Genomic DNA, 51,653 nt, shown 5'->3' on the forward strand with positions numbered 1-51,653 from the left:
GGGGGGGGCGCCCACACCCCACGCCCAGCTCCGCGCGCCCCCCCCCCCGCCGCGCCCCCCCCCCCCCCCCCCCCCCCCACCCCGCCTTCGACAGTTCTTCGCGATCTGCAGTAGATCCACGCAATGCGTGGATGCTCTTCGATCAATCGTCGAATTACTCGATTTCGATGGTGATTCATCCACGCATGGCGTGGATCTACAATCCCTCCATGTCCTCTCCCGCCCTGCCCTGGAATGGCACGCTGCTGCTGGATGCTCACGTGGCCGTGCTGCAGGGCCACGCCGGCGGCAGCGATACGCACGCGCACTACGCCCATCAACTGTTGCTGAGCGAAGCCGCGCCCTGGCAGGTCGAGGTTGATTGCGTGCGGCAACAGGGCCAACGGCTGTGGCTGCCGTCATTCCAGCCGCACGCGATCCTGTCGGCACCGGAAGCGGGCTGTACGGTGTTCCTCGAGCCCGCACATGCCGATCCCGGGCAGATCCAGCAGCACCTGCACGCGCTGCCGGGCAACGCGCTGGAGCTGCACGACTGGCTGCCACGGCTGAGCCGCCCGCAACCGCTGGACCGCCGCGTGCAGGCCGCGCTGTCCCGTATCGCCCAGCACCTGCCCGGCCCGGTGCCGGCTGCCGATATCGCCGAGGCGGCACATCTGTCGACCAGCCAGCTGCATCGGCGCTTCCAGTCCGATCTGGCGGTGACCCTGCGCGGCTGGGTGCTGTGGCAACGGCTGCGCCGCGCGCTGATGCATCATCTGCGTGGGCACAGCCTGACCGACAGCGCGCATGCGGCCGGATTCGCTGACCTGGCCCATCTGTCACGCAGCCTGCGCCGCATGTTCGGCATCAGTGCCGCGCAGCTGCAGGGCCTGCAGCTGCACGCGGCCTGACACGCCCCATCATCCGCGCCTGCGCAGACCTTCCGGCAGCTCCGGCACCTCGCCATGCGGCAGTGCGCGGAACGGCGCCAGCAGCTGCCCGGGATAGTCACGCGGATAGTCCGGCTGGCTGCCGATACCCAGGTCACGCCGGCCCAGCCGATAGCCCGGCGCATCGAACGCGGTCCCCAGCAGGTAATCCCAGACAGTCAGGAACAGGCCGAAGTTGACATCGCCGGCGGTGCCGTAACGCATATGGTGGAAGCGGTGCAGCGGCGCCCAGGCCATCACCCGGCCCAGCACGCCGGGACGCATGTCCACGTTGGAGTGCTGCAGCAGCAGCTGGATGGCAATGGCGAAGGCCAGCACCGCAGCCACCGGCATCGGCAGGCCCAGCACCAGCAGCGGCAGCACGCCACCGACCGCTTCGGCCGCCTGGTGCAGCGGATGTTTCATCAGACCGTTGAAGCCGTACATACGGGTGACGCTGTGATGCACGGCATGCAGCCGCCACAGCCAGCCGATGCGATGGCTGGCGTAGTGCACCAGGGTGATGCCAAGGTCGGCACAGACGATAGCCAGCAGTACCTGCAGAACAAACGGCCACTGCACCGGCCACAGTTGCCACGGAATGAGCGATGACAGCAGCGGCACCGCCGCGATCGACAGCAGGTTCAGGCTCTCGTTGACCAGCGCATGCAGGGTGTCACGCAGGCTGTCGCCGTGGTCGTGGTTGAACGCGGGGTCGTACGGCCAGACGCGCTCGGCGGCAAACGAGACCGCGATGGCGACCGCCAGCAAGGCCAGCAGCCATAGCGGATCGCCGTGCAGGCGGCCGACCCAGACGACGGCGGCGGCAACGAAACCCAGCAGGAACAGCGGGGCATACAGGCGGAGTATCCAGTGCTTCATGGGCAACCCGGAAAGTGAGGGGCCTGCATGCTGGCGTGGCATGCGGGTTGGCGGCTTGAACAAACGGCGCAACCCGTGGGTCCGCCGCTGCTGGATGCCCATCGTGGTCGGCACCGCGTTTGCCACATCCACCCACGGCGCGGCTCTACAATGGCGCCCTCATCGCGCCCGGGACCGGCATGGATTCCTTCAACCTGATGCGTGCCTTCCGCCGCATCGTCGAACGCGGCGGGCTGGCCCGTGCCGCCGAAGACCTGGGCATGTCGCCCGCCGGCCTGAGCAAGCAGCTGCGCACGCTGGAAGCGCACCTGGGCGTGGTGCTGCTGCAGCGGACCACACGGCGCATGAGCCTGACCGAGACCGGCCACGCCTATTACCGCGAATGCTGCCGCCTGCTCAACGAGCTGGAGGCGCTGGAACGCGGCATCGCCGAACAGCGCGGCGACGTGGCCGGGCGCCTGCGCGTCAATGCACCGCAATCATTCGCGCTGAGCACGCTGTCGCCGCTGCTGCCACGCTTCCTGCAGCAGCATCCGCAGCTGTCGCTGGACCTTGTGATGGAAGACCGCCTGCTCGATGCGGTAGGCGAAGGTTTCGATGTGTCGCTGCGGTTGCGTGCCGAGCTGGACGACTCGCGACTGGTAGCGCGCCGCCTGGCCTCGTTGCAGCAGGTGCTGTGCGCGGCGCCGTCCTACCTGCGGCAGCATCCGGCACCGCAGGCGGTGGACGAGCTGCAGGCGCACAGCGTGCTGGCCTACAGCCTGTCCGACTCGCCCGGCAGCTGGCCGCTGCTCGGCCCGGATGGGCAGGTAACGATCACCCTGCCGGCGCGCGTCACCGTCAACAACAGCCTGCTGCTGCGCGATCTGCTGGTGGCCGGCATGGGCATCGGCGCCCTGCCCTCGTTCCTGGCGGCACCGGCGCTGGCCCGTGGCGAACTGCAGCAGGTGCTGCCCGACCACCGCTATCCACCGCGCTTCGTGCATGCGGTCTATCCCACCTCGCGCCACCTGCAGCCCAAGGTGCGTGCCTTCATCGATTTCCTGCACGCCGAGCTGCCCGGCTGCGCGGGCCTGGATTCGTAACCGCCAGCGAAAACTGAGCTGCCCGCGGCGTGCTGTTTCAGCCACGCCGCGCTGCCTAATCTGCCGCCTCCCCTCTCACCGATGGCAGGCAGATGTCTTCCGTTCCTTCCCCCACCACCGCCGCGCCGGTGGTCGATTTCTTCCACGACGTGGTCTGCGGCTGGTGCTTCGTGCTGGCCCCGCGCCTGCAGCAGGTGTCGGCCGAACTCGGCATCCAGGTACGCCACCGCAGCTTCGTGCTGCAGGACTCGCGCGCGCAGATGGTCGAGGTGTTCGGCTCGATGGAACGCGCCAAGGCGACCATCCTGCGCCACTGGGCCGACTGCGCCGCGCATGAAGACACCGCGCGCATCGATATCGAAGGCATGCGTGCACAGGACTTCGAGTATCCCTCCGGCTGGCTCGGCGCACTGGCCTGCCAGGCCGCAGGGCTGCTCGGCGGCAATGAGGCCCATGGCCTGATGTTCAATGCCGTGCAGTGGGCGCACCTGCACCAGCACCGCAACATCGGCGACGCCGAAGTGCTGCTGGACATCGCCGAAGCGCTGGGCCATCCACGCGCGATCTTCGCCGACCTGATGCGCAGCGACGACGTGCGCCAGCGCGTGCAGGCCGATCGCGCCGAAGCCGCTGCCCTCGGCATCCGTTCCATTCCCACCGTGATCGGCGGCAACGGCCTGCGCCTGCAGACCCTGCCGCTGCCGCAACTGCGCCAGGTCCTGGCGTCCCTGGTCGCGGCCTGAGCCGCACCGTCCCCCACCCCGCAAGGAGATTCCCCATGACCCCACGTACCCTGGCTGCCGCGCTGGCCCTGCTGCTGGCCGGCACCGCCGCCTCCACCGCTGTCTGCGCACACGAACGCGTTCCTTCCGGCCAGCAGGTCGGCACCAGTCCCTGGGGGCCGAAGGACGAGATCGGCCGCCTCAACCTGATCACCGACGCCTCGCGTGCGGCCATCCTGTCGCGGGTCAGCGGCGGCAAGGCCTATGACCTGGCCACCGAGTACTACGTCGGCATGCCGAGCTGGCAGGACGCCGGCGACCCGCACTACCAGTTCTGGATGACCCATACCCCGCGCGGCACCGTGATGGACGATCCGATGGGCGTGGGTGAGACCATGAACCTCACCCGCAGCTACACCGGCACCGCGTTCTCGATGTACAGCCACACCGGCACCCATATCGATGCGCTGAACCACTTCGGCATCCATGGAAAGATCTGGAACGGCTTCGAGGCCGACAAGCACCTCGGCGATCGCGGCTGGAACGTCACCGGCATCGAGAAGTTCCCGCCGCTGATCGCGCGCGGCGTGCTGATCGACGTGGCCGGCGCCAAGGGCGTGGACATGCTGCCGGACAGCTACCGCGTCACCCGCCAGGACCTGAAGGATGCGCTGGCACGCCAGCAGGTGAAGCTGCAGCAGGGTGACATCGTGCTGATCCGCACCGGCCGCATGCGCCTGTTCGAACAGCCCAAGGCGTACATGGCCAATCCGCCGGGCATGGGCCTGGACGCGGCGCGCTTCCTGGTCGAAGACAGCGGCGCGATGATCGTCGGCGCCGACAACCTCAGCTTCGAGACCTTCCCCTCGGAGGTTGCCGACGACTACGTGCCGTTGCACACCTACCTGCTGGCCCAGCAGGGTGCGCCGATCATCGAGCTGGTGGCGCTGGACGAACTGGCCCGCGACAAGGTCTATGAGTTCGCCTTCATCGGCGGCCCGCTGAAGATCCGCGGCGGCGATGCCGCCCCGCTGCGTCCGGTGGCGTTGCCGGTCCGCCCGTAACCGGGGCCTGTGGGTGCCGACCTTGGTCGGCACTCCTTACCCCTTCAGCAACCTGAAACCTGACCCTCCGATTTCATTAGTAATTCTACTCACAAGGCGAGTAGCATGTCCGGTCTCAGCCCCTGCTACCGGCCCGTCGATACTCGCGCCATGCCTGCCGTTTCCGCCCATTCCTGCTGCTTCAAGCCAACCCGGCGCCTCCCTTGGAGGATCGGCTGATGGGTGCCGTCGTCGCCCTCGACCGGCTGCTGGACGGGCGCCAGCTGTGGCGCGGCCCGGCCCGCCAGGGGCCGGCCAGCGACCACCTGGCCAGCGGTCACCCGGCACTGGACGCACGCCTGCCCGGCGGTGGCTGGCCGGCCAGCGGGCTGTGCGAGGTGCTGCAGGCCGCGCCCGGCGTGGGCGAGCTGGCCCTGGTCTGGCCGGCGCTGGCGAAGCTGAGCCAGCGCGACCGCCCGATCGTGCTGGTCGCCCCACCCTACCGCCCGCATGCCCCGGCCTGGGCGGCTGCCGGGCTGGATCTGGCCCAGCTGCAGATCATCCACGCCGCACCGAAACAGGCGCTGTGGGCCACCGAGCAGTGCCTGCGCTCGGCCGCCTGCGCGGCGGTGCTATGTTGGCCACACCAGGCCGACGACCGCTCACTGCGCCGGCTGCAGGTGGCTGCCGACAGCGGCCAGTGCCTGGGCTTCGTGTTCCGCGAAGCGCAGGCAGCGCGCAACCCCTCCCCGGCCAGCCTGCGCCTGCAGCTCGACCACGGCCAGGTACGGGTGCTGAAGTGCCGTGGCGGCCTGCCACCGGCGCAGCCGTTGCCACTGGCCATCGCCCACTGAGGCCGCGTCATGCATTGGGCCTGCCTGTTGTTGCCGCAGCTGGCACTGGACAGCGTGCTGCGCCTGCAGCCGGACCCGCAGCGGCCACTGGTGCTGCTGCAGGGGCCGGCACAGCGTCGCGTACTGCGTGCGGTCAGCCCGTCGGCACGCGCAGCGGGGCTGCGCCCGGGCATGCTGCTGTCGGCTGCGCAGGTGCTGGTGCAGGACATGCACCTGCACGACTACGACCCGAACGCCGAACAGCACACCCGGCAGCTGCTGGCCAGCTGGGCCTACGCCTACAGCTCGCAGGTCAGCCTCGATTTTCCGCACGCGCTGGTCATGGAGATCGGTGCCAGCCGTGCCCTGTTCGGCGACTGGCTGACGATCGAAAAGCGCCTGCGCGGCGAACTGCATGAGCTTGGTTTCCGCCATCGCCTGGTGGCCGCACCCACCGCGCATGCCGCGCGCGTGCTGGCCAACGTCCACGACGGCCTCGGCATCGATGCGCAGCAGCTGCCAGCGGCACTGGCGCAGCTGCCGTTGCCGCGCTGTGGCCTGCCCAGCGAAGCGGTGACCGTGCTTGGCCGCTCCGGGCTGCGCACGCTGGGTGCGGTGCTCGAACTCCCTCGCGACAGCCTGGCCCGGCGCTTCGCACCGGACGTGCTGCAGCAGCTGGATGCGCTGCGCGGCCTGCCCACCGCACCGCTGCGTTACTACCAGCCACCGGACCGTTTCGATGCACGCATCGAATTCGAATACGAGATCGAATCCAGCCAGGCCCTGCTGTTCCCGTTGCGCCGCCTGCTGCTGGATCTGGCCGCTTTCCTGTGTTCGCGCGATGGCGGCGTGCAGCGCTTCGACCTGCATTTCGAGCATGACCTGCTGCCGGCCAGCGTGCTGACCATCGGCCTGCTGGCACCCGAGCGTGATCCCGCATTGCTGTTCGAGATCGCGCGCAACCGCATGGAAGCCTTCGCCTTGCCCGCCGGCAGCCGTGCACTGCGCCTGCAGGCCGAGCAACTGCCACCGTTCGTGCCCGCCGCGCGTGACCTGTTCGACACCCGGCCGGCACAGGCAATGCCCTGGAACCAGCTGCGCGAGCGCCTGCGCGCGCGGCTGGGCGATGACGCCGTGCAGCCGCTGGCGGTGCAGGCCGACCATCGCCCCGAACGCGCCAGTGGCACCCAGCCCGCGGTCAAGCCTCCGTCGTACTGGCCGCTGCGCCCCGGCTGGCTGCTGGACACGCCGCAACCGCTGCGTGATCCCCGCCTGCGCATCGTCACCGGGCCGGAGCGGATCGAATCGGGCTGGTGGGACCAGGCCGATGCGCGCCGTGATTACTACGTGGTGGAAACCGCGCATGGCCAGCGCGGCTGGGCCTTCCGTGACCGCAACGATCCACATGCGCCGTGGATGCTGCACGGCTGGTTCGGCTGAGCCGTCATGCACAACGAACTGCCCGGCTACGCTGAACTGCACTGCCTGTCGGCCTTCAGTTTCCAGCGTGGCGCCTCGATCGCCGAAGAACTGTTCGCGCGCGCCGCTGGCCAGGGCTACCGCGCGTTGGCGATCACCGACGAATGCTCGCTGGCCGGCATCGTGCGCGCCTGGCAGGCCGCCAAGACGCATGGCGTGGCGCTGATCGTCGGTGCCGAATTCCAGGTCGAGGACGGCCCGAAACTGGCCCTGCTGTGCACCGACCAGGCCGCCTACGCCGGCTTGTGCCAGTTGATCACTACCTGCCGGCGGCGCGCGGCCAAGGGCGAATACCGCTGCCTGCGCGAGGACCTGCTCGGCCTGCCCGACGGCCTGCTGTGCCTGTGGCTGGACCGGCAACCAGCGGCCACCGATCTGGAACTGTTGCGCGCCGGCTTCGATGATCGGCTGTGGTTGGCGGTGGAACTGCACCACGAACACGACGACGCGCGCCGCCTGCAACAGCTGCAGGCCTTCGGCGAACGCCACCGCCTGCCGCTGGTCGCCAGTGGTGATGTGCACATGCACGTGCGCCGCCGCCGCGCCCTGCAGGACACGCTGACTGCGATCCGCCACCGCTGCAGCGTGGCCGAGGCCGGCTGGCGCCTGTTCCCCAACGGCGAGCGCCACCTGCGCCCGCGTACCGCGCTGGCCCAGCTGTATCCGCCCGAATTGCTGGCCGAGACCCTGCGCATCGCCGAACGCTGCCACTTCACGCTGGAGCAGCTGCAGTACACCTATCCGCGCGAACTGGTACCCGAGGGCCACGACCCGGACAGCTGGCTGCGCGTGCTGGTCGAGCGCGGCATCCCGTGGCGCTGGAAAGGCGGCATCGAACCGAAACAACGCGCGCAGATCGAACACGAACTGGCGTTGATCCGGGAAAAGAACTACGCCTCGTACTTCCTCACCGTGCAGGACATCGTGCGCTTCGCGCGCAGCCAGGACATCCTCTGCCAGGGCCGCGGCTCGGCGGCCAACTCGGCGGTGTGCTTCGTGCTGGGCGTGACCGAGATCGACCCGGCGCGCAGCAACCTGCTGTTCGAGCGCTTCATCTCCGCCGAGCGCAACGAACCACCGGATATCGACATCGATTTCGAGCACGAGCGCCGCGAGGAAGTGCTGCAGTACGTGTTCAAGCGCTATGGCCGCGAGCGCGCTGCGTTGACCGCGGTGGCGATCAGCTACCGTGGCCGCAGCGCGATCCGCGACGTGGCCCGTGCACTTGGCCTGCCGATGGACCAGGTGAACGAACTGGGCGCGGCGATGGACCACTGGGGCGGCAACATTCCACTGCCGGAAACCCTGCGCGAGCGCGGTTTCGATCCGGACACGCCCTTGATGCGGCGCCTGCTGGCGTTGACCGCTGAGCTGATCGACTTCCCGCGCCACCTGTCGCAGCACCCCGGCGGCTTCGTGATCTCCGAGCACCCGCTGTCGACCCTGGTACCGGTGGAGAACGCGGCGATGGCCGACCGCACCGTCATCCAGTGGGACAAGGATGACCTGGATGCCACCGGCCTGATGAAGGTCGACTGCCTGGCCCTTGGCATGCTCACCGCCATCCGCAAGTGTCTGGCGATGCTGAAACAGCATGGCCTGCACAGTGGACGCATGGATGCGATCCCTCCCAAGGATACGAAGACCTACGACATGATCTGCGCCGCCGACACCATTGGCGTATTCCAGATCGAATCGCGCGCACAGATGGCGATGCTGCCGCGCATGCTGCCGCGCAACTTCTACGATCTGGTGATCGAAGTGGCGATCGTACGCCCCGGTCCGATCCAGGGCGACATGGTCCATCCTTACCTTGAGCGGCGGCGGATCCTGCGCGAACAAGGCCCGGAGGCACTGAACGACCCGGACAACCCGCTCTACCCACCGCAGCTTGAACGTGTGTTCGCGCGTACGCTGGGCGTGCCATTGTTCCAGGAGCAGGTGATGCAGCTGGCGGTAGACGCCGCCGGCTACACGCCTGGCCAGGCCGATGCCCTGCGTCGTTCGATGGCAGCCTGGAAGCGCCGCGGCGGCCTGGAGCCGCATCGCGAGAAGCTGTTGGCCGGCATGTTGGAAAACGGCTTCAGTCGCGAATACGGCGAGCACCTGTTCGAGCAGATCAAGGGGTTCGGTGATTACGGTTTCCCGGAAAGTCACGCCGCCAGCTTCGCCCTGTTGACCTATAACAGTTGCTGGCTGAAGTGCCACCATCCGGCCGCGTTCACCGCCAGCCTGATCAACAGCCAGCCGCTGGGTTTCTATAGTCCTGACCAGCTGCTGCAGGACGCGCGCCGGCACGGCATCCGCGTGCTGCCAGTGGACGTGCGCCACAGCGACTGGGACTGCACCCTGGATTTCAGCAAGGGCGCGGCGGCGATCCGGCTCGGCCTGCGCCTGATCGACGGCTGCAACGAGCCTACCGTGCAGGCCATCATGCGCGAACGTGCGCGGCGCCCGTTCGACGATGTGGGTGACCTGTGCCAGCGCACCGCCCTGGATCGCCGCCAGCAGGGCCTGCTGGCCGATGCTGGTGCGCTGCGTGGGCTCAGCGGCCATCGCCATCGTGCGCGCTGGGATATCTCCGGCGTGGAAAACCGGTTGCCGCTGTTCGACCAGGCCCGCGCCACCACCGAAGCCCGCGTGCCACTGCCCCTGCCCAACGCCTGGGAAGACATGCAGGCCGATTACCGCAGCACCGGCACCACGCTGGGCCGCCATCCGATCTCGTTCCTGCGCGCGCAACTGCGTAGCCGTGGCTGCCTGGATGCCGCACAGCTGGCTGCCCACGGCCATGGCCGGCGCGTGCGCATTGCCGGCCTGGTACGCATGCGCCAGCGCCCGCAGACCGCCAGCGGCGTCACCTTCCTCACCCTTGAAGACGAAACCGGCATGGTCAACGCCGTGGTCTGGCGGCACCTGGCCGATCGCCAGCACCGGGTGCTGGTCGATACCCAGCTGATGCAGATCGATGGCCGCCTGGAACGCGTCGATGGCGTGCAGCACGTCATCGTGCAGCGCATGCACTGCCTGGATGAACTGCTGCAGGGACTGCGCAGCCACAGTCGCGATTTCCACTGACGATACACAACGTCACACAACGAACTGGCCATTGCCGGTCCGCATCCGCTATCGTCGGCACATCCAAGGAAGGACGACGCCATGCCCCGCGCACTGCTGCTGACCACGCTGGTGGTCTCGACCCTCGCCCTGCTTGTTTCCGGCTGGACCGCCTGGAGCCTGCATCGCAGCCAATCGCCACAGCGCATCATCGAAGCACGCGGGCTGGTCATCCACGATGCAAGCGGCCAGCCGCGGGTGATCCTCGGCGCACCGGTTCCCGATCCGCTAAGCCAGGGCCGCACCCAGGGGCCGCGCGCCACTGCCTTGTCCGGCCTGATCCTGCTCGGCCCCGACGGCTCTGAACGCGGCGGCTACGGCACCAGCGACCGCGGCGGCGAAGCCCTGCTGACCCTGGACGATGCCACCGGCACCACCGAAGTATTCAAGGTCGTCGCCAATCCGGACCGTGGCGCCAGCCTGATGGTCAAGCACCAGAACAACACCGGCGCCATGCTCACCTCCTGGCAGGGCAAGCCGGAGCTGATGTTCGTCGATGACAGCGGCCAGTCCTACTACGTGCGCCCGGGCGCCAACGCCGCGCCCTGATCTGCTTCTGTAGCGTCGAGCCTTTACGCGCACGGCAGTCGAGCATGGCTCGACTCTACATGACCGGCAGTCGAGCAAGCTCGACTCTACAGACCACACACCGCCGCGAGGTCATCGGCCAGCTGCCGCAGCTGCGCCGGTCCCAGCGCCGCACACGTAATGCGCAGACCATGGCCCGGTGCCGCCACCGCGAACACTTCGCCGGCGCGCACATGCCATCCGCGCGAAGCCAGTGCCAGCACCTGCGGATGGCTGTCCGCCGGTAACGGCAGCCACAGATTCAATCCTTCCATCGGCTGCGGTGTCGGCACGCCCCGCACACGCAGCAGTTCCTGCAGCGACTGCAGCCGCTGCTGATAGCGCTCCCCCGCCGAAGCGATCTTCGCCCGCTGCGTCGCCGACGCCAGCACCGAAGTCGCTGCATCCTGCAGCAGGTGGCTGACCCAGCCGGTGCCGGACGCCAATCGCAGCCGCAACCGCGATGCGGTCTCCTCATCGCAGGCCAGCCAGGCCAGCCGCAGGTCCGGACCCAGTGGCTTGGACAACGAACGCAGCAGCGCCCAGCGCCGGCCATCCAGCGGCAGTGCCGAGTGGTAGGCCTGCTGCGAGAGCAGTGCGTAATGATCGTCGATCAGCACCGCCACCTGCGGATAGGCCGCCAGCAACTGCCGCAACGCTCGCGCCCGCTTCGCATCCAGGCTGGCCCCGGTCGGGTTGTGCGCACGCGGGGTCAGCAGCACCGCACGTGCGCCCGCCTCCAGCGCCTGCCGCAGCGAACCGACCTGCATGCCATGCGCGTCCACCGCCACCGGCAACGGCGCGTGGCCCACAGCATTGAGCACATTGAGGCTGCCGAGGAAGCATGGATCCTCCACCGCGATGCGGTCTCCTGGCAGCAACCACGCCGCCAGCAGGCGCTCGATGCCATCAACTGCGCCATGGGTCAGCTCCAACGCATAGCCCTCCGGGCAGTCCGCATCCAGCGAGGCGCGCGCCAGCGCCTGCAACCTCGGGTCGACCGTGCCCACGCCATACAGCCGTGGTGCGGCCGGTGCCAGACGCAGGTTCGGCAGCAGGCGCGGATCCGGATTTCCACCGGCCAGGTCCTGCAGCGCCAGCCCCGGCGTACTGCCCTCGCGCGCCAATGTCGGCGGCAAACCGCGCACCACCGTGCCACGGCGGCCCGCCGTGCTGGCCAGGCCCGCCGCATCCAGGCGCTTGTAGGCAGCGGCCACCGTATTGCGATTCACGCCCAGCTGCTCGGCCAGTTCACGCACCGGCGGCAGCACGCTGCCGGCCGGCAGGCGGCCCTTGCCGATGCCATCACGGATGCTGTCGAAGATCGACTCGGCGCTATGCCCGGTGATTTTCATTTTGTCCTATGCCAAAATATTTCTTGTCCTGTGCCAGTGTATCCCACCCTGGCCATCCTGCATTGGAGGTGCCCGCATGCCCCTTGCCGCTGCCGACTGGCCCGTCGCCCAGTCCGTTGAACAGATCGCCGCCAACCTGGTCACGGTGCGCCAACGCATCGCCGATGCCTGCGCCCGCGTTGGCCGGGACCCGGCCAGCGTGCGCCTGCTGCCGGTCAGCAAGACCGTCGATGACGCCCGCATCCGCATGGCGGTGGCCGCAGGCTGCCACGAACTGGGCGAGAACAAGGTGCAGGAAGCACAACGCAAGGCCGAAACGATGGCCGACCTGGGCGTGCACTGGTCGGTGATCGGCCATCTGCAGACCAACAAGGCGCGCTACGTGGCGCGCTTTGCCAGCGAGTTCCAGGCGCTGGACAGCCTGCGCGTGGCCGAGGCCCTGCAGCAGCGCCTGCAACTGGAAGACCGCACGCTGGATGTGTTCGTGCAGGTCAACACCTCGGCCGAGCCGAGCAAGTACGGACTGGAACCCGACGCGGTCGAGGCCTTCGTGCAGCAGCTGCCGGCCTTCGATCGCCTGCACGTGCGCGGCCTGATGACCCTGGCCATCTTCACCCCCGACGTCGAGCGCGTGCGCGCCTGCTTCGTGCGCCTGCGCGAACTGCGCGACCAGCTGCAACGCACCGCCCCGCCCGGCCTTGACCTGTCGCAGCTGTCGATGGGCATGTCCGGTGATTTCGAAGTGGCCATCGAGGAAGGTGCCACCGTGGTCCGCGTCGGCCAGGCCATTTTCGGCGCCCGCGCCACCCCGGACAGCTTCTACTGGCCGAACAGCGGAGCCCCGGCATGAAGCACGCGGTTGTCCTGCAACACGTTGCCTTTGAAGACCTCGGTACCCTGCAGCCACTGCTGTTGGCACAAGGCTGGCAGCTGCAGGTGCTGCAGGCCGGCGTCGATGCGCTCGATCCGGCCGAAGTGGCCGACCTGCTGGTGGTGCTGGGCGGCCCCATCAGTGCCAATGACACAGAGACCTATCCCTTCGTCATCGACAGCATCGCCCTGCTGCAGCGCCGGCTGCAGCAGCAGCGGCCAACCCTGGGCATCTGCCTGGGTGCACAACTGATGGCGCGCGCACTCGGTGCCAGTGTCGCTTCCAGTGGCGGCAAGGAAATCGGCTTTGCGCCACTGCTGCTGACCGATGAAGGCCAGCGTTCACCGCTGCAGGCCCTGCAGGGCATTCCGGTGCTGCATTGGCATGGTGAGGCGTTCGAACTTCCGGCCGGTGCACGCCGCCTGGCCAGCACGCCGGCCTGCCGTCACCAGGCATTCGCCATCGGCAGCCACGCACTGGCCCTGCAATGCCATCCGGAACTGGACGCCCGCCAGTTCGAGCGTTGGCTGGTTGGCCACACGCTGGAGCTGGCCCAAGCCGGCATCGATCCCAACGACCTGCGCGCGCAGGCGCGTCGCTATGGCTCACCACTGGCCGCGGCCGCCACCGCGATGTTCGACCATTGGCTGCAGGACCTGCCGGAGACACCGCGATGAACTATCGATTGCAGATCCACCGCGATGGCGCCTATTGGGGCCACTTCGACTGCAGCGGCCCTGATGCCCTGCAGCGCATGGACGCCATCGGTGCACAACTGCCTGCGGATCAGGGCTTCCAGCTGAAGCGGCAGAAAGGTGTTGGCGAAGAGCGCATCCTGTCCAGCGATGCCGACGGCCTGCGCGTACTGGCTTCGCAGATCCAGTACCGCGATCTCTGACGATCGTCACGGTAGTGGCGGGCGCGGGGCGGGTCTGGGGAGAGCCCGGCCCCGGGGGGCCCGAACCCGGCGGAGCGCCCCCGCACAGCCGCCCGCGGCCCCGGGCGGGCCCGCCCGCGGCCCCCCCCCCCCCCCCCCGCCCCCCCCCCCGCCACTACCCCGGCTGTTCGCCCGCGTGAGAGGCTTCACCGAAGCTGACCCTGCGCGGTCGCACGGGTGAAGCGCAGCCTGCAGCACTGCGGCTTCGAGCTGCATCACAACCCCACCGAAGCCCTGCAGATCCACTCCGATTATCGCCCCCGCTGACGCCGCGGCGGCTCATGCGGACTGCGCTCGGACCAAAGATGCAAATGATTCTCTTTTGCTGTAAGGTGCAGCCGCTGCCCTTGCCGCCGCGGGCTGTTCCCTTTCCCAGTTGTCGCCCGCCCCGTGTCCACGCCTGTCGAACCGACGGATGTCGCGCAGCTGTGTGCGGCCCATTACCGGCCGCTGCACGCCCATGTCCGCCGCAAACTCCCGCAACGCAGCGACGCCGATGACGTCGTCCAGGAAACCTGGCTGCGTGTCGTCAAGGTCGCCGCCAGTGGCCTGCTGAGCAATGGCCGCGCGTACCTGTACCGTGTTGCCCACAACCTGATTGCCGACCATTACCGGCAACGCCAGCGCCGTCGCGAAGAGGTGCTGGATGACACGCAGTTGCATGCCATCGCCGATCCTGCACCGCTGCCCGAGCAGCGCCTGCTCGACGCCGAACAGCTGCGCCACCTCGATGCGATCATCGCCGCGCTGCCGCCGCGATCGCGCCAGGTGTTCCTGCTGGCCCGTGTGGAACAGATGGCGTTGGCCGAGATCGGCCGCCAGCTTGGCATCAGCCGGCAGACCGCGCATGGCCATCTGCTGCGCGCACTGGTCGCCCTGCAGCAGGTGTCCGGCGCATGAGCCAGGACGCGATCGCGCGCGAAGCCGCACGCTGGTGGCTGGACGGGCACGACGGTGGCCGCGACGAGGACGCGTTCGAGCAGTGGTACCAGGCCGACCCCCGCCATGCTGCGCAGTACCAGCATCTGCAACACCTGTGGCAGGCCGGTGCAACGCTGCCCAGCCTGCAGCGGCAACAGCAGCGCAGGCAACGCCGTCGCCTGCGCGAAGCCGGCATTGCGGTTCTGTTGCTGTGCGCGCTGGGTCTCTACAGCCGCCATGTGTCGCCGCCCCTGGCGCAGGTCCTGCGTACGGCCGCTGGCGAGATCCGCGAGGAGACCCTTCCGGATGGCTCGCATGTCCTGCTGTCACCCGGCAGCGAAGTGAAGGTGCGCATCGATGGGCAGCGCCGCCAGCTCCAGCTGCAGCGCGGCCAGGCCTGGTTCCAGGTCGCAGCCGATGCCGACCGGCCCTTCCAGGTGCATACCCCACAGGGCACCATCACTGCACTGGGGACCGCATTCGATCTTGCCGTGCAGGGCAACAGCAGCGTGGTCACCGTTACCGAGCATCGCGTGCGCGTGGACAGCGGCAACGTCAGCATGCTGGCTGACCACGGCGAACAGCTGCGCTTCGATGGGCAGGCAACAGCCCATGCAACAACGACCGCCCCCGGCGCATTGGCCTGGCGCGAGCGGCGCCTGCATTGGGTCTCGGCCCCACTGGCCGACGTCACGCAGGGCCTGGATCGCTGGCATGGCGGGCACACGTGGGTCGTCGGCGAGCAGCTGCGCCAGCAGCCGGTCACCCTGCTTGGCAGTGCCGACGGTGCGGCCGGCAACCGCGACCAGTTGGCCGCTCAGTTGCAGGTGCGCGTGCTGCGCCTCGGCGCGGGCATACAGGTGTGGCTGCCGCCACGCAGGGAACAGCATGATGGACCCTGACATCCGGCCTGCGGCTGCGTCTACCCAGGATGACGACGCTCTGCGTCAGCCCCTGGAGCCCCCGATGCTGTGCCCCCGCCCCCTTGTCCTCGCCCTGTCGCTGGCCTGCGCCAGCGCCGTTCCACTGCTGCCAGACAGCGCCCACGCGCAGGCCGCCACTCGAAGCTACGATCTGCCCGCCCAGCCACTGGCCGCCGCGCTGGATGCCTACAGCCGGCTGACCGGTGTCGATCTGGTGATCGGCGCGGCGCTGCCTGCCGGTCATTCGGCGCCTGCCTTGCGCGGTGACTTCGACGATGCGCAGGCCCTGACGCGCCTGCTGGCGGGCAGCGGCCTGCGCCCGCGCTTCGTGGATGCGCGTCGTGCCGCCCTGGAACCGGCGCCGGCCGAACGCGCCGATGGCAGCCGCCGCACCGGCCCGCTGCGGGTGCAGGGCACTACCGCGCACGGCCAGGCACCGGGTGCCGGTGCCAGCCAATACGTACCGGCCACCCGCGATGGCTTTGCGCCCTCGGTCGGCAGCGAGCGCGTGGCGATGGCCGAACGCCAGGAAGGCAACAGCCTGCTGCGCTCGATGCCCGGCACCCACAGCTTCCATTCGCGCAGCCAGCCGGGTCTGCAGGTCAACATCCGCGGCATGACCGGTGCCGGCCGGGTCAACACCATGATCGACGGTGTCACCCAGACCTTCCGCAACAATGCCGGGCATGGCTCGGGCGGTCCGTTCGCCTATGTCGATCCCTTCCTGCTGGCAGGCGTGGACGTGCAGCGCGGCGCGGTCGCCGGCGGAGATGGCGCCGGCACGTTGGCCGGCAGCGCCAACTTCCGCACACTGGACATCGACGATCTGCTCGGTGAGGGGCGCGACTGGGGCCTGCGGGCCGGCTACCGCCACGGCAACAACGGCTACGGCAGTGGCCGTACTTTCGCCGGTGCCTGGCGCCACAGTGAAGAGGGTGGCGACCGCCAGTTCGGCCTGCTGGCCGCCGCCAGCAGCAGCCGCAGCAGCGAATATGCGACCGCACGCGGGCAGAAGAACAACGCCGACCCGGGCAGCCAGCAGCCCAGCAGCTGGCTGTTGAAGGCGCGCCTGCAGCCCAGCGACCAGCATCGGCTGGACCTGAGCCACATGCGTTACGAAAACGACTTCTACCACAACTACCCGTGGCAGATTTCCGCGCGCAACCAGCGCGCCAGTTACCACTACACGCCCTATTCGCCGTGGATCGACCTGCGTGCGACCTTCGCCATCAACAAGACCCGGCTGTTCTACCCGCCGGTGGAGGACTCCAGCTACATCGGCCGCCGCACCCATAGCAGCCTGAGCAGCTGGACCGTGGACAACACCAGCCGCTTCGACATCGGTGCACTGCAGGCGCGCTGGAATACCGGCATCAAGCACCAGTCGGACATCTACGTGGCCGACACCCCGACCCTGCGCGGCGCCAACCCCCAGGGTCGCAGCCAGCTGGACAGCGTGTTCAGCACGCTGGAACTGCAGTACGACGTCTACGCGCTTACTGCGGGCCTGCGCCAGGATCGCTATGGCATCCGTGGCCACGTCCCGGTGTGCTCGGATGTCCCCGGCCAGTGCGCGGAGATCAACGGCGGCGGCATCGACGTGCGCCGCACCCAGCACGCGCTCAGCCCGAGCCTGGCGGTTTCGTGGCAGGCCACCGACTGGCTGCAGCTGTTCGCCGAAGCCTCGCGCACATCGCGCCCGCCGCGCGTGCAGGAGATGTTCTTCGAGAAAATCCCGCTGGAAGGCATGAGCGATGCCGATGGCGTGGGTGCCAACCCGTTCCTGCGCCGTGAGCGCTCGCGCAACCTGCAGTTCGGCGCCAACCTCAGCACCGACTCGCTGCTGGTTGACGGCGACCTGGCCCAGCTGCGCGTCACCCGCTTCGACAACCGCATCCGCGACTACATCAAGCCGCAATACCTGCTGATCGTGCATCCGCCGGAAGTGCAACCGTTCGTGGTGCCGATCGACAGCGATCCGCAGCTCAATGACTGGACCGATGTGCTGGACGCCGACGACTTCAGCGCCACCACGCGCTGGATGAACCACCCCGGCGTGGTGCGCATGCGCGGCATCGAACTGGAAGCCCATTACGCCAGCGAGCACTACCACACCACGCTGAGCTGGACCCGCTCGCGCACCAGTGCGCCGGCCATCGAGTTCGTCAACCTGGAAGACATCACCGCCCTGCCCGACCGCTACTGGACGCTGGACGTGGGCGGCCGCTGGTGGCAGCAGCGCGTGCAGGCCGGCCTGCGCGCCGAGTACTCCGGCCCGACCGAGGAAGGCTACGACTTCTTCCAGACCCGCAAGACCGGCGGCACCGGCGTGCTGCTGGACTTCTACGCCAGCTTCAAGCCCCAGGCCAACACCACGCTGTGGCTGAACATCGAAAACCTGCAGAACAAGGCCTATGACAACAATGCCTCGATCGACAGCATCTTCAGCCCGATCCTGGACCGCGGCAACGGCCGTGGCCGTACCGTCTCGATGGGCGTCAATGTGGCGTTCTAGCCGCCTCTGGCTGCCGCTGTGCCTGATCGCGCTCGCGTCGACGGCCAGCGCGCAGCCGATGCCCGGCGAGGTGCTCGACCTCGCCAGCGGCCAGACCCTGGACGAAGCTGCGTTCGTGAAGCGCGCAGCGAACGCCCCGCGACTGCTGCTGGGCGAACGCCACGACCTGGCCGGTGACCACGCTGCCCAGCGCTGGCTGCTGCACGCGCTGCAGCAGCAGCGTCCACAAGGCGCGCTGGTGCTGGAGATGATTGCCAGCGAACGCCAGCCGCGCCTGCAGCGGGTGCAGCGCTGGCTGGCCAAGGGCAACCAGGCCGGCGGTGCGCGCCTGCAGGAGCTGCTGGGCTGGGATACACGATGGCCGTGGACCGCCTACGGCGGGCTGGTGCAGGACGCCACCGCTGCCGGCATCCCCTTGTTCGGCGGCAATCTCGCGCGGGTCGAGGTCAACGCCCACCTGGCGTCCGCTGATGCAGTGCGGTTCCCGGTGCCCGCCGCCCGCCAACGCCTGTCGGATGTGGTACTGGCCCAGCACGCAGACGCGGCACTGATGCTGGAAGGGATGCTGGCCGTGCAACAGGCCCGCGACACGCGCATGGCACAGGTGGTGACCGCAGCACCCGCACCCGCGCTGCTGGTAGCCGGTCGCTGGCATGTGCTGCGCGGCACCGGGGTGCCGGGCTACCTGTCACCGGATACGCCTGCGCTGGTGATCGCATTGGCCTCGCCGGGTGAAACCGTCGATGCGATTGATGCCGATCTGCTGTGGGTGCTGGGCGATGAGTGAACGCGGCCAACACTGGCAGGCGATCGTGATCACCGTCGTCCTGCACCTGCTGCCCCTTCTGCTGTTGGTGCACTGGGTCGCAATGCCGCCGATGCTCCCGCCACCGGAACAGGACGTTCGCATCAGCCTGCGCCTGCTGGCACCGGCCACGCCGCCGCAGCCCGTGGAGGAGCGCCAGGCCGATACCCCCAGCCAGGCGCAGCAGGCGCGTGCATCGCAACCGACAAAGTCGCCACCGCCACCGAAGCCCACCGCCGCGCGAGAGCGCGAGTTGGCCGCCAGCGAAACGGGCGGGACGGGTCGAAAGCCGCTGCCGGTCGCCCCGCCTGCGGCCGCGACCGATGCAAGTCCCGCACCGGCATCGATCACGGCCGCGCCGCCCGCTCCAGCCGCGCCACCGGCGGACTTCCAGGCCGGCGCCGCCAGCGACCAGTGGGAAGCCCGCCTGATGGCGCGGCTGGAGCGTTACCGCTATTACCCTGCCGCCGCGCGCTCGCGCCGGCAGCAGGGCACTGCCTGGGTCAGGGCCAGCATCGACCGCGAAGGTCGCCTGCTGGCGCTGCGGCTGGAGCAGTCCAGTGGCCAGCCGATGCTCGACGACGCTGCGCTGCAGACCTTCCGTCGCGCGCAGCCGTTGCCACCCATTCCCGATGAACTGAAGGCACCGCAGGAACTGGTGGTGCCGGTGGAGTACTACCTGCGCTAGGCGGCGTAGGCCTCCGCCTCGATCTCGAACAGCATGCCGTCCAACGCCAGTCGCGGCACCGGGATCAGCGTGCAGGTGGGCGCCGCGCGGTTCGGCCAGCGCCGTCGCACCTGGTGGGCAATGATGCCCAGCCGGTCCTCATCGTGGTCGACCACCAGGATGCGCAGCCGCGCCACATCGGCCAGGCTTGCCTGCGCCGATCGCAGCGCGGTCTGCAGGTTGTCCAGTGCCTGCCCGACCTGTTCTTCGAAGCTGGGCGAGAGGCGGCCCTGGGCATCTTCGCCGCCCTGCCCTGCGACATGGATCACCCGTGCCGGCAGGCGCACCACCGCCACGTGTGAGTAGCCGTTGGCCGAAGGATCGTAGAGGCCCGGTGGATTGAACAGTTCCAGCAGGCCATGGCTGAGGTCCGGTGTGGTCAGCAGGTTCATGCCGCGCGCCTCGTGGGGGATGCCGGCAGTCTGTGACCTCAACCCGGGTTGAGGTCAAACGGATCCGGTGCAACAGACCGGTCTGCCACGCGCAACGATCACGCGTTCCCTTGGACTCGAGCCTGCTCGACTTCCGCCGACCAAAAGCAGTCTAGCAAGCTCGACTCTACAGAAGCGTGGTCACGTCCACGCTGGGTCTGCGGTGAAATCAATGGTCAACCAGAACGTGCCGCCCCGCGCATCCAGCCGCACCGCGATCTCATCGCGCATCGCATCGACCTCGCCCACTGAACCCAGCGGCGTGGCCGGGTCGGCCAGCACGTGGATCTCGATGAAGCGCATCCGCCCCATCTTCGCCACGTGGCTGGTGAAACCGGCATAGCCACGCTCGGCGACGAACGCCCGCATCACCCGCTGCACGCGCCGGTCCAGATCATCCGGTGCCACCTGCAGCACTTCGCGCATGGCCTTCCAGGCACTCCGCGCCGGCACCGGCAACACCGCCAGGCTGATCAACGCCAGCACGATCGAATCCAGGTACGGCACCCAGTGGTGCCACTCACCACCGTGCAGGACCAGCGCCAACACGAAGGCCAGCACCACCGCCAGGCTCATCAACCCACCCAGCAGCCAGCCCCGTACATCCAGCCACAACAGCGCGGAGCGCAGATGCCGCGCCCGCTGCGCGACGAACGCCGCCATCGCCAGGTTGCTGGCACTCAGCAATGCCGCCCACCACAGCGCGGGCCCGAACTTCACTTCGTGCCCGCCCGTGGTCAAACCGATCACGGCGTTGGCCAGCGCATACACGCAGGCCAGCGACAGGATCACACCGCCCAGCGCCTCGACCATCGGCTCCAGGTGCCAGTAGCCGTACTGGAAGCGCGGGCTTTGTTCCCGCGCCACCAGCCGCAGCACCGACAACGACACCAGGGTCAGCGCGACGTCGACCAGGCTGTACACGCCGTCGAACAGGATGGCCTGAGATCCCACCAGCAGGCCACCGCCAAAGCCGGCCGCGCTCACCGCCAGGGTGGCCCCGATCGAGAACTTCAGGATGCGTTGCTCGCGCGCGGTATCCATCGTTAGCCGAGTGGCCGACCGTTGCCGGTCAGGCCTTCAGCACCTCCACCTTGTACGAAACTGCATCACCCTCCTGCTCGATGATGAGCCCGTGCACGTCCGACTCGAAGCCCGGGAAACGCGCATTCTGCTCGCGGGCAATGCGCAGCGACTGGATGATCGGCTCGTCGCTGTCGCCGAAACGCTCGCCCGGCATGATGGTCGGGATGCCCGGCGGGTACGGTACCAGCATGGTCGCCGCAATGCGGCCACTGATCTGCTCGATGTCGACCCGCTCGATCTCGCCCTTCACCAGGTGGTTATAGGCATCGGCCGGAGTCATCACCGGCGTCGGCAGATCCACGTACATCTCACGCATCACCTTGGCCACGGCGAACTCCTGGTTGAACGCGTGCAGCGCGTCGCACAGGTCGCGCAGGCCCCAGCCGGCGTAGGCGTTCGGGTAATCGGCGGCCAGGGTCGGCAGTGCCTGGCTCAGCGGCGCGTTGCGGTCGTACAGCGCCTTGAACGCCATCAGCTCGGTGACCAGGGTGCTCCACTTGCCCTTGGTGATGCCCATCGAGAACAGGAACAGCACCGAGTACAGGTTGGTCTTCTCCACGGTGATGCCGCGGCCCCACAGGAACTTGCTCAGCACTGCCGCCGGGATGCCCAGCTTGCCCATGCTGCCGTCCATTGCCAGGCCCGGGGTCAACAGGGTCACCTTGATCGGATCGATCAGCACGTAGTCGTCGACCAGGTTCTCGAAGCCGTGCCAGTGCGCATCCGGCTGCAGGTACCACTCCTCGCGCTTGGCCACCAGCGGTGCCGGCGTATCGCCCTTGTCCAGGCTGCGCTCGAGCTTGGTCGGCTGCCACACGCTGAACCACCAGTCGTCGCGGCCCAGGTCGTCGCGCACATGCAGCATCGCGCGGCGGAAGGCGATGGCCTCGTCGTGCATTTCCTGTACCAGCGAGCGCCCCGCCTCGCCTTCCATCATCTTCGAGGCCACGTCGCAGGCGGCGATCACCCCGTAGTGCGGGCTGGTCGAGGTGTGCATCATGAACGACTCGTTGAAGCGCTCGGCATCCAGGTTGCGCTGCGCCGAGTTGCGCACGTGGATCATCGAGGCCTGCGAGAACGCGGCCAGCAGCTTGTGGGTCGAATGCGTGGTGAAGATGATCGCATCCTGCTCGCGCGGCTTGCCCTTGGCCATGCCGTAGTGGTTCTCGTAGAACGGGTGGAACGCGGCGTAGGCGTACCAGGCTTCGTCGAAATGCAGGAAGTCGACCGCGCTGCCGATCTCGTCGGCGATCTTCTCGGCGTTGTAGCACAGGCCGTCGTAGGTCGAGTTGGTGACCACCGCGATGCGCGGCTTGGAGCCGGCCTTGTAGGCCTGGCTGGCCAGCGGGTTGGCGCCGATGCGCTGCTGCAGCGACTCCGGCGTGAACTGGTCCAGGCTGATCGGGCCGATGATGCCGTGCGCGTTGCGGCTGGGGGTGAAGTACACCGGCACTGCACCGGTCATGATCAGCGCGTGCAGCAGCGACTTGTGGCAGTTGCGATCAACGAACACCACGTCACCGCGGGCCACCGTGCCATGCCAGACGATCTTGTTGGCGGTGGAGGTGCCGTTGGTGACGAAGAAGGTATGGTCGGCACCGAAGTTGCGCGCCGCCTCTTCCTCGGCATCCTTGATCGGGCCGGTGTGGTCGAGCAGCGAGCCCAATTCCGGCACCGAGATCGACAGATCGCTGCGCAGGGTATTCTCGCCGTAGAACTGATGGAATGCACGGCCGACCGGCGACTTGGTGAACGCCACGCCGCCGGCATGGCCTGGCGTGTGCCAGGAGTAGTTCGACTCGGCCGCATGGTGGATCAATGCCTTGAAGAACGGCGGCAGCAGGTTCTTCATGTAGTCTTCGGCCGCGCGCATCACCTGCCGCGAGATGAAGCTCTTGGTGTCTTCGAACAGGAAGATGAAGCCGTGGATGTACTTGAGCAGCTTGCTCGGCACCTTCTCGATGGTGCGGCGCTCGCCGTAAAGGAACACAGGCAGGTTGGCGCGGCGTGCGCTCTGCTCGCGCAGGAAGGCGGTCAGGCGCTGGAACTCGCCATCCACCTCTTCACTGCCGTCGATCGAGATCAGCACTGCCGAGGCCGCCACGTAGGTGCGGGCACCGGCGCGGGCATCATCCAGGTTCAGGCCGCACAGCACGCGCTGGTCGTTGCTGCGCAGCTCCTCCACCAGGGCGCGGATCAGGATGCCGCCGATGCGCGGCGACTCGTAGTCGTTGTCGATGACAATGACCGGATAGTCCAGGGACTTGAAGTACACGTTGATTCTCCTTGTCTAACTCAGGAACGCTGGGCGCCGGCGCTGATGGCCGATGCCTCGCGGGCGCGCTGCCGCTGCTGGCGGCGCTCCTCGCTGAAGAAGGGATAGAACACGGTGATGAACAGCACGAACAGGAAGGCGTACTGCACGATGGTTCCCGACGAGCCGTAGATCGCCCACAGGCAGTACACGACGGTCAGGCTGGTCAGGGTCCAGAACGCACCGGTGTGGACCAGGGTGTGCGAACGCTCGACCACGAAGTAGCAGGCCACGCACGAGTAGATGTAGGGCAGCAGGGTCAGCACCACCGCCGCCGATGTGATCACGTCGAACTGGGCCGACGCGGTTTCCGAGGTGGAGGTGACCAGCACCGCCAGGGTCATCAGCACCGCCACGATCATCACGCCCTTGACCGGCACGTCGTCCTTGTTGGTCTTGCTGAAGATGCTAGGGAACAGGCCATCATCGGAGGCCGCCTTGGCACTCTGTGCAGTCAGCAGGATCCAGCCGCCCAGCGAACCGGCAGCGCCGATGAAGGCACACAGGCTCACCAGCGCGCCGCCCCAGCCACCGACGGCCTTGGCGGCAGCCAGTGCGAACGGAGCATCGGAGGTCTGCAGCTCGCCATTGGGCACCATGCCCATGATCACCGACGAACTGGCGATGTAGGCGATGGCGGCCAGGAACACGCCCGCCAGGGTGGCGCGGGCCACGTTCTTTTCCGGATTCTCCACCACGCCGGCAGTGACCGAAGCGGATTCGACGCCGATGAAAGCCCACAGGGTCAGTGCCGCGGCACTGGAGATCGCGCCGAAGTTGGATTCACCGGACACGTTGTAGGCGCCCTTGAAGATGTCGGCATCGAAGAAGAACCAGCCGAAGATGGCGATACCCAGGATCGGCACCAGCGCGAAGCTGGTGGTGACCGTCTGCACGCGGCTGACGAAGGCCGGGCCGATCATGTTGGCGAAACTCAATGCCCAGACGAGGATCAGCACCGCGATGCAGCGCACCAGCGGCTCGGACAGGATCGGGAAGAAGTAGCTGAAATAGCCCACCGCCGCGATCGGAATGGCGACGTTGCCGATCCAGTTGGCGAACCAGTAGATGGTATTGGTCTGGAAGCCCATGTAGGGCCCGAACCAGTCACGCGCATAGGCATAGGGGCCGCCCGCCTTGGGTGCCAGCTTGCCCAGCTTTGCAAATACGAAGGCCAGCAGCAGCGCGCCGGCGGTGGTGATCAGCCAGCCCCAGATCGAGGCGGTGCCGATCTTGGCCAGGCTGGATGGCAGCAGGAACACGCCTGAGCCCATCATGTTGCCGGCGACGAGGAAGGTGGCTCCGACCACCCCGATTTTCTTTGCTTCTGCCATGACAATCTCCTGTACTGGCATGAGCCCGGTACAACCGGGCGTGGGGACGGTTACGCTGGCGTACGACCGCTGGCGCCTATTTGATGAAGTTGTATTGCAGACTGCCCTGCACCCGGACCGTGTCGCCGCGCGCGCCGCTCTGCTGTTCCAGGCGGCCGTACAGCAACTCCATGCCCATCGTCCACGACGGTGCCGGGCTCCAGATCAGGTTGAACACGCCGTAGCGGCTCTGACGGAATGCGTCGGCCGCCAATGCAGCATTCCGCTCCAGGGTCAGCTGGCCGAAGATCAGGTTCGAACGCCACAGCTCGGACCAGTAGTGGGTGTAGCCAACGAACCCACCGTGCAGGTCCAGCGCATCAAGGCGGCCATCGGCACCGACCACCGCGTCCAGCCCGGAGCCGGTGAGGTCGGCGGTGTAACGGCTGAGGCCGCGCCCGCCGAGGGCACCGAACAGCAGCAGGTCGCGCTCGCCTACCGATGCCGATCCGCTCAGCTGCAGGCCACCGGCCATGCGCCGGTCACGTTCATCGTCACCGTCATAGGCCAGGCTGCGTGCCACCGCGCCCAGTTGCAAGTGGCCCCAGTCGCGCTCCATGCGCGCGGTCACCGTCACATCCGGCAGCCGGTTCACGGCGGCGCGCTCATCGCTGGCGCCGGCAAGTTCGGTCTTTGGATCTTCGGCGGCGACGGTCAGGGTGTTGCCCTTGCCCATCGCAAAGCTGTGGTGGATGCCTGCCACCAGCAGGTAGCCGGCACCGCCGGGACCTGCGAAATCCAATGTATCGGGCAGGCTGTCCGGATCCATGAAGCTGGAGTAGCCATAACCGGCGTAGGTATTGCCGAGCTGGCCATAGGCGTGGCGCAGCCGGAATTCGTAGCCGTCGCTACTGCCGAAGAAGTCGTTCTCCAGATAGAAGCGCAGGTTGCCGTGCGTGGTCGGACGCCGCGCCTCGAAGCTGAAGCGGGTCTGCTTGGCGTGGATGTTGAAGTTTGAGACATCACGATGACTGCCACCCACCGGCATCGACGAAGGAATGAACTGGTCCTCATCGCCCGCTGCACGCGAATCGGCAATGGCATCGAGCTTGGCGTAACCACCAATGCGGATCACCGTATCGGTGCCGGGAATGGCGAAGAAGCCCTTCAGATCCGGGTCGGTCGGGCCGGCCGCACTGTCCGGTCGCGATGCCGCAGTGGATGGATCGGCCACAGATTCACGCTGCGGCAGCACCGGCTGTGCCACGCCCGGTACCTGGGTGGGGTGCAGCAGGTTGGCAGTGCTGGCAGGCGCGACCACGGGGGCGGGTGCCTGTGCAGTAGCAGGCGCAACGGTTGCATCGCGCTGCTCAAGGCTGTCCAGACGCTGCTGCATTCCATCCAGCGCCTGCCTCATGGCCGCAATCTCACGACGCAGCGCCTGCGCCTCCTCCTTGTCATCCACCTGTGCATACGCCGGCGTGATCGCCAGTGCTGTCACGCAGGCCAGGCTCAGTACCGCCACGCGCATTGCATCCTCCCTGTACGACCCCTGTTCGCAGCACGCAGACGGGACGCACGCATGCGCCACTCCGGCCTCGTGCTGCCGTTGCTGGAAATGCGGATACTGCGTCGACGACACCGGCCAGCCTGCGCATGGCAGGCAACAGGACGATGACACTGCCCTGCCCGCACCGATGTCGACGCCATCAAGGCCGCGCTGCCAGAGAGGTAGCGACCGCAGCGGTCTGGGTAACAAGCACGGAGTGAGAGTGTCGTGAATGGCTGTGCCAGCCGACCCTGATCAGGGCGTGGCGAACGCGGCATCCATCGCGCATTGACGCTGTATTCCATGCGTCACAGGCTAATCCGCCTGTCGTTTTTGGCCTTGATTGGAATCAAGGCGGGATGCTTGATGTCAGTCACGATTCAGACGTGACGATGAACCACTGTTGCGCGGACCCGCAACCGCAATGCCCGCCATGGAATGCGACAGGCCCGCATGCTGCCATGCGGGCCTGCGCAATGTTTCATGGGGCTGGCGCCACTCAGCGCGGGCCAAGCACCGTCTGCAGATCGGCACCCTGCGGCAGACCCGCACGACGCTGCACCTGGCCCTGTGCATCCTGGAACAGGATGCCCGGCGTGCCCTGGAAGCCCATCTCGATCATCAGCACCTGATTGGCGTCGAGCTTGCCAGCGATCTCGCGGCTGATGTTCGGCAGCGCCTTGATGCCACCGCGATCAAAATCGTGCTCGTTCTGCAGCAGCGCCGCACTCGGGTCACGCGCGGCAAGGATCGCCGCGGCCTTGGCCGGGCTGTCCTCGCGGATCACGCCGACCATGATGTGACGTAGCTGCACTTTGCCGGCATCGACCCACGGCCGTGCCGCTTCCCAGAACTTGTGGCAGTACGGGCAGTTGGCATCGCTGAAGGTGTAGACCACGCGCGGCGCATCGGCCTTGCCATCACGCACCCAGGCGCTGGCTTCCAGCTTGGTCCACATCTTGGCCGACATCGGCGAAGCCACCAGCTTCTCAACGGCCTCAGCGGCTACATCGTTGCCCTCCGCATCGAACAGGCTGCCGACCAGTACGTGCTTGCCATCAGCGGTGACATAGGCCGCTGCCGGCTGCTGGCCGCCGACCACGCCAGCAAAGCCCCGCAGGCCACCGGGGGCATCGAATTCTGCGACGACCTCGAAACCATGCTTCTCGATGCCCTTCAGCACCACAGGGCGATCGCCCTTGTTGGCCGTGGCTGTGGCGCTCGCTGCCGGTGCCGAGGCGGTCTTGCCGGGTGGCGTCTGTGCCTGGCTGCAGGCGGCCAATGCCAGCAGGACCGGCAGCAACAGCACCGCAGGGGCAGTGCGCAGGGAAGTCGACAACATGGGAACTCCGTAGTGAGATGCCCGCGCAGGCTACCGCAGCCGGCGCAGTTTGTGTTCAAGACCGGCTGCCGTCAGTTCGCCGAGGTGCAGTTCACGCAGGCGCCCTTCGGCGTCGAAGAACAGGGTCGAGGGATAGGCCTGCACGCCCAGCACCGTGGATGCCGCTGCGTCATCATCGAGCAATACGTTGTGCAGCAGGAGGCGTTCGCGCGCAACGAAACCCTGGACCTCCTCAAGGGTCTCACCCTGGTTGAGGAACACGAACTGCACGTCCGCATGCGCCTGCTGCGCCGCAGCCAGGACCGGCATCTCGCGCCGGCAGGGCCCGCACCAGGTCGCCCAGAGATTCAGCACCAGCGGTTTTCCCCGGAACTGCTGCAGATCAACCCTGCCCCCCTGCAGATCAGCAACCTGCAATACCGGCAAGGGCATCTGCCGCTCCTGCCATGCGGACAGCAGCTGACTGCCGCCCGCCCATAGCAGCACACCCGCCAACGCCGCGCCCAGCACGGGGGCGCGCAACGCCCGCCATGGGCGCACCCGCCACAGCCCCCATGCCGATCCCGCAACCAGTACAACCACCAGGTGGTAGCCACCGTCGGCAATCTGCAGAATGCTCCACGGCGCCTCGCGATACAGCGCGAAGTTCAAGGCCACGAAGCTGATGCGACCACACAGCAGGCCCACCAGCAGCATGTCCAGAACCATGCTGGGTGCAGAAGGGAGCGGCATGCCGTCCTTCCTGCGTGGCCATAGACGCGCCACGGCCATGGCAATCACTACGCACACGAGAATCAACACTACCGGCATCGGCACCGGCCCAACGCTCGACATCAGACCACCTTTTCACTCGTCCGCTGACCGCATGGTCGAGGTGTCGCGCTCCGGTTGCAAGCGCGACGATGCCGTCGACATCAGGCCGCGCTGCGCCCCAATTGCATCACCGACGGCGATTGCAGCCCGCGCAGGCTGCCTGCCACCGACGGCATCAAGGGCCGCTCGCGACGCTTGCTGCTGACGTGACGCCGATAGTTGGCCGGCGTCATGCCAACGATGCGAAGGAACAACCGGCGGAAAGCACTCTGATCAGCGTAGCCGACACCCCACGCCACCTCATCGATACCCGCCCCCTGCTGCAGCAGGGTCTGCGCCTTGGCGATGCGCAGCCGTTGGCAGTATTCGATCGGCCGCAGGCCGGTGGCCTTGAGGAACCGCCGCTGCAGTGTGCGCGGCTCCAACCCGGAGACCTCGCAGATCGCGGCAAGGGTGGCGCCGCGTGCCGCCGTGGTGTGCAGCCAGCGCTGTGCCTTCAGCACATCACGATCGCCATGTGCGAAGTTGGCGCTGAAGCGCTCCAGGTCCTGCTGGATCGTGGCGGGCACGGTGATGCCCAGTTGCTGCGCGACCGCACTGGCCACGCCCTGCCCGTGCAGCCGGTACAACAATCGCAGGCCAAGGAAGCGCCAGGCCTGGCCCCCGCCGACGGTCAGCAGGTCACCGTCATCCACCAGCGCCCGCTCGCTCGGCACCCAGCTCGCAGCTTGCGCCTGCAGGCCTGGATGGCGCCCGAGATCAGGGCCACTGACCGTACGCCCGGCCAGCAACCCGGCGCGTGCCAGCACGCTGACGCCATCACTGGCGGCGGCCAGCAGACTGCCGCCGTCATAGTGCGCGCGCAGCCAGTCCAGCAGGACCTCGTCCGCGCGCAGGCACGCGCCGGCACTGATCTGGCCGGGAACCGCGATCACAGCCGGGATGGCCGCATCGAGCATTTCCGCACCCGCAATACGATGCACCCCGGTCTGGCTGGCCGGCACGATCCAGCGGGTGACCAGCACCCGCTTGAACGGCCGACGCTGCTGCTGGGCAAGGCGATTGGCAACGTGCGCCATTTCGGCCAGTACGGAGGCGGCAGACGGATCACCTCCCGGGTATTCAACCACCGCGATCTCGACGAATCCTTCGTTCCTGAATCCTTCCACAGACCACCTCCTCGGTTCGTTGCAGGCCATCGAACGGCCGGTTCAGGCGAAGCGTAGGAACTGGCCCATCGGCGGGGCTATGAAGAAAGTTGCAAAGTGCGCTGAATGCGCGCACCCGGGCCAAGCGTTGACTCTCGACCAGACTCCAGGCTTCACAATGGTCGGCAGCCCCTGCAGGAATCCGCCATGAACATTGGACAACTGGCCCGCCAGGCGGGCGTGCCGATCGATACGGTGCGCTACTACGAACGACAGCAACTGCTGCCGACCGCGGCCCGCTCGGCGGGTGGATACCGCATCTTCGGCGAGCAGGACCTGCGCCGGCTGCGATTCATCCGCCGCGCCAAGGCGCTGGGCTTCAGCCTGGAAGAGATCGGCGAGCTGCTCGCATTGAGCGATCGCCATTCGCAGGACATGGGCAGCGTGCGCGACACCGCGCAGGCGCGCCTGCAGGACATCGCACAGCGGATGGAGGAGCTGCAACGCATGCACACTGCACTTTCGCTGCTGGTCGACGCCTGCCCAGGCCACGGCGCGCTGGACCAGTGCCCGATCCTGGCGGCACTGACCGACGACGCTGCACAGGCGAAAGGCGACTGACATCGGCTTCGCAACGCACGTGAAGAAAAGTGCAACAAATGCTTGCCAACCCCCTGGGGCAAGGCTATTATTTCGCTCCTCAGCGACGTGGGGCCATAGCTCAGCTGGGAGAGCGCCTGCATGGCATGCAGGAGGTCAGCGGTTCGATCCCGCTTGGCTCCACCAATCTTTCGGCATTAGGCCGTCGAAAGGTCGCTAAAGAACATTGATGAGAATTGCGTCCCCATCGTCTAGAGGCCTAGGACATCACCCTTTCACGGTGGCGACCGGGGTTCGAATCCCCGTGGGGACGCCACTCATCACGAACAACGAGGACCCGGCCGATAACCGGGTCTTTTTTGTTCACCGCCTACCGGCATTCAGGTTGTGGCGTTACGGTTCCCCTGCCCTCGTGGTCGCGGTTGAACCGGAACGAAAAAAGCTCAAAAAAAGCTTCCACAAACGTGAACACGCAGGTATGATAGGCGGCTCGGTAACACGGGGCCATAGCTCAGCTGGGAGAGCGCCTGCATGGCATGCAGGAGGTCAGCGGTTCGATCCCGCTTGGCTCCACCACTTTCGACATTAGGCCGTCGAAAGTTCTACAACTTGAAGTTTTTCGTGCGTCCCCATCGTCTAGAGGCCTAGGACATCACCCTTTCACGGTGGCGACCGGGGTTCGAATCCCCGTGGGGACGCCAGTTTCAAAACGGACTCTGCTCCCGGCGGATCATCCGGAGTTTCATTGGGGCCATAGCTCAGCTGGGAGAGCGCCTGCATGGCATGCAGGAGGTCAGCGGTTCGATCCCGCTTGGCTCCACCACTTCGACATTAGGCCGTCGAAGGATCTACAATTTGAAGTTTTCGTGCGTCCCCATCGTCTAGAGGCCTAGGACATCACCCTTTCACGGTGGCGACCGGGGTTCGAATCCCCGTGGGGACGCCAATTCTTTAAAACCCCGGCTTCGGCCGGGGTTTTTCTTTGCCTGTGATTCCTGGGAAGGCCCTATCCACGCATGGCGTGGATGGCTTCAACTCGGCCACACCTCAGAACCGGCGATACATCCCGATCGATGCAGGTGCGGTGGGTGCGAAACCAAACTGCGCGTACAACCGGTGTGCTTCACCGTCTGCCAGAAGGCTGACGTATGCCGACGGCGGCAGGTTCGCCTGCATCCAAACATCCAGGCGACGCATCACTTCCTTGCCCAGGCCCTGCCCCTGCAGCCGCGGCAACACGGCGATATCGCAGACCTGCAGGTGGCAGCCCCCATCGCCGACGATTCGCCCCATCGCCACCAGCTCGTTGCCCTGGTAGGCACACACGCCATACAGGGTATTGGGCAGCGCGCGTGCCGCCGCCTCCTTGCTCTTGGCACTGAGGCCCGCCAGCACACGCAGCTGGCAATAGTCTTCGACCGTGGGCACGGCGTCGCGGAACTGGCAGGCGACGGAATCATTCATGCGCTATCTCCCTGTAGGTCGGGCTATCCTGCCTCATCCATGTCGCAGCTGCTGCGACCCACGCCCGCAGAGTTCCCATGTGCTATTCCGCCCTCATCCGCGCCGACTACGCCAAGCTGGTGCGCGAGTTCGGCGCCATCCTGTCGCTGGAAGAATTCGCGGAGCTGTACGCGCACGATCCTGGCAAGAAGCGCCCCAGAACTCCCAAGGCGATGGATGACGGCTTCGCCGGCGCGCGCACCGAGCAGGGCCGCGACATCGTCGCGAAAATCCAGCAGTGGCATGCGCAGGAACGCCAGGATCTGGAAGCGGAGCTGGCCCGCCAGCGCGAACGACGCGATATTGCCAATGCCACGCTGGCGACCCGCCCCACCCAGAGGGCACGCAACGACCTGCGCGTGGCCAGCAACCGCATCGATCGTGCGCAGGCTCGGCTGGAAGACCTGCACCGGGTACAGTTGCTGCCGCGTGACAATCGTATTTTCCCCGGCACGTACGCACCGGTGATGGTCAGCGAGGGCGGCAAACGCGTGATCAAGCCGATGCGCTACCAGTGCCGGCTGCCGGACAAGCCTGCGCGCAACGACGTGCTATATCCGGGCACCTACAACGCGCGGCGCGACAGCCTGGAAGGCTATTGGCGCGGTGCGTTCGGGCTGCGCCACGGCGTGGTGGTGGTGCAGGCGTTCTATGAGCACGTGCCACGCCATGCCATCGCCGGCCGTACGCTGAGTGCCGATGAGAAGGATCAGGACGTGGTGCTGGAGTTCCGGCCCGATCCCCCGCGCGACCTGTTGCTGGCCTGCCTGTGGGCGGAATGGGAAGGACCGGAAGGTCGCCTCCTGTCATTTGCCACGATCACCGACACGCCTCCGCACGACGTCGCCGCTGCGGGCCATGACCGCGGCGTCGTTCCCATCCGCAAGGAACACCTCGATGCCTGGCTCAATCCCGATCCGGATGACCTGGCGCGGCAGTACCGCATCCTCGACGACTGCGAGGAGATCCACTACGTATACGAAGAAGCGGGCTGAACACCGCGCACAGATGAAAAACCCCGCCTGGGCGGGGTTCATGGATCAGGGATTGCCGCCACACATCGCCTCTTCGCAGAAGGCCTGTTCCTGCAGGCACTGTTCAACCCCTCCACCCCGCGCGATGCAGCTCTTGTAGAGCTGGAAACAGGGCTGGCCACACCACGCGGCAGAGGCCGTACCACCGAAGACCGCCATCGAAAGGACACCCGCAGCAACCATGCGCTTGATCCACTTTTTCATGCCACTCTCCTTGCAGGCCTGAGCATTCAGGCCGGGGCAGGATACGCCCACCGCTTCAGCACGCGCCAATCAGGCGCTGGCGCTGGCGCGGCCCACTGCGCGTACCAGCGCCTGGCTCAGATCTGCGGAGAGATAGGGCTTGACCAGCAGCACGCCGGCCAGCATCGGCTCGGGCAGCTGCTCGGCCTGCATCCCGGTGGCCAGCACGAACGGCACCCCGCGCGCCGACAGTGCCGCAGCCACCGGCTCGCTGGTCTCATTGCGGGCCAGGCGGTAATCGAGCAGGGCCACGTCCGGGGTCGACGCCTGCAGCAGGCGCAGCGCTTCAGCCACGCTCGCGGCCAGCCCCACCACCGTCGCACCGGCATGCACCAGCTGCATCTGCAGCAGTGCGGCACTCATCTCGTCGTTCTCGACCACCAGCACCCTCAGGTCCTGCAACACTGTCATCAGCTACCGCTCCTGGAGGCATTCAAGCCGCCGCAGTATAGCCATGACAGGGCCGAAGCCGACAGGACGCGCCCCGATCGGCCTCCCCACTATGAAAGCCGTGCCGACCTCGGTTACACTCGCACGCTGCCTGCCGGTGTGGCGGAATGGTATACGCAGCTGACTCAAAATCAGCCGGGGGTGACCCCATGAAGGTTCGAGTCCTTTCACCGGCACCACTGCATCAAAGGCCAGGTCCCCGACCTGGCCTTTTGCATTTTCAGGGCCCGGGCGCCGACACTGGCGACGATGCCAACGCCCGCTCTGCCAACGCTTCCTGCCACCCTGCCCGCACGGCTGCGTCCACTGCACGTGGATGATGCTGCCGCCTGGGCCCGCTATCTCTCGCTGCCGGGCGTGACCGAGCACACCAGTTGGGGCGACGTCTCCGAAATGGCACTGCGCTGCCAGATCGCCGGTTACCTGCCCACGGCAACGGACCAGCGCTGGGCGCTGGTGGGCGCCGACAGCCAGCTGATCGGCACCGTTGGCCTGAACGGAATCGACCTGTCGCATGGCCGCGGCGAGCTCGCCTATGATCTCGATCCGCGCTGGCAGGGTCAGGGACTGGCCACGCACGCAGCACGCGCGGTGCTCGAATGGGGCCATGCCGCACTCGCTCTGGTCCGAATCCAGGCGACTGTCCTGGACAGCAACGCCCGTTCGATCGTCGTGCTGGAACGCCTCGGCATGCAGCGCGAAGGCCTGCTGCGCGCTTACCGGCGGGTTCGAGGGCGGCCCCGTGACTTCTGGATGTACGCCCACGTCGAAGGCTCCGCGTCACCATGCTGAAACACAACTGCGACTTCCGGCAAGCTTTGAAATAGACGCAGCGCACACTTTTCTTGCAAGCCACACGTGCTTTTGCCTATCGTGATCCCAGCCGGAGCTGGGGGCGGGGGAATGCATGACGTTGCGTGCGGCACTGTTTTTTCTGGTCACGCACGCGCTCGTCATTGCCTTTGTTGGCCCGCAGGACCCGGTCGGCTCCTACCTGATGCTGATCACCGCCCCGTTGCTGGCTGCACTGGCCTGCGTGCGGCGTGCACGTGACAGCCGCCTGGCGGCCTGCAAATGGCGGACGCTGGGCGCTGCCATGGGCCTGTTCTCGCTGGCCCTGCTCGCCCTGCTGTACCGCAATGTGGCCGGCCTCGATCCTGCGCAGATGACCGTGTCTTCGCTGATCCTGTACGTGTTCTACCGCATCCCCCTGACCTACGTGGCCGCCAGCCCGGGCGGCGGCAACCGCTGCATCCGCGCGGTGGACCTGCTGATCATCGCGCTGCTGTGGCTGTTGTACTTCGGGCACACGCGGGCGATGGCGCATTTCAACGCCGCGTTGTGGACGCAGTGCCTGAACGCCATGAGCAACCTACAGAACAGCCTGGTGTTCTGCTTCGCGCTGATCCGCTTCCTGGCCGAGGACAATCCCGACCGCCGCGACTTCTTCCGGACACTTGCGATCTACGCGCTGGGCTACTTCCTGCTGGCGTTCTACATCAACACCTGCCAACCGCAGCTGCCTGACGGCAACTGGGGGGACCTGCTGATCAGCGGACTGTTCGTGGTGCTGGCCGTCATGGCCGCCAGCAAGCGCCGCTATCCGGCGGTGGAGGTATCGCGCAGCCTGCGCCGCATCGTCGACGCCGGCGTGCCGTTGATGCTGCCCTTGCTGCTGATGATGGTGGCGCTGCTGGTCGCGCGCCTGCAGCCCACCCTGGCCACGGTGGGCTTCATTGGTGCCATGCTCGGTTATGCCCTGCGCAGCGTGCTGAGCCAGGTGGAGATCCAGCGCCAGCGCGATGAGCTGGAAACGCTGGCGCAGCGCGATCCGCTGACTGGGCTGGGCAACCGCCGCAGTTTCGACGAATCTCTTGGCAATGCCCGTGGCCGCGCACGCCGCCAGGGACTCGGGCTGGCGGTACTGATGATCGACATCGACCACTTCAAACGGCTCAATGACACCTATGGCCATCCGGAGGGCGATCGTCGCCTGCAGTCGGTCGCCGCCATTCTTGATGGCTGCCTGCAACGAGGTGACGATCTGCTGGCGCGCTATGGCGGCGAAGAGTTCATCGCCGCCCTGCCCTCGCCCGATGCCGCCCACGCCCTGGGCCTGGGCGAACGGCTGCGCGCTTCGGTCGAAGCCGCAGCCCTGCCCGCCCCCGAGGCCACCGTCACCATCAGCATCGGCGTGGCCTGGCAGGCACCCGGCGAAGACCGCGATCCGCGCGACCTGGTCGAACGCGCCGACCAGGCCCTGTATCGTGCCAAGCATGCCGGTCGCAACTGCGTACGCGGCGACACCTATAGCAATGAAGACCAGTCCGGTCGCCGCGCCTAGACCGCGTGCAGCCCCGCTGTTCCGTGCCGGTGCCCGGCCCCGCCCTGCACGCGGAAACTGGCCACGGTCTGCAGCAGCTGCGCCGACTGTTCTTCCATGCTGCGCGCCGCCGCCGACGCCTCCTCGACCAGGGCCGCATTCTGCTGGGTGCCCTGATCGATCAGGTCGACCGCATGATTCATCTGCTGGATATCGTCGCTCTGCTGCTGCGAGGCCGTGCTGACTTCAGTCATCAGGTCACTGACCCGGCGCACGTTGGTCACGATTTCATCCATGGTACGGCCCGCGCTCTCAACCTGCGCCGTGCCGGCGCCCACATTGGCAACCGACTCATCGATCAGGTGCTTGATCTCCTTGGCTGCGCTGGCCGAACGCTGCGACAGCTCGCGGATCTCGGTGGCAACCACCGCAAAGCCACGGCCATGTTCACCGGCACGCGCAGCCTCCACCGCTGCGTTCAGCGCGAGAATGTTGGTCTGGAAGGCGATGCCGTCGATCACTCCGATGATGTCGACGATGCGCCGCGACGAGGCATTGATCACCGCCATCGTCTCGACCACTTCATGCACCACAGTGCCGCCTCGCGCGGCGACGTCGGCCGCTCCACCGGCCAGCTGGCTGGCCTGGCGCGCGTTGGTGGCCGTGCGCTGCACGGTCTCGGCCAGGCCCTTCATCGACACGGCGGTTTCCTCCAGCGAGGCCGCCTGCTGCTCGGTACGCTGCGAGAGGTCGCTGTTGCCCTGTGCGATTTCGGTCGCGCCGACTGCGATGGTGTCCGCGGCGAACTTGATCTGGCCGATGATTGCGGCCATCGCCTCGACCAACGAATTCACGCCTTCGCACAGTTCGGCGATCGACCCGTTCTTGTCGGCGGTGGCCACGCGCTGGGTCAGATCGCCCTGCTTGGCGGCAGCCACCACCTCGCGGGTCTGCGCCACGGCGCGCTGCATGGCCTGGTTCTCGTGCACCTGCGCGGTGATGTCGGTGGCGTACTTGACGACCTTGAACGGCTTGCCATTGAGGTCCAGGATCGGGTTGTAGGATGCCTGGATCCAGACCTCGCGCCCGCCCTTGCCCAGGCGCCGATACTGGCCGGCGTCATATTCGCCTCGCCCGAGCTTCTCCCAGAATTGGCGATACTCGACGCTGCTGCGATGCTCAGGCTCGACAAACAACGAATGGTGCTGCCCGCGCACTTCGTCCAGGCTGTAGCCGGTAGCGTCCAGGAAATTGTCATTGGCTGACAGGATGCGGCCATCCATGCTGAACTCGATCACCGCCTGCGATTTGGCGATCGCGGCCAGTTGCCCCGCCGAGTCGGCCGCCTGCAGCTTCTGCGCGGTGATGTCGGTCGCGAACTTGACCACCTTGTATGGGCGCCCCTGGCGGTCCAGCACCGGGTTGTACGAAGCCTGGATCCAGATCTCGCGCTGATCTTTGCCGAAGCGGCGGTACTGTCCGGCGTCATATTCGCCACGCCCCAGGCGCGCCCAGAAGTCGCGGTATTCCGCGCTGCGCGCCTGCTCGGGGTCGACGAACAGGGAGTGATGCTTGCCTTGGATCTCCTCCAGCCGGTAACCCATCGCCTGCAGGAAATTGTCATTGGCCCGCAGGATGGTGCCGTCGAGCGCGAACTCGATGACGGCCTGCACGCGATGCAGCGCGGCCACCTGCGCTTCCAGCTCGGTGCGGTCGGTCATCGCCGCCTCTGTGCTGGTGCGTTGCTGCGGCGCCAGCACGCCAAGCAGCGCACGCCACGGCGACCAACGGGTATGCAGCTCGGCTGGCGCCTGCACGCCTGCCGTGAAGCCTGGAATGAGCATTGTCTGATCCTCGGTGTCCGGTAAGCGGTTGTGACCCGACGGGCGGGATGCCCGGCGGCAACATCAGTTGCCAGGGACTACAGGTGCCAACGGGCACCTCTCGAGCGACTGCCAAGAACGTCTGCTGCGGGTGCGATCGGCATCTGGAAGCGGCGGAACACACTGCGCGGACCGCCCGTCGGGGGCAGCCCGGGGTCCTGCCGCGGGTGTCTGGAGCGGGATCCAGAGGGAGTATCGGCGACGCCGTCGGCTGCTTTAGCGGGATTCCGCGACGTCCGTCGCAACTCCGTGCATTGCAGCCGGAATGCGGTAGACGATTGCCGTGTACTTCACGCCTTGCTCACGTGCCACAGCCTGCCCACCAAGGGACTCAGCCAGTGCACGGCTGGACCGGTTCCGTTCCGCCACCGGGTAGCGGAACGCAGCACAGCGCAGGCGCCCGGAGGCCGCCGACCACACCGCCGCCACTGCCTCGCGGCCATAGCCGTGCCCATGCATCACTTCTGCGATCCAGATGCCCAGTTCGGGTTCTGCTTCACGGGCTCGATGCAGGCCTGCCAGGCCAAGGAATACCCCATCCCCGCGCCTGCGGATCACCAACGTGATGTCGGTCCCGTCGGCGATGGTAAGCAGCCACGCCCGCCAGACGCCAGCAAACGCCTCCTTCGAGGGTGGCGGCTCGAACGCCATATAGCGGGTCAGCCCGGGTGTGATTGCCACAAATGCCTCGTCGGCATCACCGGGCGTGAAAGGCCGGAGGTGCAGCCGCGGACTGTCGATGGTCCAGTCGTCCAATGTCATCTTCTGCATCGCCTGGGCATTGCGTACAGCATCGCCCAGCAGAAGGATGCAGCTCAAGGCAGAAAGGTTTACATGACCAATGCGGGATTCCCCAGCAGGAGAAAATGACCAGCATGAAGGTCCCGCAGGACGCTTATCGACATGGAGATCGCATGTTCCCTCGCTTTGCCAGCCTTCTCTTCCTGGCCCTGTGCAGCAGCAGCGCGCTGGCCAACGACGCCGCCTATCGACCCGCCTTCCACCCCGACCAGCTGAAGGGACCACCCGCAGGACGCCCGAACGAAGTGCTGGTGCTGGGCAGCCCGCACCTGTCCAGCCTGCCGGAGACCTTCACGCCGGCGATGCTGGAACCTCTGCTGCAGCGCCTGGAAGCCTGGCGGCCCACCGCGATCGCGGTGGAGAACCTGTCCGGCCTGCAGTGTGACTTCATGCGCCGCAATCCGGCCCGATACGCGGAGAGCGTAGCGGACTACTGCGTCGATCCGGCACCGGCGCAGGCCGCCACCGGCCTGGACGTGCCCAGCGCCAACGTGGAGATGGAACGCCTGCTTGCGGATTGGCCGAAGGCGCCGACCGCTGCCCAGCGGCGCCGATTGGCCGCCGTCTTCCTGGCCGCGGGCGAAAGCAGCTCGGCAGTCGTCCAATGGCTGCGGCTGTCCAGGGAAGAGCGACGTGCTTCGGACAGCCTGACACCGGAGCTGGTGCAGTTCCTCGACACGCGCATGGCCCGCCGCAACGAGGCCGGACTGGTGGCCGGCGTACTTGCGGCACGCCTGGGGCTGGAGCGCCTGTGGTCGGTCGACGACCACACTGCAGATTCGCCAACACCGGAATCGCAGCAGAAGGCCTACGCTGCCGCCATACGCGGTGCCTGGGACAATTCCTTCGTCAAAGCGCGCAGGGCGGCCGATGAACGACTGGAAGCCAATCTTGCTCAGCCGGATGGATTGCTCGCAATGTATCGCGCCTACAACACACCCGAGGCTGCGATGGTGGCCTTCAACAGCGATTTCGGCGCGACCCTCGTCGAGCCCTCGCCGGAAGGCTTCGGCCGCAACTACGTGGGCTACTGGGAAACCCGCAACCTGCGCATGGTCGCCAACATGCGCGACATACTGGGCCAGCATCCAGGCACCCGCATGCTGACCATCGTCGGTGCCTCGCACAAGGGCTACTACGAGGCTTACCTCAACCTGATGCACGACGTGCAGCTGGTCAGTTCGGATGAAGTACTGCGTTGACGCAACATGACGTGGAGCATGCGGTGACCATCCACCGCATCACTCCACCGCGTTCCTGCCCGTCCGCCACAGCACGATGCTGGCGGCACCGATACAGGACAGCGTGAACACCAGCAGGGCGACCGCGCCGCCCTGCAGTACCGGCAGCAGGGCCTGCGCGTGAAGGTCGCCGCGCAGCTGTTCCGCACGCAGGCAGGCGGCCAGCGCGAGGCACCAGCCAACCATCGCCGGGGCGTAGGCCCGCATCGCAACCGGGTTCCAGACCTTCATGGGATCACCTGCATGAGTGGATGTGCGCGCAGTATTCGCGCACGCCCTCTCACAGGCTGAGATCAGCCCTCGGCGGCTTCGGAATCATCGCCGGGCAGCTCACTGGCCTCGCCCTGCACCTGTACGTTGTTGCGACCCATTGCCTTGGCCCGGTAGCACTGGGCATCAGCCGCCGCCACGGCCTGGTCCACGCTCATCCCACCCGCCAATGGCGCGATACCGATGCTGGCACCCACATGCAGGCGGTCCCGGTCCCACGGAATCGACAGCGATGCCAGGGTGTGCAGCAGTTCACCGCCGATGCGCGCGGCACGACGCGGCGTGCAGCCGGACAGGATCACTGCGAATTCGTCGCCGCCCAGACGCGCCACTACGTCCGAATCGCGCACACCGTGGCGCAGCACGCTGGCCACCGCCCACAGCACGGCATCGCCGGCCAGATGGCCCCAGGTGTCGTTGACCGGCTTGAAGCGGTCCAGGTCGATGTACATCAACGACGCGGCCTGGCCAGTTCGCTCGACGCGGGTGATCGCCTGCTGCAGATGCACCTCGAAACCGCGACGGTTGCTCAGCTCGGTGAGCGGATCGATCTCGGCCAGATGGCGCGCTTCGCGCTGGCGCGCGCGCTGCTGGGTGTCATCACGCAGTACCCACACTGCACCGCGTACATGACCTTCATCATCGCGCAGCCAGGCACGGGTCAGGTCGACCGGGATCGTGGCCGTGCCCAGGCGCAGCAGAAGATCGGCGTGCAGGTCCACCGCATTGCTTTCCGGGTCCAGCAGGACCGACACATCCAGTACCGAGCCGGGCGCATATTCGGTGGTCAGTGCCAGCACGTCCTGCACCTTGTGCCCGGCCAGCGACAGCGCGCCATCACCCGCCAGGGTGCGTACTGCGGCGGCATTGGCGTAGTCGATACGGCCATCCAGGCTGACACTGAGCACCAGGTCGGCAACCGCATCAAGCGTGATACGGCTGCGCTGCTCGCTCTCGAACAGGCGCTGCTCGCTGCTGCGCTGGGCGCTGATGTCCTGGATCTGCGACACGAAATGCAGCGGTTCACCGTGCTCGGTGCGCACCAGCGACACCGACAGCCGCGCCCAGATCACCTTGCCGTCGCGATCGAGATAGCGCTTTTCCAGGTGGTAGTGGCTGCGCCGCCCGGCCAGCAGATCCTGCACCAGGGCCAGGTCGGTCTGCAGGTCATCGGGGTGGGTCAGGCGCTGAAAATCAACCTGCAGCAGTTCTTCGCGGGGGTAGCCCAGGATTCGGCACAGTGCGTCATTGACGTCCAGCCAGCGTCCTTCCAGCGACACCAGCGCCATGCCCAGCGCTGCCGACGTGAACGCACCGGCGAATTTCTCTGCCGACAGGCGTGCTTCGGCGCGCGCCTGCAGGATCTCGGTGATGTCGATGGACATGCCGACATAGCCGATCCGCGCGCCGCCAGCACCATCCATGCGGCTGATCGACAAGCGCACCTGGCGTGGCTGGCCATCCTTGCGCCGCAGTGTCCACTGCCGTGAATAGGTCTGCTCATCGGCGCGGGCGCTGAGTGCTTCAAACGCGCCCGGCAGGCTTCCGTCCGCAGCCGCCAGCGGACGCAGCCAGGCCGCCAGCTCGTCCGGATCGTGGAAATCACCCAGTCGCCGCTGGCCGACTACTTCTTCCGCGCTGTAACCCAGCAGGCGTTCCGCGCCGGTATTGAACAGGGTGATGGTGCCTTCGGTATCGGTCGCGATCACCGCCACCTCATCGGACGCGTCGACCACGGCCTGCAATCGCTGCCGGCTCTCGGCCGCATCCTGCCGCGCCTGCTGCAGCTCGGTCACGTCGGCGTGCGCACCGGCCATCCACAGCGGTCGTCCCTGCCCGTCCCATTCGAACACGCGGCCACGGTCGTGGATCCATATCCACTGGCCATTCTTGTGGCGCATGCGCAGCAGGCAGACATAGTTGTCGCTGCGGCCTTCGAAGTGATCCTCGAGTGCCGCGTCGGACAGGACGATGTCGTCGGGGTGGACCAGCTTCAGGAACGTCTTCTGGCACACCGGCTCCAGCTCTTCCAGGCGATAGCCGACGATCTCCGCCCAGCGCGCATTGACCCGCATTTCGCCGGTCTGCACGTTCCATTCCCAGGTACCGGCAGCGGTGCCGTCGATGATCATGGCCAAGCGCCGGCGCTCCTCTGCCAGCTCCTGCAGGCGCCGCTCGAGCAGCCCGTTGCCGTTGTTTCCCTGGCCCGCCATCACTCCGGTCCCCGGCCCGCACAGGCGGGCAGCAGCCGCAGCACAACGCTGCAGCCCTCAACGAAGACAACGGGTCCTGCTGGCGTCATGGCCCTCCCCAGCGACAGCGGGGAGGCCAAACGCCCCCCTCAGGCGCAAGTGTGCGCAATCACGGGGAAAATCGACAAGTCCCCCGCCACGAATCAAGCGTGACGGGGGACACGGTCCTCAACTGCGCTTGGCGCGGGCGAAGGCCTCGGCCAGGGCGTTGTTGGCCGGGGGCGCGGACTGAGCGGGACGGCCGCCATTGCCCTGGCCCCGGTTTTGCCCGCGGTTCTGGCCGCCTGCGTCGCGGCGCGGCCCCTGCCCCTGGCCGCGGTCATCACGCTGGCCGGGGCGACTGGTGGCCTGCCCGGGGGTGTCGTCCAGGCGCCGGGTCAGCGCGATGCGCTTGCGCGCCACGTCCACCTCCAGCACCTTGACCTTGACGATATCGCCAGCCTTGACCACGTCGCGTGGGTCCTTCACGAAGGTGTCGGAGAGCGCCGAGATGTGGATCAGGCCATCCTGGTGCACGCCGATATCGACAAAGGCGCCAAAGGCCGCCACGTTGCTGACCACGCCCTCCAGCACCATGCCCTCGCGCAGGTCCTTGATGTCCTCGACGCCCTCGGCGAAGCGCGCGGCCTTGAACTCCGGACGCGGATCGCGGCCCGGCTTCTCCAGTTCCTTCAGGATGTCGCGCACGGTCGGCACGCCGAAGGTGTCGTCGGTGAACTGTTCTGCCTTCAGGCCACGCAGGAAGCTGCCATCGCCGATCAGCGCCTTGATCGGGCGCGCGGTGCTGGCCACGATGCGCTCGACCACCGGGTAGGCTTCGGGGTGCACCGCCGAGGCGTCCAGCGGCTGGTCACCATCGGCGATACGCAGGAAGCCGGCGCACTGCTCGAAGGTCTTCTCGCCCAGGCGCGCGACCTTGAGCAGGTCCTTGCGGCGCTTGAACGGGCCATTGTCGTCACGATGGCGCACGATGTTCTCGGCCACCGTGGACGACAGCCCGGACACGCGCGACAGCAGCGCGGCCGAGGCAGTGTTCACGTACACGCCCACGGCATTCACGCAGTCCTCGACCCGCGCGTCCAGCGCCCGGGCCAGGCGGTACTGGTCCACGTCGTGCTGGTACTGGCCGACACCGATGGCCTTGGGTTCGATCTTCACCAGTTCGGCCAGCGGATCCTGCAGGCGGCGCGCGATCGACACCGCGCCACGCAGCGACACGTCCAGCCCCGGGAATTCCTTGGCCGCGAACTCGGACGCCGAGTACACCGACGCACCCGCCTCGCTGACCACTACCTTCTGCAGCTTCGGGTTGGCGGCAGCCTTGATCGCTTCGCCGGCCAGCTTGTCGGTTTCGCGGCTGGCGGTGCCGTTGCCGATCGCGATCAGTTCCACGTTGTGCTTGGCGCACAGCTGCTTGATCGTCTGCAGCGACTGCTCCCACTGGCGGCGCGGCTCGTGCGGATAGATGGTGTCGGTGGCGACCAGCTTGCCGGTGGCATCGACCACCGCGATCTTGCAGCCGGTGCGGATGCCCGGGTCCAGCCCGAGCACCGTCTTCGGGCCCGCCGGCGCGGCCAGCAGCAGGTCCTTCAGGTTGTCACCGAACACCGCAATGGCTTCGGCCTCGGCCTTTTCGCGGGCCTGGTTGAACAGGTCCAGCAGCAGATGGGTGTGCAGCTTGGCGCGCCAGGTCAGGCGACAGGCATCCAGCAGCCAGCGGTCGGCGGCACGGCCCTGGTCGGCGATGCCGGCCTTGCGCGCCACGCGTCCTTCGGCGTACTGGTGGCCGGCCTCGGCCTCGCTGCCCGGGTCCAGCTCCAGGAACAGGATCTCCTCGCGGCGCGCGCGGAACAGTGCCAGCAACCGGTGCGAGGGAATCTTCGCCAGCGACTCGGCGTGCTCGAAATAGTCGCGGTACTTGGCGCCCTCGGCTTCCTTGCCCTCGGCCACGCGCGCGCGGATCACACCGGTGTCGCTCAGCCAGGTGCGCAGTTCGCCGACCAGCGCGGCATCTTCGCCCCAGCGCTCCATCAGGATCGCGCGCGCGCCTTCCAGCGCGGCCTTGGTGTCGGCCACTCCCTTGTCGGCATCGACGAAGGTGGCGGCGAAGACCTGCGGATCCTGCGTCGGGTCGGCCAGCAGGCCATCGGCCAGCGGCTCCAGCCCCGCCTCCCGGGCGATCTGCGCGCGGGTGCGGCGCTTGGGCTTGTACGGCAGGTACAGGTCTTCCAGCCGGCTCTTGGTGTCGGCGGCGAGGATGTCGTTGCGCAGTTCGTCGCTGAGCTTGCCCTGCTCACCGATGCTGGCCAGCACCGCCGCGCGGCGGTCTTCCAGCTCGCGCAGGTAGGTCAGGCGCACTTCCAGGCTGCGCAGCTGGGTGTCGTCCAGGCCCCCGGTCACTTCCTTGCGGTAGCGCGCGATGAACGGAACGCTGGCGCCCTCGTCGAGCAGGCCGACGGCGGCACGTACCTGGGCGGACTGGGCACCGATCTCGTCGGCGATGGTCTGGGCGATCTGCTGGGCGAGCGCGCTCTGGGCGTTCTTGGCGTCGTGCATTGCTTCAGGTCTGTGCCGCGTTACGGGAAGACCCCATTCTGGCAACCCACGGCGGAGCCGGACAAGGCATTGACAGAGCGCGGGGTTCAGCGGCGCAACCGGTGGGGACGCCGGCATCCTGGCAAAGATGGGGGCTCAAACTGGCCCCGGGCTGGCTGGGATGCCGGCGCGGGCGCGCGATGGTGGGGCGCGCCCTGCCGCGTACTGCGAAGGTCAGCGGTAGTGGCGGGCGGCGCGCTGCATGACGATCTCGTCACGCATGCCTTCCAGGGCCATCAGGCGGACCTTGCCGACACCCTGCAGTTCCATGAACCGCTCCGTGTAGAACTCCGGCCCCAGCGCGGTGTCGGCGCGGGATTTGCTGAAGCCGTAGGGCACCACGCCCTTCTCGCCATCCTTGCTACCACCGACATAAAGAACGATTGCCATGTGATGTCTTCCTCCAAATTGCTACTGCGTACTGCACTCGATGAGCGATGCTGCGAGCTCATCGAGGGAGAGCTTACCGCGTCGAACCTGACTGGAACGTCACGAAGGCTAATGACGATCGGTTGCATGCAGATGACTGCGGGATCGCAGCAGAATGCTTACGGATCTTTAACTTCCGGCTAACGAATCGCAGGGATTCCAGCCAACGGCGCAGCCCCTCGTGGGTGGTTTGGGATGATCGCGGAAGGCCGGTTTCCTGTGGGCTGGCCGGGCGGGTGGGGCTGGCGGGGACGCCGTGAACCCGTCCCTGGGGGCTTAGCCGCGGCATCCATGCCGCGGATACCCCGCCAGCCCCACCCACCCGGCCGCTGACAGATTTCTGCTGCGTCTACCACCCACGGAGAAGAGAAAAAAGATCAAAAGCAAAAGCAGCCTGGCTGGCCGCTTTTTGTAGAGCCGAGCCCACGCTCGGCTGCTTTCAAGCCAGTCCGCGAAGCCGACCGCAGGCTCGGCTCTATACGAGCAAGCGCAGCGCGCGACCCGCTTCTGCTGTTCTTTTTCTTCTCCGTGGCTGGACGCGCACGGAAACTGTCAGGGGCCGGGCGGGGTGGGTTCGCGGGACCGTTGGCGCCATGGGCCCGAGGCATGCCTCGGGCGGGTTGGGCAGGACGCCCAACCCCGGTCTTGCCGTGTGCGCAGGACAGCGCACACGAGCAAGGCGCCATCGAGCCCCCAGGGACGGGTTTACGGGGTGTCCCGCGACCCCACCCCGCCCGGCCCAATCGCATGAAACGCATTCCGCGACCACCCACGAGGGGCTGCGCCGTTGGCTGGAAACTACGGCCACCAGCCACGCCCGAACCGGGCGAAATGATCGGCCGCGCGCTCGAATGGATTGCGCGCACTCACCCCGCCGCACAGCAGGTACACCGGCAGGTACAGCGGCCCCAGCACCATGTATTGGTACACGTGCGCGCGTTCGTGGTCATCCAGCCGGATCAGCGGCTCCACGCCCCACCCCGCCTGATGCGCATAGGTGCGGCAGGAAATGCCCAGGTCATGGCCGGTGTGCAGAATCACATTGCCCAGCGTGATCGCCCCGCCCGGTCCCCAGGGCCAGCGGTCGAACACCAACGCGCTGTCACGGCCGCTCCAGCGCAGCGTCGCGCCGCCGAGCATGCCGGCCAGTCCACCGATCAGGCCGAGCAGTGAATTGGGGGACGTCCACACCGCGCCCAGCACCTGCAGCGCGCGCAGCCAGATCGGCCAGGGCGTCACGGGAGTCTTCAATCGGCCTCGTTGGGAATCAGCAGCCACAGGATCAGGTAGACCAGGATGCCAGGGAAGGCCGCCGAGCCGATCGAGACCAGCACGAACACGATCCGCACCAGCGTGGGGTTCCAGCCGAAGCGGTGGGCGATGCCGCCCATCACGCCGGCAATCATGCGGTCGTTCAATGAACGCGACAGCGTGCGCGGCGTGGTGTTCATGGCGGTTCTCCTGGGCTACGGGAAAAGGCAGTCGAGCATCGCTCGACTCTACACCGCCCCCATGTCTACGGCGTGCGGTGACGCAGTGCCTGCAGGCGGGCACCGAACCAGGCCGCTGCGGTCTGTTCAGGCTGCCCCGGGCACTGGATGCGGTAAGGCTTGCCGCTCATGCTGCTCTGGCTGGCGGCGCGCTCGATGAACTGCTCGGCGCTGTCCACCATGTCCTTCTTCAGCAGGTAGTCGTACTTGCGCTGCAGATGCGCGCGCGCATCGCCGCCTTCATACCAGCTGCCATTGCGCTGGAACCGGCACTGGGAGCCGTCCAGGCTGGCGATCAGCTGGGCGATCTCCCGCCGTGCATCCGCACTGGGTGCGGCGTGGGCCAGGGGTGCCGCCAGCAATGCGGCAAGGATCAGAGGAGTTCGTCGGGACATCAGGGGTCTCTGGGCAGTTGAGCAAGCTCGAATCTACCGCTGCATGACTTGAATATTCTCGCAGAACGAGAGGAAGTCCGGGGCGACTGGAATCGCGTCGTCCGCACGGATATGCTCCCCCGCAATTGTGAATTTCACACTACCTGTTCGCATATCAAGCCAATAGTCGTTGTCGCCGCAGTCACATCCAAAGGGGATGTGACGTTCAAAAAACGCTAGAGCGTCGGGATGGCGGTCTGCCCTCCATTCCATCACATCAACGATTGACACAAGCCGAGGATTGGGTGGCATACCCGGTACCTCGATGCAATGGAATGCCTCCAGCTCAAGCCGATTTCGATCTTCTGCGGAGACTTCGTAGAACGTGTCCCGATAGAACACTGCGCCGCCATCGAAGTAGCCACCATTGTGCTTCGAATAGAATTCGATGAAGTCATCTCTGCCGGGGAATCTGCCCTGCACCAACGCCGCAATCAGATCGACCGGCACCGATGGCGACGAATCGTTGAACGCGACGTTGTTCCGGGCGAAAACTGCTGGCTGGGCCATGTGCCTATCCATCAAACGGGTGCTTGAGCTTACCCACCTTCCGCAGTCGAGCAAGCTCGTCTCTACGCGTCGCGCGCCTTCAGCCAGCCATCGATCGTCGCCGGCACTTCGCGCTGCGCGCGACCAGACACGTAGATACCGATATGGCCACCACGGAAACTGGACTCGGTGTAGTCGTCCGTGCCCAAGCGCCCGCGCATCGCGCGCGAGGCATCCGGCGGCACCAGATGGTCCTGCTCGGCGTAGATGTTCAGCACCGGCAAGGTCACCTTCGACAGATCCACCCCCTCTTCTCCGATCCGCACCGTGCCGTTCACCAGCCCGTTGCCCTGGTAGAACTGCTTGATGAAGTCGCGGAACGCCTCGCCCGCCAGGTCCGGCGAATCGAAGATCCACTTCTCCATCCGCAGGAAATCCTCCAGCGCCGCCTTGTCATCGAGGATGTCGAGCAGGCCCACGTACTTCTGCACGTTCAGGCGGAATGGCTTGAGCATCAGGTAACTGGCATTCATCAGATCAGCCGGGATGTTGCCCAGCGTATCCACCAGCAGGTCTACATCCACCTGCTGCGCCCAATGCGAAAGCATGTTGTCGGTGGTGTGGAAATCGACCGGGGTGACCATGGTGATCAGCTTGCCCAGCTTCTGCCGGCGCAGCGCGGCGTAGCAGAGTGCAAACACGCCGCCCTGGCAGATGCCCAGCATGTCCGCCGGACCACCGCTGCGCGCGCGCAGCGCATCCACCGCGCCATCGATGTAGCGCAGCAGGTAGTCCTCCAGGGTCTGGAAGCGTTCGGAGCGGTCCGGGTAGCCCCAGTCCAGCACGTAGACATCCTGGCCCAGTGCCAGCAGCTTCTGCACCAGCGAACGGTCGGCCTGCAGGTCGACCATGTACGGCCGGTTGACCAGCGCGTAGACGATCAGCAGCGGCGTGCGCCGGGTCGGTGCCTGCTCGCCGACGAAGCGGTACAACACCACCTTGCCGTCGCGCCAGACTTCCTCGCGGGCGGTGACGCCATAGTCCACGTCTTCCACCTGCGGCAGCAGCTTCAGCCCTTCCATCAGCTTGCGCTGCATGGCCAGGGTTTCCTGCATCAGGTCATCGGCGTTGAAGCCCAGCGGTCCTTTCATCGGTTACGCGTCCGCGTGGAAGTACGGGGCGCTGCCTTTGGTGCAGCCTTTTTCGCAGCCGCCTTCCTTGCCGGCGCGGCCTTCTTCGCGGCCTTGCGCGCGACCGGCTTCACCTTCGCCGGCGCCGGCTGTGCCACCGGATCGACCTCGCCCGTACCGGCCATGGCCGCCACCTGTGCCTGCAGGCGGCGCAGGCTGCGCTCCAGCTCGGCGATGCGGCGGTGCGCGGCGTCCATCTCGCTGCGGGTCGGCAGGCCGATGCGTTCACTCATCTGTTCCACCTCGCGCTGCAGGCCGGCGCGCAGGCGCATCTGAGCGTTGCCCAGCGCGGCATATATCTGCTGGAACGGCTCGGACATGGCGACCTTGGCGTAGGCCTCCTCGGCCACTTCGATCCACAAGTCGAACATTGCGCGGGCGCTGGTCAGCTGGCTGCCCGGCTGTTCGTGCTCGGCCAGACGCTGCTCGAACAGCGCGAAGGCCTCATCCAGCGCCTGCTTGATCTGATCGACATAGGCGCGCGAATGCTGCTGGTATTCCTCCTGCGCCCGCAGCAGCGCTTGCCAGCGCGCCTGGTGCTCACGACCAGGCCCGAACGCCGGGCTCTGCAGCCACGGACCGGCCTGCAGCTGGAACTGCTGCAGCCAGGCGGCAAACTCCGGTACAGCGGCGCCAGCGTGGGTGCTGCCACGGGCCCCCTGCAGCATCCACTGCAGCATACCGTCGCCCTGCCCCTGCACCGCCTCGCGCCAAGCCTGGGCCACCTCGGCACTGCTGGCGTCGCGGCCGGCGAAACGCGCGGCCACTTGCTGCATGGTGCCGTACCAGCTGCCGGCCTGTTCGCGGAACCGGCGCACGGCATCTTCCGGCGCGCCCTGCCCCTGCTCGGGCAACAGCTGGCCCCACCAGTCGAACAGCCGTTGCCAGCTGCCGGGGTCGTCACCGGCCGGCGCACCGGGCGTGCTGGCGTGGCGCAGGGCATCGCCCCAGGCGCCGAAGTATTGCCGGGCCAGGGTCTCGAAATCGCTGCTGCCGGCGTCGTGGGCCGAGCTGGTCATCGCAGGCCTCCGCAGGGCTGGCTCATGGCTTGGGAATGCGCAGGGTCTTGCTGATCATCAGCGACCCGGACAAGGCGAACAACAACACCATCGGGTGCAGCTGCCACGGGCCGATCTGCCACTGGCCGAACCAGATGTTCTGGCCGATGGCATCGGTACCGGCGGCGATCGCCAGCACGATCACCAGCACCAGGCTGGTCGGGATCGGGGTACCCTCGAAATACGCGACCTTGCCCTCGTCACCGGCCAGCGCCTCGGCGGTGACGTTGTAGCGCGCCAGGCGGCTGACGCCGCAGCAGACGAAATAGCTCAGCACCAGCCAGTCCCAGCCGCCCTGCATGCCGCAGGCGTAGGCCAGCGCCGCCGGGGCCACACCGAAGGAGATCACGTCGGACAGCGAGTCCAACTCGCGGCCCAGGGTGGAGCTGGACTTGCGCCAGCGCGCGATGCGCCCATCGAGGGCGTCGAAAATGAAAGCCAGCGGGATCAACGCCATGCCGAACAGCAGGTAGCCGCGCTCGCCGTCCTGCAGGAAGCGCATTGCGGCAAAGACCGCACCGGTGCCGCAGAAAGCATTGGCCAGGGTGAACCAGTCGGCCAGCTGGAATTCGCGCAGCATCGAGAAGTGACGTTTCATGGGGTCTCACGGAGCATCAAGGCCCACAGGTTACCGCGAGCGCCGCTGCTGGCGACAGCACTGGCAGGCCCCAGCCTTCACCGCTCCCTCACCTGCCCTCACCGGCGGTGAATTTTTCGCCACCCATCTTGACAGCCTAGGGGGGTGGCGCCTGTCGCGGCTTATCCACAAAGTTGCCCACGCGTAATCCACACCCCCTGTGGACAACCAGATCTCACCGACTGCGACGCTGGACATTTCCTCATCACCCCGAAGCGGGGTTTCCCTACTTCCCAAGCCACAAGGTCGGCGCTATGGTCACCGGCGGACCCGCCGCCGCCACGTCCGAAACTCTGTAATGGACGATGATGATGCTGGATGCTCCCACCCTGGCCGCACAACTGCGGCAGCCCCATGGCGAGGCCGCGTTGGCGGTCGCCGACTCGATGAACCGCAGCAACGGCGCACTCAACCTGGCCGCGATCGGGCTGCTGGCCGTCGGCGCCGGTGAACAGGTCTTGGAGGTCGGCCCGGGCAATGCGGCCTTCGCGCCACTGATGCTGCAGGCCACCGGCAGCCACTATCTGGGCATCGAGCTGTCCACCGCCATGGTCGAGGCCGGCAACCAGCGGCTGGCCAGCGCCGGGTTGGCCGAGCGTGCGGCGATGCGGCACGGCGACGCCCATGCGCTGCCGGTCGCCGATGCCGCGATGGATGCCGCGCTGGCGGTCAACACCCTGTACTTCTGGCCGAACCTGGCCCCGGTGCTGGATGAGCTGGCGCGGGTACTGCACCGGGGCGGCCGCCTGTGCCTGGCCTTTGGCGATGCTGCCTTCATGCGCAGCCTTCCGTTCGCTGCCGACTTCCAGCTGCATGAGCTGGACGCGGTGGAGCTGGCCCTGCGGGTATCCGGCTTCCGCGTCTCGGCTTGGCGCAGCCACCGCGAAACCGCGAGCGGCAATGACGGCCAGACCCGCGAAAAACACTTCCACCTGCTGCTGGCACAGCGGCGCTGAAGTGGTAGAGCCGGGGGGGGGGCGGGGGGGCCCCCCCCACCCGCGGGGGCGGCCGCGCGCCGCCCAGCCCCCCCCGGGCCCCGCCCCCC

Annotated in this window: 48 protein-coding genes and 7 tRNA genes; 29 read left to right on the forward strand and 26 right to left on the reverse strand. The window is 67.0% G+C overall.

Annotation, left to right across the window (positions count from 1 at the left end; translation table 11 throughout):
• The first annotated feature begins 185 nt into the window (after positions 1-185).
• Entirely contained in the window at positions 186-890 is a 705-nt protein-coding gene (locus V3B46_RS01875; protein WP_329890981.1) for an AraC family transcriptional regulator, read from the forward strand.
• 9 nt (positions 891-899) lie between these two features.
• On the opposite strand, the gene V3B46_RS01880 is transcribed toward V3B46_RS01875, so the two are convergent.
• Positions 900-1,790: a sterol desaturase family protein gene (locus V3B46_RS01880; RefSeq protein ID WP_329890982.1), complete on the reverse strand. Its 891-nt coding sequence runs from the start codon at positions 1,788-1,790 to the stop codon at positions 900-902.
• 179 nt (positions 1,791-1,969) lie between these two features.
• On the opposite strand from V3B46_RS01880, the gene V3B46_RS01885 reads away from it, so the two are divergent.
• From V3B46_RS01885 to V3B46_RS01915, 7 genes are all read left to right on the forward strand, one after another.
• Positions 1,970-2,875 (forward strand): LysR family transcriptional regulator, encoded by a 906-nt coding sequence (locus V3B46_RS01885; RefSeq protein WP_329890983.1) that lies wholly within the window; start codon positions 1,970-1,972, stop codon positions 2,873-2,875.
• A gap of 92 nt (positions 2,876-2,967) precedes the next feature.
• Entirely contained in the window at positions 2,968-3,618 is a 651-nt protein-coding gene (locus V3B46_RS01890) for a DsbA family oxidoreductase (RefSeq protein WP_329890984.1), read from the forward strand.
• 35 nt (positions 3,619-3,653) lie between these two features.
• Positions 3,654-4,661, forward strand: coding sequence for a cyclase family protein (locus V3B46_RS01895; RefSeq protein WP_329890985.1), 1,008 nt, complete (start codon positions 3,654-3,656; stop codon positions 4,659-4,661).
• 218 nt (positions 4,662-4,879) lie between these two features.
• Positions 4,880-5,494, forward strand: a complete 615-nt coding sequence (gene imuA, locus V3B46_RS01900; protein WP_032129603.1) for a translesion DNA synthesis-associated protein ImuA — start codon at positions 4,880-4,882, stop codon at positions 5,492-5,494.
• Positions 5,495-5,503: 9 nt separating this feature from the next.
• Positions 5,504-6,913 (forward strand): Y-family DNA polymerase, encoded by a 1,410-nt coding sequence (locus tag V3B46_RS01905; protein ID WP_329890986.1) that lies wholly within the window; start codon positions 5,504-5,506, stop codon positions 6,911-6,913.
• A gap of 6 nt (positions 6,914-6,919) precedes the next feature.
• A complete protein-coding gene (locus V3B46_RS01910; RefSeq protein ID WP_329890988.1) occupies positions 6,920-10,030 on the forward strand; it encodes an error-prone DNA polymerase in 3,111 nt (1,036 codons plus the stop codon).
• Between the two features lie 81 nt (positions 10,031-10,111).
• Positions 10,112-10,618 carry a hypothetical protein gene (locus tag V3B46_RS01915; RefSeq protein WP_019336451.1) on the forward strand — a complete coding sequence of 169 codons (507 nt, stop codon included), beginning with the start codon at positions 10,112-10,114 and terminating at the stop codon, positions 10,616-10,618.
• A gap of 86 nt (positions 10,619-10,704) precedes the next feature.
• Here V3B46_RS01915 and ptsJ read toward each other — a convergent pair whose 3' ends face one another.
• A complete protein-coding gene (gene ptsJ / locus V3B46_RS01920; RefSeq protein WP_329890989.1) occupies positions 10,705-11,991 on the reverse strand; it encodes a MocR-like B6 salvage transcription factor PtsJ in 1,287 nt (428 codons plus the stop codon).
• 76 nt (positions 11,992-12,067) lie between these two features.
• On the opposite strand from ptsJ, the gene V3B46_RS01925 reads away from it, so the two are divergent.
• From V3B46_RS01925 to V3B46_RS01960, 8 genes are all read left to right on the forward strand, one after another.
• On the forward strand, positions 12,068-12,841 hold the full coding sequence (locus tag V3B46_RS01925; protein WP_010485014.1) for a YggS family pyridoxal phosphate-dependent enzyme: 774 nt from the start codon (positions 12,068-12,070) through the stop codon (positions 12,839-12,841).
• Complete coding sequence (locus V3B46_RS01930; RefSeq protein WP_329890990.1) at positions 12,838-13,539, forward strand: glutamine amidotransferase; 702 nt, start codon at positions 12,838-12,840, stop codon at positions 13,537-13,539. Before V3B46_RS01925 ends, V3B46_RS01930 begins: the two co-directional genes overlap by 4 nt.
• Entirely contained in the window at positions 13,536-13,760 is a 225-nt protein-coding gene (locus tag V3B46_RS01935; protein ID WP_329890991.1) for a hypothetical protein, read from the forward strand. Before V3B46_RS01930 ends, V3B46_RS01935 begins: the two co-directional genes overlap by 4 nt.
• Before the next feature lie 429 nt (positions 13,761-14,189).
• Positions 14,190-14,699: an RNA polymerase sigma factor gene (locus tag V3B46_RS01940; protein WP_329890992.1), complete on the forward strand. Its 510-nt coding sequence runs from the start codon at positions 14,190-14,192 to the stop codon at positions 14,697-14,699.
• Positions 14,696-15,622, forward strand: coding sequence for a FecR family protein (locus tag V3B46_RS01945; RefSeq protein WP_329890993.1), 927 nt, complete (start codon positions 14,696-14,698; stop codon positions 15,620-15,622). The genes V3B46_RS01940 and V3B46_RS01945 overlap by 4 nt, the downstream gene beginning before the upstream one ends.
• A gap of 64 nt (positions 15,623-15,686) precedes the next feature.
• Positions 15,687-18,158, forward strand: a complete 2,472-nt coding sequence (locus tag V3B46_RS01950) for a TonB-dependent receptor (RefSeq protein WP_329890994.1) — start codon at positions 15,687-15,689, stop codon at positions 18,156-18,158.
• Positions 18,145-18,945, forward strand: coding sequence for a ChaN family lipoprotein (locus tag V3B46_RS01955; RefSeq protein WP_329890995.1), 801 nt, complete (start codon positions 18,145-18,147; stop codon positions 18,943-18,945). The genes V3B46_RS01950 and V3B46_RS01955 overlap by 14 nt, the downstream gene beginning before the upstream one ends.
• Positions 18,938-19,651, forward strand: coding sequence for an energy transducer TonB family protein (locus tag V3B46_RS01960; RefSeq protein WP_329890996.1), 714 nt, complete (start codon positions 18,938-18,940; stop codon positions 19,649-19,651). The genes V3B46_RS01955 and V3B46_RS01960 overlap by 8 nt, the downstream gene beginning before the upstream one ends.
• Here the strand turns inward: V3B46_RS01960 and V3B46_RS01965 are convergent.
• The 8 genes from V3B46_RS01965 to V3B46_RS02000 all read right to left on the reverse strand — a co-directional run bounded on the left by V3B46_RS01965 (position 19,648) and on the right by V3B46_RS02000 (position 29,707).
• Complete coding sequence (locus V3B46_RS01965) at positions 19,648-20,082, reverse strand: RidA family protein (RefSeq protein WP_134951330.1); 435 nt, start codon at positions 20,080-20,082, stop codon at positions 19,648-19,650. The two genes, V3B46_RS01960 and V3B46_RS01965, sit on opposite strands and share 4 nt — an antisense overlap.
• A 180-nt stretch (positions 20,083-20,262) precedes the next feature.
• Positions 20,263-21,165 (reverse strand): cation diffusion facilitator family transporter, encoded by a 903-nt coding sequence (locus V3B46_RS01970; RefSeq protein WP_329890997.1) that lies wholly within the window; start codon positions 21,163-21,165, stop codon positions 20,263-20,265.
• Between the two features lie 28 nt (positions 21,166-21,193).
• Entirely contained in the window at positions 21,194-23,482 is a 2,289-nt protein-coding gene (locus V3B46_RS01975; protein ID WP_329890998.1) for an Orn/Lys/Arg family decarboxylase, read from the reverse strand.
• A gap of 20 nt (positions 23,483-23,502) precedes the next feature.
• A complete protein-coding gene (adiC, locus tag V3B46_RS01980; protein WP_329890999.1) occupies positions 23,503-24,855 on the reverse strand; it encodes an arginine/agmatine antiporter in 1,353 nt (450 codons plus the stop codon).
• Positions 24,856-24,931: 76 nt separating this feature from the next.
• Complete coding sequence (locus V3B46_RS01985; protein ID WP_329891000.1) at positions 24,932-26,365, reverse strand: DcaP family trimeric outer membrane transporter; 1,434 nt, start codon at positions 26,363-26,365, stop codon at positions 24,932-24,934.
• A 517-nt stretch (positions 26,366-26,882) separates the two neighbouring features.
• On the reverse strand, positions 26,883-27,725 hold the full coding sequence (gene dsbG, locus V3B46_RS01990) for a thiol:disulfide interchange protein DsbG (RefSeq protein ID WP_329891001.1): 843 nt from the start codon (positions 27,723-27,725) through the stop codon (positions 26,883-26,885).
• A gap of 30 nt (positions 27,726-27,755) precedes the next feature.
• On the reverse strand, positions 27,756-28,559 hold the full coding sequence (locus tag V3B46_RS01995; protein ID WP_032129380.1) for a TlpA disulfide reductase family protein: 804 nt from the start codon (positions 28,557-28,559) through the stop codon (positions 27,756-27,758).
• Positions 28,560-28,639: 80 nt separating this feature from the next.
• On the reverse strand, positions 28,640-29,707 hold the full coding sequence (locus V3B46_RS02000) for a GlxA family transcriptional regulator (protein WP_019336511.1): 1,068 nt from the start codon (positions 29,705-29,707) through the stop codon (positions 28,640-28,642).
• Positions 29,708-29,893: 186 nt separating this feature from the next.
• Here V3B46_RS02000 and V3B46_RS02005 point away from each other — a divergent pair, with 186 nt between their 5' ends.
• The 7 genes from V3B46_RS02005 (at position 29,894) to V3B46_RS02035 (ending at position 31,232) form a co-directional block, all read left to right on the forward strand.
• Positions 29,894-30,307: a heavy metal-responsive transcriptional regulator gene (locus tag V3B46_RS02005; protein ID WP_154352810.1), complete on the forward strand. Its 414-nt coding sequence runs from the start codon at positions 29,894-29,896 to the stop codon at positions 30,305-30,307.
• Between the two features lie 89 nt (positions 30,308-30,396).
• Positions 30,397-30,472: transfer RNA gene (locus V3B46_RS02010), tRNA-Ala, on the forward strand.
• Positions 30,473-30,526: 54 nt separating this feature from the next.
• Positions 30,527-30,602 (forward strand) — tRNA-Glu (locus tag V3B46_RS02015).
• A gap of 184 nt (positions 30,603-30,786) precedes the next feature.
• Positions 30,787-30,862: transfer RNA gene (locus V3B46_RS02020), tRNA-Ala, on the forward strand.
• Between the two features lie 49 nt (positions 30,863-30,911).
• Positions 30,912-30,987: transfer RNA gene (locus V3B46_RS02025), tRNA-Glu, on the forward strand.
• Between the two features lie 46 nt (positions 30,988-31,033).
• Positions 31,034-31,109 (forward strand) — tRNA-Ala (locus V3B46_RS02030).
• A gap of 47 nt (positions 31,110-31,156) precedes the next feature.
• Positions 31,157-31,232: transfer RNA gene (locus tag V3B46_RS02035), tRNA-Glu, on the forward strand.
• Positions 31,233-31,333: 101 nt separating this feature from the next.
• On the opposite strand, the gene V3B46_RS02040 is transcribed toward V3B46_RS02035, so the two are convergent.
• Positions 31,334-31,750: a GNAT family N-acetyltransferase gene (locus V3B46_RS02040; RefSeq protein WP_154352811.1), complete on the reverse strand. Its 417-nt coding sequence runs from the start codon at positions 31,748-31,750 to the stop codon at positions 31,334-31,336.
• A 77-nt stretch (positions 31,751-31,827) separates the two neighbouring features.
• Between V3B46_RS02040 and V3B46_RS02045 the strand changes: the two genes are divergently transcribed.
• The gene (locus tag V3B46_RS02045) at positions 31,828-32,784 is read left to right on the forward strand and encodes an SOS response-associated peptidase family protein (RefSeq protein ID WP_329891002.1); all 957 of its coding nucleotides are present in this window, start codon (positions 31,828-31,830) and stop codon (positions 32,782-32,784) included.
• Between the two features lie 45 nt (positions 32,785-32,829).
• Here V3B46_RS02045 and V3B46_RS02050 read toward each other — a convergent pair whose 3' ends face one another.
• Together V3B46_RS02050 and V3B46_RS02055 are read right to left on the reverse strand one after the other, a co-directional pair.
• Positions 32,830-33,027, reverse strand: a complete 198-nt coding sequence (locus V3B46_RS02050) for a hypothetical protein (protein ID WP_053443234.1) — start codon at positions 33,025-33,027, stop codon at positions 32,830-32,832.
• A 69-nt stretch (positions 33,028-33,096) separates the two neighbouring features.
• Positions 33,097-33,477 carry a response regulator gene (locus V3B46_RS02055; RefSeq protein WP_032129385.1) on the reverse strand — a complete coding sequence of 127 codons (381 nt, stop codon included), beginning with the start codon at positions 33,475-33,477 and terminating at the stop codon, positions 33,097-33,099.
• Between the two features lie 132 nt (positions 33,478-33,609).
• Here V3B46_RS02055 and V3B46_RS02060 point away from each other — a divergent pair.
• From V3B46_RS02060 to V3B46_RS02070, 3 genes are all read left to right on the forward strand, one after another.
• Positions 33,610-33,695, forward strand: a tRNA-Leu gene (locus V3B46_RS02060).
• 70 nt (positions 33,696-33,765) lie between these two features.
• The gene (locus V3B46_RS02065) at positions 33,766-34,308 is read left to right on the forward strand and encodes a GNAT family N-acetyltransferase (protein WP_329891003.1); all 543 of its coding nucleotides are present in this window, start codon (positions 33,766-33,768) and stop codon (positions 34,306-34,308) included.
• 115 nt (positions 34,309-34,423) lie between these two features.
• Positions 34,424-35,860: a GGDEF domain-containing protein gene (locus tag V3B46_RS02070; protein ID WP_329891004.1), complete on the forward strand. Its 1,437-nt coding sequence runs from the start codon at positions 34,424-34,426 to the stop codon at positions 35,858-35,860.
• Here the strand turns inward: V3B46_RS02070 and V3B46_RS02075 are convergent.
• The gene (locus V3B46_RS02075) at positions 35,857-37,683 is read right to left on the reverse strand and encodes a methyl-accepting chemotaxis protein (RefSeq protein ID WP_329891005.1); all 1,827 of its coding nucleotides are present in this window, start codon (positions 37,681-37,683) and stop codon (positions 35,857-35,859) included. The genes V3B46_RS02070 and V3B46_RS02075 overlap by 4 nt on opposite strands.
• A gap of 255 nt (positions 37,684-37,938) precedes the next feature.
• Positions 37,939-38,541 carry a GNAT family N-acetyltransferase gene (locus tag V3B46_RS02080; RefSeq protein ID WP_329891006.1) on the reverse strand — a complete coding sequence of 201 codons (603 nt, stop codon included), beginning with the start codon at positions 38,539-38,541 and terminating at the stop codon, positions 37,939-37,941.
• A 95-nt stretch (positions 38,542-38,636) separates the two neighbouring features.
• Here V3B46_RS02080 and V3B46_RS02085 point away from each other — a divergent pair, with 95 nt between their 5' ends.
• Positions 38,637-39,725 carry a DUF5694 domain-containing protein gene (locus V3B46_RS02085; protein WP_049461920.1) on the forward strand — a complete coding sequence of 363 codons (1,089 nt, stop codon included), beginning with the start codon at positions 38,637-38,639 and terminating at the stop codon, positions 39,723-39,725.
• Positions 39,726-39,764: 39 nt separating this feature from the next.
• Here the strand turns inward: V3B46_RS02085 and V3B46_RS02090 are convergent, their stop codons facing one another.
• The 11 genes from V3B46_RS02090 to V3B46_RS02140 form a co-directional block, all read right to left on the reverse strand.
• Positions 39,765-39,995, reverse strand: coding sequence for a hypothetical protein (locus V3B46_RS02090; protein WP_049400551.1), 231 nt, complete (start codon positions 39,993-39,995; stop codon positions 39,765-39,767).
• Between the two features lie 62 nt (positions 39,996-40,057).
• Positions 40,058-42,247 (reverse strand): PAS domain S-box protein, encoded by a 2,190-nt coding sequence (locus tag V3B46_RS02095; RefSeq protein ID WP_049461919.1) that lies wholly within the window; start codon positions 42,245-42,247, stop codon positions 40,058-40,060.
• 207 nt (positions 42,248-42,454) lie between these two features.
• Positions 42,455-44,842: a Tex family protein gene (locus tag V3B46_RS02100; protein ID WP_329891007.1), complete on the reverse strand. Its 2,388-nt coding sequence runs from the start codon at positions 44,840-44,842 to the stop codon at positions 42,455-42,457.
• A 213-nt stretch (positions 44,843-45,055) separates the two neighbouring features.
• On the reverse strand, positions 45,056-45,271 hold the full coding sequence (locus tag V3B46_RS02105; protein WP_005410085.1) for a hypothetical protein: 216 nt from the start codon (positions 45,269-45,271) through the stop codon (positions 45,056-45,058).
• 837 nt (positions 45,272-46,108) lie between these two features.
• Positions 46,109-46,561 (reverse strand): hypothetical protein, encoded by a 453-nt coding sequence (locus V3B46_RS02110; protein ID WP_154352821.1) that lies wholly within the window; start codon positions 46,559-46,561, stop codon positions 46,109-46,111.
• Positions 46,558-46,761 carry a PspC domain-containing protein gene (locus V3B46_RS02115; RefSeq protein WP_006374017.1) on the reverse strand — a complete coding sequence of 68 codons (204 nt, stop codon included), beginning with the start codon at positions 46,759-46,761 and terminating at the stop codon, positions 46,558-46,560. Before V3B46_RS02115 ends, V3B46_RS02110 begins: the two co-directional genes overlap by 4 nt.
• 65 nt (positions 46,762-46,826) lie before the next feature.
• Positions 46,827-47,195 (reverse strand): YfeK family protein, encoded by a 369-nt coding sequence (locus V3B46_RS02120; RefSeq protein WP_329891008.1) that lies wholly within the window; start codon positions 47,193-47,195, stop codon positions 46,827-46,829.
• Between the two features lie 33 nt (positions 47,196-47,228).
• The gene (locus tag V3B46_RS02125; RefSeq protein WP_329891009.1) at positions 47,229-47,744 is read right to left on the reverse strand and encodes an SMI1/KNR4 family protein; all 516 of its coding nucleotides are present in this window, start codon (positions 47,742-47,744) and stop codon (positions 47,229-47,231) included.
• A 62-nt stretch (positions 47,745-47,806) separates the two neighbouring features.
• Positions 47,807-48,874, reverse strand: a complete 1,068-nt coding sequence (phaC, locus tag V3B46_RS02130) for a class III poly(R)-hydroxyalkanoic acid synthase subunit PhaC (protein ID WP_329891010.1) — start codon at positions 48,872-48,874, stop codon at positions 47,807-47,809.
• Positions 48,871-49,932, reverse strand: a complete 1,062-nt coding sequence (phaE, locus tag V3B46_RS02135) for a class III poly(R)-hydroxyalkanoic acid synthase subunit PhaE (protein ID WP_329891011.1) — start codon at positions 49,930-49,932, stop codon at positions 48,871-48,873. The genes phaC and phaE overlap by 4 nt, the downstream gene beginning before the upstream one ends.
• Before the next feature lie 22 nt (positions 49,933-49,954).
• Positions 49,955-50,569: a CDP-alcohol phosphatidyltransferase family protein gene (locus V3B46_RS02140; RefSeq protein WP_032130352.1), complete on the reverse strand. Its 615-nt coding sequence runs from the start codon at positions 50,567-50,569 to the stop codon at positions 49,955-49,957.
• A gap of 344 nt (positions 50,570-50,913) precedes the next feature.
• Here V3B46_RS02140 and V3B46_RS02145 point away from each other — a divergent pair, with 344 nt between their 5' ends.
• Positions 50,914-51,564, forward strand: coding sequence for a class I SAM-dependent methyltransferase (locus V3B46_RS02145; RefSeq protein ID WP_329891012.1), 651 nt, complete (start codon positions 50,914-50,916; stop codon positions 51,562-51,564).
• Positions 51,565-51,653: the final 89 nt, after the last annotated feature.

The organism is Stenotrophomonas sp. SMYL11 (assembly GCF_036320005.1).
Taxonomy (GTDB): domain Bacteria; phylum Pseudomonadota; class Gammaproteobacteria; order Xanthomonadales; family Xanthomonadaceae; genus Stenotrophomonas; species Stenotrophomonas maltophilia_A.

Excerpts from the sequence above, each read along its gene's own strand:
- V3B46_RS02065 (WP_329891003.1), top strand. The coding sequence starts at position 33,766 with ATGCCAACGCCCGCTCTGCCAACGCTTCCTGCCACCCTGCCCGCACGG.
- V3B46_RS02005 (WP_154352810.1), top strand. The coding sequence starts at position 29,894 with ATGAACATTGGACAACTGGCCCGCCAGGCGGGCGTGCCGATCGATACG.
- ptsJ (WP_329890989.1), bottom strand. The coding sequence starts at position 11,991 with ATGAAAATCACCGGGCATAGCGCCGAGTCGATCTTCGACAGCATCCGT.
- V3B46_RS01885 (WP_329890983.1), top strand. The coding sequence starts at position 1,970 with ATGGATTCCTTCAACCTGATGCGTGCCTTCCGCCGCATCGTCGAACGC.
- V3B46_RS01915 (WP_019336451.1), top strand. The coding sequence starts at position 10,112 with ATGCCCCGCGCACTGCTGCTGACCACGCTGGTGGTCTCGACCCTCGCC.
- V3B46_RS01945 (WP_329890993.1), top strand. The coding sequence starts at position 14,696 with ATGAGCCAGGACGCGATCGCGCGCGAAGCCGCACGCTGGTGGCTGGAC.
- V3B46_RS02055 (WP_032129385.1), bottom strand. The coding sequence starts at position 33,477 with ATGACAGTGTTGCAGGACCTGAGGGTGCTGGTGGTCGAGAACGACGAG.
- V3B46_RS01950 (WP_329890994.1), top strand. The coding sequence starts at position 15,687 with ATGCTGTGCCCCCGCCCCCTTGTCCTCGCCCTGTCGCTGGCCTGCGCC.
- V3B46_RS02045 (WP_329891002.1), top strand. The coding sequence starts at position 31,828 with ATGTGCTATTCCGCCCTCATCCGCGCCGACTACGCCAAGCTGGTGCGC.
- V3B46_RS02075 (WP_329891005.1), bottom strand. The coding sequence starts at position 37,683 with ATGCTCATTCCAGGCTTCACGGCAGGCGTGCAGGCGCCAGCCGAGCTG.
- V3B46_RS01995 (WP_032129380.1), bottom strand. The coding sequence starts at position 28,559 with ATGTCGAGCGTTGGGCCGGTGCCGATGCCGGTAGTGTTGATTCTCGTG.
- adiC (WP_329890999.1), bottom strand. The coding sequence starts at position 24,855 with ATGGCAGAAGCAAAGAAAATCGGGGTGGTCGGAGCCACCTTCCTCGTC.
- imuA (WP_032129603.1), top strand. The coding sequence starts at position 4,880 with ATGGGTGCCGTCGTCGCCCTCGACCGGCTGCTGGACGGGCGCCAGCTG.
- V3B46_RS02120 (WP_329891008.1), bottom strand. The coding sequence starts at position 47,195 with ATGTCCCGACGAACTCCTCTGATCCTTGCCGCATTGCTGGCGGCACCC.
- V3B46_RS01965 (WP_134951330.1), bottom strand. The coding sequence starts at position 20,082 with ATGAACCTGCTGACCACACCGGACCTCAGCCATGGCCTGCTGGAACTG.
- V3B46_RS01930 (WP_329890990.1), top strand. The coding sequence starts at position 12,838 with ATGAAGCACGCGGTTGTCCTGCAACACGTTGCCTTTGAAGACCTCGGT.
- V3B46_RS01875 (WP_329890981.1), top strand. The coding sequence starts at position 186 with ATGGCGTGGATCTACAATCCCTCCATGTCCTCTCCCGCCCTGCCCTGG.
- phaE (WP_329891011.1), bottom strand. The coding sequence starts at position 49,932 with ATGACCAGCTCGGCCCACGACGCCGGCAGCAGCGATTTCGAGACCCTG.
- V3B46_RS01880 (WP_329890982.1), bottom strand. The coding sequence starts at position 1,790 with ATGAAGCACTGGATACTCCGCCTGTATGCCCCGCTGTTCCTGCTGGGT.
- V3B46_RS02125 (WP_329891009.1), bottom strand. The coding sequence starts at position 47,744 with ATGGCCCAGCCAGCAGTTTTCGCCCGGAACAACGTCGCGTTCAACGAT.
- V3B46_RS02090 (WP_049400551.1), bottom strand. The coding sequence starts at position 39,995 with ATGAAGGTCTGGAACCCGGTTGCGATGCGGGCCTACGCCCCGGCGATG.
- V3B46_RS02040 (WP_154352811.1), bottom strand. The coding sequence starts at position 31,750 with ATGAATGATTCCGTCGCCTGCCAGTTCCGCGACGCCGTGCCCACGGTC.
- V3B46_RS02115 (WP_006374017.1), bottom strand. The coding sequence starts at position 46,761 with ATGAACACCACGCCGCGCACGCTGTCGCGTTCATTGAACGACCGCATG.
- V3B46_RS02050 (WP_053443234.1), bottom strand. The coding sequence starts at position 33,027 with ATGAAAAAGTGGATCAAGCGCATGGTTGCTGCGGGTGTCCTTTCGATG.
- V3B46_RS01985 (WP_329891000.1), bottom strand. The coding sequence starts at position 26,365 with ATGCGCGTGGCGGTACTGAGCCTGGCCTGCGTGACAGCACTGGCGATC.
- V3B46_RS02145 (WP_329891012.1), top strand. The coding sequence starts at position 50,914 with ATGATGATGCTGGATGCTCCCACCCTGGCCGCACAACTGCGGCAGCCC.
- V3B46_RS01910 (WP_329890988.1), top strand. The coding sequence starts at position 6,920 with ATGCACAACGAACTGCCCGGCTACGCTGAACTGCACTGCCTGTCGGCC.
- V3B46_RS01890 (WP_329890984.1), top strand. The coding sequence starts at position 2,968 with ATGTCTTCCGTTCCTTCCCCCACCACCGCCGCGCCGGTGGTCGATTTC.
- V3B46_RS02140 (WP_032130352.1), bottom strand. The coding sequence starts at position 50,569 with ATGAAACGTCACTTCTCGATGCTGCGCGAATTCCAGCTGGCCGACTGG.
- V3B46_RS02105 (WP_005410085.1), bottom strand. The coding sequence starts at position 45,271 with ATGGCAATCGTTCTTTATGTCGGTGGTAGCAAGGATGGCGAGAAGGGC.
- V3B46_RS01955 (WP_329890995.1), top strand. The coding sequence starts at position 18,145 with ATGTGGCGTTCTAGCCGCCTCTGGCTGCCGCTGTGCCTGATCGCGCTC.
- V3B46_RS01970 (WP_329890997.1), bottom strand. The coding sequence starts at position 21,165 with ATGGATACCGCGCGCGAGCAACGCATCCTGAAGTTCTCGATCGGGGCC.
- V3B46_RS02085 (WP_049461920.1), top strand. The coding sequence starts at position 38,637 with ATGTTCCCTCGCTTTGCCAGCCTTCTCTTCCTGGCCCTGTGCAGCAGC.
- V3B46_RS02100 (WP_329891007.1), bottom strand. The coding sequence starts at position 44,842 with ATGCACGACGCCAAGAACGCCCAGAGCGCGCTCGCCCAGCAGATCGCC.
- V3B46_RS01935 (WP_329890991.1), top strand. The coding sequence starts at position 13,536 with ATGAACTATCGATTGCAGATCCACCGCGATGGCGCCTATTGGGGCCAC.
- V3B46_RS01925 (WP_010485014.1), top strand. The coding sequence starts at position 12,068 with ATGCCCCTTGCCGCTGCCGACTGGCCCGTCGCCCAGTCCGTTGAACAG.
- phaC (WP_329891010.1), bottom strand. The coding sequence starts at position 48,874 with ATGAAAGGACCGCTGGGCTTCAACGCCGATGACCTGATGCAGGAAACC.
- V3B46_RS02070 (WP_329891004.1), top strand. The coding sequence starts at position 34,424 with ATGACGTTGCGTGCGGCACTGTTTTTTCTGGTCACGCACGCGCTCGTC.
- V3B46_RS01895 (WP_329890985.1), top strand. The coding sequence starts at position 3,654 with ATGACCCCACGTACCCTGGCTGCCGCGCTGGCCCTGCTGCTGGCCGGC.
- V3B46_RS01905 (WP_329890986.1), top strand. The coding sequence starts at position 5,504 with ATGCATTGGGCCTGCCTGTTGTTGCCGCAGCTGGCACTGGACAGCGTG.
- V3B46_RS02095 (WP_049461919.1), bottom strand. The coding sequence starts at position 42,247 with ATGGCGGGCCAGGGAAACAACGGCAACGGGCTGCTCGAGCGGCGCCTG.
- V3B46_RS01960 (WP_329890996.1), top strand. The coding sequence starts at position 18,938 with ATGAGTGAACGCGGCCAACACTGGCAGGCGATCGTGATCACCGTCGTC.
- dsbG (WP_329891001.1), bottom strand. The coding sequence starts at position 27,725 with ATGTTGTCGACTTCCCTGCGCACTGCCCCTGCGGTGCTGTTGCTGCCG.